The sequence below is a fragment of the Streptomyces sichuanensis genome (assembly GCF_020328095.1).
GTDB lineage: Bacteria > Actinomycetota > Actinomycetes > Streptomycetales > Streptomycetaceae > Streptomyces > Streptomyces cinnamoneus.
Genome location: NZ_JAIXMK010000067.1, coordinates 1 through 56,397, shown reverse-complemented (window position 1 = coordinate 56,397; position 56,397 = coordinate 1). Strand labels below are relative to the sequence as shown.

General features: G+C 72.6%; 55 protein-coding genes and 1 riboswitch (1 of these 56 only partly in view). Of the genes, 21 read left to right on the top strand and 34 right to left on the bottom strand.

Annotation, left to right across the window (positions count from 1 at the left end; genetic code table 11):
* The 4 genes in view from LE181_RS19955 to LE181_RS19940 are tightly spaced (at most 47 nt apart) and all read right to left on the bottom strand, a layout consistent with a single transcriptional unit that may run on beyond the window.
* On the bottom strand, window positions 1–474 hold the start of the coding sequence (locus LE181_RS19955; RefSeq protein ID WP_225662669.1) for a 6-phosphofructokinase. The gene continues 558 nt to the left of window position 1, outside the view; only the first 474 of its 1,032 coding nucleotides appear in the window; the start codon lies at window positions 472–474; the stop codon falls past the left edge of the window.
* A gap of 44 nt (window positions 475–518) precedes the next feature.
* A complete protein-coding gene (locus tag LE181_RS19950; RefSeq protein WP_190111745.1) occupies window positions 519–1,187 on the bottom strand; it encodes a response regulator in 669 nt (222 codons plus the stop codon).
* A complete protein-coding gene (gene macS / locus LE181_RS19945) occupies window positions 1,184–2,410 on the bottom strand; it encodes a MacS family sensor histidine kinase (RefSeq protein ID WP_225662668.1) in 1,227 nt (408 codons plus the stop codon). The genes LE181_RS19950 and macS overlap by 4 nt, the downstream gene beginning before the upstream one ends.
* 47 nt (window positions 2,411–2,457) lie before the next feature.
* Entirely contained in the window at window positions 2,458–3,240 is a 783-nt protein-coding gene (locus LE181_RS19940; RefSeq protein WP_225662667.1) for a lysophospholipid acyltransferase family protein, read from the bottom strand.
* Between the two features lie 123 nt (window positions 3,241–3,363).
* On the opposite strand from LE181_RS19940, the gene LE181_RS19935 reads away from it, so the two are divergent.
* Both LE181_RS19935 and LE181_RS19930 read left to right on the top strand, forming a co-directional pair.
* Window positions 3,364–4,137: an alpha/beta hydrolase gene (locus tag LE181_RS19935; protein ID WP_225662666.1), complete on the top strand. Its 774-nt coding sequence runs from the start codon at window positions 3,364–3,366 to the stop codon at window positions 4,135–4,137.
* Window positions 4,130–4,699 (top strand): hypothetical protein, encoded by a 570-nt coding sequence (locus LE181_RS19930; RefSeq protein WP_225662665.1) that lies wholly within the window; start codon window positions 4,130–4,132, stop codon window positions 4,697–4,699. The genes LE181_RS19935 and LE181_RS19930 overlap by 8 nt, the downstream gene beginning before the upstream one ends.
* 66 nt (window positions 4,700–4,765) lie before the next feature.
* On the opposite strand, the gene LE181_RS19925 is transcribed toward LE181_RS19930, so the two are convergent.
* The 6 genes from LE181_RS19925 to LE181_RS19900 form a co-directional block, all read right to left on the bottom strand.
* Window positions 4,766–5,518, bottom strand: coding sequence for an endonuclease/exonuclease/phosphatase family protein (locus tag LE181_RS19925; protein WP_225662664.1), 753 nt, complete (start codon window positions 5,516–5,518; stop codon window positions 4,766–4,768).
* Window positions 5,519–5,586: 68 nt separating this feature from the next.
* Window positions 5,587–6,528 carry an ROK family glucokinase gene (locus tag LE181_RS19920; protein WP_225662663.1) on the bottom strand — a complete coding sequence of 314 codons (942 nt, stop codon included), beginning with the start codon at window positions 6,526–6,528 and terminating at the stop codon, window positions 5,587–5,589.
* An 89-nt stretch (window positions 6,529–6,617) separates the two neighbouring features.
* Entirely contained in the window at window positions 6,618–7,106 is a 489-nt protein-coding gene (locus tag LE181_RS19915) for a DUF5304 domain-containing protein (RefSeq protein ID WP_225662662.1), read from the bottom strand.
* Window positions 7,107–7,163: 57 nt separating this feature from the next.
* A complete protein-coding gene (locus LE181_RS19910) occupies window positions 7,164–8,387 on the bottom strand; it encodes an ArsA family ATPase (RefSeq protein ID WP_225662661.1) in 1,224 nt (407 codons plus the stop codon).
* A gap of 34 nt (window positions 8,388–8,421) precedes the next feature.
* Window positions 8,422–8,871: an SRPBCC family protein gene (locus tag LE181_RS19905; RefSeq protein WP_225662660.1), complete on the bottom strand. Its 450-nt coding sequence runs from the start codon at window positions 8,869–8,871 to the stop codon at window positions 8,422–8,424.
* Window positions 8,872–8,943: 72 nt separating this feature from the next.
* Window positions 8,944–9,705, bottom strand: coding sequence for a metallophosphoesterase family protein (locus LE181_RS19900; RefSeq protein ID WP_225662659.1), 762 nt, complete (start codon window positions 9,703–9,705; stop codon window positions 8,944–8,946).
* A 266-nt stretch (window positions 9,706–9,971) separates the two neighbouring features.
* Between LE181_RS19900 and LE181_RS19895 the strand changes: the two genes are divergently transcribed.
* The gene (locus LE181_RS19895) at window positions 9,972–11,768 is read left to right on the top strand and encodes an AMP-dependent synthetase/ligase (RefSeq protein WP_225662658.1); all 1,797 of its coding nucleotides are present in this window, start codon (window positions 9,972–9,974) and stop codon (window positions 11,766–11,768) included.
* Window positions 11,769–11,867: 99 nt separating this feature from the next.
* Here the strand turns inward: LE181_RS19895 and LE181_RS19890 are convergent, their stop codons facing one another.
* Complete coding sequence (locus LE181_RS19890; RefSeq protein WP_225662657.1) at window positions 11,868–13,010, bottom strand: glycosyltransferase family 4 protein; 1,143 nt, start codon at window positions 13,008–13,010, stop codon at window positions 11,868–11,870.
* A gap of 185 nt (window positions 13,011–13,195) precedes the next feature.
* Here LE181_RS19890 and LE181_RS19885 point away from each other — a divergent pair, with 185 nt between their 5' ends.
* Window positions 13,196–14,437 (top strand): glycosyltransferase 87 family protein, encoded by a 1,242-nt coding sequence (locus tag LE181_RS19885; protein ID WP_225662656.1) that lies wholly within the window; start codon window positions 13,196–13,198, stop codon window positions 14,435–14,437.
* Here the strand turns inward: LE181_RS19885 and LE181_RS19880 are convergent.
* The 5 genes from LE181_RS19880 to LE181_RS19860 all read right to left on the bottom strand — a co-directional run bounded on the left by LE181_RS19880 (window position 14,427) and on the right by LE181_RS19860 (window position 20,007).
* Window positions 14,427–15,737, bottom strand: a complete 1,311-nt coding sequence (locus tag LE181_RS19880) for a gluzincin family metallopeptidase (protein ID WP_372458425.1) — start codon at window positions 15,735–15,737, stop codon at window positions 14,427–14,429. The two genes, LE181_RS19885 and LE181_RS19880, sit on opposite strands and share 11 nt — an antisense overlap.
* Before the next feature lie 48 nt (window positions 15,738–15,785).
* On the bottom strand, window positions 15,786–16,850 hold the full coding sequence (locus LE181_RS19875; protein ID WP_225662655.1) for a C40 family peptidase: 1,065 nt from the start codon (window positions 16,848–16,850) through the stop codon (window positions 15,786–15,788).
* A 279-nt stretch (window positions 16,851–17,129) separates the two neighbouring features.
* Window positions 17,130–18,200, bottom strand: coding sequence for a C40 family peptidase (locus LE181_RS19870; protein WP_225662654.1), 1,071 nt, complete (start codon window positions 18,198–18,200; stop codon window positions 17,130–17,132).
* A 174-nt stretch (window positions 18,201–18,374) separates the two neighbouring features.
* Window positions 18,375–19,748 carry an NYN domain-containing protein gene (locus tag LE181_RS19865; protein WP_372458424.1) on the bottom strand — a complete coding sequence of 458 codons (1,374 nt, stop codon included), beginning with the start codon at window positions 19,746–19,748 and terminating at the stop codon, window positions 18,375–18,377.
* A 19-nt stretch (window positions 19,749–19,767) separates the two neighbouring features.
* Window positions 19,768–20,007, bottom strand: a complete 240-nt coding sequence (locus tag LE181_RS19860; protein WP_190111760.1) for a hypothetical protein — start codon at window positions 20,005–20,007, stop codon at window positions 19,768–19,770.
* Between the two features lie 181 nt (window positions 20,008–20,188).
* On the opposite strand from LE181_RS19860, the gene LE181_RS19855 reads away from it, so the two are divergent.
* Window positions 20,189–20,908: a rhomboid family intramembrane serine protease gene (locus LE181_RS19855; protein WP_225662653.1), complete on the top strand. Its 720-nt coding sequence runs from the start codon at window positions 20,189–20,191 to the stop codon at window positions 20,906–20,908.
* Entirely contained in the window at window positions 20,905–21,186 is a 282-nt protein-coding gene (locus LE181_RS19850; protein WP_190111762.1) for an Lrp/AsnC ligand binding domain-containing protein, read from the top strand. The genes LE181_RS19855 and LE181_RS19850 overlap by 4 nt, the downstream gene beginning before the upstream one ends.
* A 13-nt stretch (window positions 21,187–21,199) precedes the next feature.
* Here LE181_RS19850 and LE181_RS19845 read toward each other — a convergent pair whose 3' ends face one another.
* The 6 genes from LE181_RS19845 to ctaE all read right to left on the bottom strand — a co-directional run bounded on the left by LE181_RS19845 (window position 21,200) and on the right by ctaE (window position 28,319).
* Window positions 21,200–22,570, bottom strand: a complete 1,371-nt coding sequence (locus LE181_RS19845; protein WP_225662652.1) for an aminotransferase class V-fold PLP-dependent enzyme — start codon at window positions 22,568–22,570, stop codon at window positions 21,200–21,202.
* A gap of 161 nt (window positions 22,571–22,731) precedes the next feature.
* Window positions 22,732–22,848: riboswitch (SAM riboswitch) on the bottom strand.
* Between the two features lie 78 nt (window positions 22,849–22,926).
* Entirely contained in the window at window positions 22,927–23,991 is a 1,065-nt protein-coding gene (trpD, locus tag LE181_RS19840; RefSeq protein ID WP_225662651.1) for an anthranilate phosphoribosyltransferase, read from the bottom strand.
* A 158-nt stretch (window positions 23,992–24,149) separates the two neighbouring features.
* A complete protein-coding gene (gene qcrB / locus LE181_RS19835) occupies window positions 24,150–25,772 on the bottom strand; it encodes a cytochrome bc1 complex cytochrome b subunit (protein WP_225662650.1) in 1,623 nt (540 codons plus the stop codon).
* Window positions 25,769–26,824 (bottom strand): cytochrome bc1 complex Rieske iron-sulfur subunit, encoded by a 1,056-nt coding sequence (gene qcrA / locus LE181_RS19830; RefSeq protein WP_225662649.1) that lies wholly within the window; start codon window positions 26,822–26,824, stop codon window positions 25,769–25,771. Before qcrA ends, qcrB begins: the two co-directional genes overlap by 4 nt.
* Window positions 26,821–27,630, bottom strand: a complete 810-nt coding sequence (qcrC, locus tag LE181_RS19825; protein WP_225662648.1) for a cytochrome bc1 complex diheme cytochrome c subunit — start codon at window positions 27,628–27,630, stop codon at window positions 26,821–26,823. Before qcrC ends, qcrA begins: the two co-directional genes overlap by 4 nt.
* Before the next feature lie 68 nt (window positions 27,631–27,698).
* Window positions 27,699–28,319, bottom strand: a complete 621-nt coding sequence (gene ctaE, locus LE181_RS19820) for an aa3-type cytochrome oxidase subunit III (RefSeq protein ID WP_071963529.1) — start codon at window positions 28,317–28,319, stop codon at window positions 27,699–27,701.
* Between the two features lie 238 nt (window positions 28,320–28,557).
* Between ctaE and LE181_RS19815 the strand changes: the two genes are divergently transcribed.
* Window positions 28,558–28,959 carry a hypothetical protein gene (locus LE181_RS19815; RefSeq protein ID WP_225662673.1) on the top strand — a complete coding sequence of 134 codons (402 nt, stop codon included), beginning with the start codon at window positions 28,558–28,560 and terminating at the stop codon, window positions 28,957–28,959.
* Between the two features lie 4 nt (window positions 28,960–28,963).
* Here the strand turns inward: LE181_RS19815 and LE181_RS19810 are convergent, their stop codons facing one another.
* The 4 genes from LE181_RS19810 to ctaC form a co-directional block, all read right to left on the bottom strand.
* On the bottom strand, window positions 28,964–30,211 hold the full coding sequence (locus LE181_RS19810) for a L,D-transpeptidase (RefSeq protein ID WP_225662647.1): 1,248 nt from the start codon (window positions 30,209–30,211) through the stop codon (window positions 28,964–28,966).
* Window positions 30,212–30,331: 120 nt separating this feature from the next.
* Window positions 30,332–30,730, bottom strand: a complete 399-nt coding sequence (locus tag LE181_RS19805) for a cytochrome c oxidase subunit 4 (protein WP_190111770.1) — start codon at window positions 30,728–30,730, stop codon at window positions 30,332–30,334.
* Complete coding sequence (gene ctaD / locus LE181_RS19800; protein ID WP_225662646.1) at window positions 30,727–32,454, bottom strand: aa3-type cytochrome oxidase subunit I; 1,728 nt, start codon at window positions 32,452–32,454, stop codon at window positions 30,727–30,729. Before ctaD ends, LE181_RS19805 begins: the two co-directional genes overlap by 4 nt.
* The gene (gene ctaC, locus LE181_RS19795; RefSeq protein ID WP_225662645.1) at window positions 32,451–33,422 is read right to left on the bottom strand and encodes an aa3-type cytochrome oxidase subunit II; all 972 of its coding nucleotides are present in this window, start codon (window positions 33,420–33,422) and stop codon (window positions 32,451–32,453) included. The genes ctaD and ctaC overlap by 4 nt, the downstream gene beginning before the upstream one ends.
* A gap of 359 nt (window positions 33,423–33,781) precedes the next feature.
* Here ctaC and LE181_RS19790 point away from each other — a divergent pair, with 359 nt between their 5' ends.
* Entirely contained in the window at window positions 33,782–35,173 is a 1,392-nt protein-coding gene (locus LE181_RS19790) for a cysteine desulfurase/sulfurtransferase TusA family protein (RefSeq protein ID WP_225662644.1), read from the top strand.
* A gap of 195 nt (window positions 35,174–35,368) precedes the next feature.
* Here LE181_RS19790 and LE181_RS19785 read toward each other — a convergent pair whose 3' ends face one another.
* Window positions 35,369–36,343, bottom strand: a complete 975-nt coding sequence (locus LE181_RS19785; RefSeq protein WP_225662643.1) for a carbohydrate kinase family protein — start codon at window positions 36,341–36,343, stop codon at window positions 35,369–35,371.
* 172 nt (window positions 36,344–36,515) lie between these two features.
* Here LE181_RS19785 and LE181_RS19780 point away from each other — a divergent pair, with 172 nt between their 5' ends.
* Entirely contained in the window at window positions 36,516–36,728 is a 213-nt protein-coding gene (locus tag LE181_RS19780; protein ID WP_225662642.1) for a hypothetical protein, read from the top strand.
* Between the two features lie 123 nt (window positions 36,729–36,851).
* Complete coding sequence (locus LE181_RS19775; protein ID WP_225662641.1) at window positions 36,852–38,402, top strand: hypothetical protein; 1,551 nt, start codon at window positions 36,852–36,854, stop codon at window positions 38,400–38,402.
* A gap of 90 nt (window positions 38,403–38,492) precedes the next feature.
* Here the strand turns inward: LE181_RS19775 and erpA are convergent, their stop codons facing one another.
* Entirely contained in the window at window positions 38,493–38,849 is a 357-nt protein-coding gene (gene erpA, locus LE181_RS19770) for an iron-sulfur cluster insertion protein ErpA (RefSeq protein WP_004946545.1), read from the bottom strand.
* A 238-nt stretch (window positions 38,850–39,087) separates the two neighbouring features.
* Here erpA and nadA point away from each other — a divergent pair, with 238 nt between their 5' ends.
* Window positions 39,088–40,275: a quinolinate synthase NadA gene (gene nadA, locus LE181_RS19765; protein WP_372458421.1), complete on the top strand. Its 1,188-nt coding sequence runs from the start codon at window positions 39,088–39,090 to the stop codon at window positions 40,273–40,275.
* 149 nt (window positions 40,276–40,424) lie between these two features.
* On the opposite strand, the gene LE181_RS19760 is transcribed toward nadA, so the two are convergent.
* The 4 genes from LE181_RS19760 to LE181_RS19745 all read right to left on the bottom strand — a co-directional run bounded on the left by LE181_RS19760 (window position 40,425) and on the right by LE181_RS19745 (window position 43,676).
* Window positions 40,425–41,114 carry a response regulator gene (locus tag LE181_RS19760; protein WP_225662639.1) on the bottom strand — a complete coding sequence of 230 codons (690 nt, stop codon included), beginning with the start codon at window positions 41,112–41,114 and terminating at the stop codon, window positions 40,425–40,427.
* A 33-nt stretch (window positions 41,115–41,147) separates the two neighbouring features.
* On the bottom strand, window positions 41,148–42,440 hold the full coding sequence (locus LE181_RS19755) for a sensor histidine kinase (protein ID WP_225662638.1): 1,293 nt from the start codon (window positions 42,438–42,440) through the stop codon (window positions 41,148–41,150).
* Between the two features lie 78 nt (window positions 42,441–42,518).
* The gene (gene pspAA, locus LE181_RS19750) at window positions 42,519–42,797 is read right to left on the bottom strand and encodes a PspA-associated protein PspAA (RefSeq protein ID WP_225662637.1); all 279 of its coding nucleotides are present in this window, start codon (window positions 42,795–42,797) and stop codon (window positions 42,519–42,521) included.
* A gap of 81 nt (window positions 42,798–42,878) precedes the next feature.
* Complete coding sequence (locus tag LE181_RS19745) at window positions 42,879–43,676, bottom strand: PspA/IM30 family protein (protein ID WP_225662636.1); 798 nt, start codon at window positions 43,674–43,676, stop codon at window positions 42,879–42,881.
* Between the two features lie 290 nt (window positions 43,677–43,966).
* On the opposite strand from LE181_RS19745, the gene LE181_RS19740 reads away from it, so the two are divergent.
* Complete coding sequence (locus LE181_RS19740; protein ID WP_372458419.1) at window positions 43,967–44,560, top strand: DUF3043 domain-containing protein; 594 nt, start codon at window positions 43,967–43,969, stop codon at window positions 44,558–44,560.
* A gap of 86 nt (window positions 44,561–44,646) precedes the next feature.
* On the top strand, window positions 44,647–45,384 hold the full coding sequence (locus LE181_RS19735; protein WP_225662635.1) for a class I SAM-dependent methyltransferase: 738 nt from the start codon (window positions 44,647–44,649) through the stop codon (window positions 45,382–45,384).
* A 111-nt stretch (window positions 45,385–45,495) separates the two neighbouring features.
* Here LE181_RS19735 and LE181_RS19730 read toward each other — a convergent pair whose 3' ends face one another.
* Window positions 45,496–45,711, bottom strand: a complete 216-nt coding sequence (locus tag LE181_RS19730) for a hypothetical protein (protein ID WP_225662634.1) — start codon at window positions 45,709–45,711, stop codon at window positions 45,496–45,498.
* 149 nt (window positions 45,712–45,860) lie between these two features.
* Between LE181_RS19730 and LE181_RS19725 the strand changes: the two genes are divergently transcribed.
* The 4 genes from LE181_RS19725 (at window position 45,861) to LE181_RS19710 (ending at window position 50,725) form a co-directional block, all read left to right on the top strand.
* Entirely contained in the window at window positions 45,861–47,060 is a 1,200-nt protein-coding gene (locus tag LE181_RS19725; protein ID WP_225662633.1) for a bifunctional adenosylcobinamide kinase/adenosylcobinamide-phosphate guanylyltransferase, read from the top strand.
* 64 nt (window positions 47,061–47,124) lie between these two features.
* A complete protein-coding gene (gene cobT, locus LE181_RS19720; protein WP_225662632.1) occupies window positions 47,125–48,171 on the top strand; it encodes a nicotinate-nucleotide--dimethylbenzimidazole phosphoribosyltransferase in 1,047 nt (348 codons plus the stop codon).
* 74 nt (window positions 48,172–48,245) lie between these two features.
* Complete coding sequence (locus LE181_RS19715) at window positions 48,246–50,012, top strand: phosphatidylglycerol lysyltransferase domain-containing protein (protein ID WP_225662631.1); 1,767 nt, start codon at window positions 48,246–48,248, stop codon at window positions 50,010–50,012.
* Complete coding sequence (locus LE181_RS19710; protein ID WP_225662630.1) at window positions 50,009–50,725, top strand: hypothetical protein; 717 nt, start codon at window positions 50,009–50,011, stop codon at window positions 50,723–50,725. The genes LE181_RS19715 and LE181_RS19710 overlap by 4 nt, the downstream gene beginning before the upstream one ends.
* On the opposite strand, the gene LE181_RS19705 is transcribed toward LE181_RS19710, so the two are convergent.
* Complete coding sequence (locus LE181_RS19705; RefSeq protein ID WP_225662629.1) at window positions 50,692–51,429, bottom strand: hypothetical protein; 738 nt, start codon at window positions 51,427–51,429, stop codon at window positions 50,692–50,694. The two genes, LE181_RS19710 and LE181_RS19705, sit on opposite strands and share 34 nt — an antisense overlap.
* Before the next feature lie 71 nt (window positions 51,430–51,500).
* Here LE181_RS19705 and LE181_RS19700 point away from each other — a divergent pair, with 71 nt between their 5' ends.
* From LE181_RS19700 to LE181_RS19685, 4 genes are all read left to right on the top strand, one after another.
* Entirely contained in the window at window positions 51,501–52,298 is a 798-nt protein-coding gene (locus LE181_RS19700) for an adenosylcobinamide-GDP ribazoletransferase (protein WP_225662628.1), read from the top strand.
* A gap of 139 nt (window positions 52,299–52,437) precedes the next feature.
* Window positions 52,438–53,958 (top strand): leucyl aminopeptidase, encoded by a 1,521-nt coding sequence (locus tag LE181_RS19695; RefSeq protein WP_225662627.1) that lies wholly within the window; start codon window positions 52,438–52,440, stop codon window positions 53,956–53,958.
* Window positions 53,959–54,246: 288 nt separating this feature from the next.
* On the top strand, window positions 54,247–55,635 hold the full coding sequence (gene lpdA, locus LE181_RS19690) for a dihydrolipoyl dehydrogenase (protein ID WP_071963506.1): 1,389 nt from the start codon (window positions 54,247–54,249) through the stop codon (window positions 55,633–55,635).
* Between the two features lie 49 nt (window positions 55,636–55,684).
* On the top strand, window positions 55,685–56,397 hold a 713-nt coding region (locus tag LE181_RS19685), incomplete at its 3' end, for a biotin/lipoyl-containing protein (RefSeq protein WP_308103162.1).

Genomic DNA, 56,397 nt, shown 5'->3' with positions numbered 1-56,397 from the left:
GGCCGTCGTGTGCAGCCGGTCGATGGCCTCGGTGGCGATGTTGACGGCCGTGTCGAAGCCGAAGGTGTAGTCCGTGGCCGAGAGGTCGTTGTCGATGGTCTTGGGCACGCCGACGCAGCGGATGCCGTACTCGTCGCCGAGGCGGGCGGCGACGCCCAGGGTGTCCTCGCCGCCGATCGCGATCAGGGCGTCCACCTCGTACTTGGCGAGGTTCTCCTTGATCCGCCGGACGCCGTCCGGCTCCTTGAACGGGTTGGTGCGCGACGAGCCGAGGATCGTGCCGCCGCGCGGCAGGATGCCCCGGACCGCCGGGATGCCGAGTGGGACGACGGCGCCGCGCAGCGGGCCGCGCCAGCCGTCCTTGAAGCCGATGAAGTCGTGGCCGTGGTCCTGGACGCCCTTGCGGACGACCGCGCGGATGACCGCGTTGAGGCCGGGGCAGTCGCCTCCGCCGGTCAGCACTCCGATCCGCATGACAGACACCTTTCCCTTCGCCGGGAACGCCCGGCCGCGAAGGGTCAGGCGTCGTCGAGACCTCGCTCTATCGCGTAGCGGACGAGCTCCACACGGTTGTGCAGCTGGAGCTTGCCCAAGGTGTTCTGAACATGGTTCTGCACCGTGCGGTGGGAAATAACCAGCCGCTCGGCGATCTGCTTGTAGGACAGACCCTTCGCCACGAGCCGCAGCACCTCCGTCTCGCGGTCGGTGAGCCGCGGGGCCTTGGGCTCGTCGGGGGCCGCGGGGGCGGGGTCGGCGGCCAGGCGGCGGTACTCGCCGAGGACGAGGCCGGCCAGTCCGGGGGTGAAGACGGGCTCGCCCGCCGCCGTGCGGCGCACGGCGTCCAGCAGCTCCTCCGTGCTGGCGGACTTCAGCAGGTAGCCCGTGGCGCCGGACTTCACGGCCTCCAGGACGTCCGCGTGCTCGCCGCTGGCGGACAGCACCAGCACGCGCAGCTGCGGCCGGTCCGCGACCAGCTCCTTGCAGACGGCCACGCCGGGCAGTCCGGGCAGGTTGAGGTCGAGGACCAGGACGTCGGGCCGGACCGCCGTGGCCCGGCGCACCGCCTGGGGGCCGTCGCCGGCCGTGGCCACCACGTCGTACCCGGCGGCCGCCAGGTCGCGGGCGACCGCGTCCCGCCACATCGGGTGGTCGTCGACCACCATGACCCGTATCGCCTCTGTGCTCATCGTCTGTCCTCGCTCCCCCGTGGAACTCTCAATTCGACCTCGGTGCCCTGCCCGGGCACCGATACCAGCTCGGCGCTGCCGCCGAGGTCCCGCAGCCGGCCGCGGATGGACAGGGCGACGCCCATGCGCCCCTCGCGCTCGGCGTCGGCCAGCCGCCCCTCGGGGATGCCCGGGCCGTCGTCGCGCACGGTGACGATCACCTCGTCCGGCTCGTCCTCCAGCAGGATCCAGGCCCGGGCGGCCTCGCCGGCGTGCTGCGCGACGTTGTCCAGGGCGGCGCCGACGGCGGCCGCGAGCTCCGCGGCCGCGGCCGCCTCCAGCAGCACGGGCGTGCCGGGCGCCGAGACGGTGACGGTGGCCCCGGCGTGCGGGGCGATGAGGGCCCGTACGTCGCAGGGGCCGGACGGCGGCGCCGGGACGGGGGCCACCGTCCGGACCAGCTCGGCGTCCTCGGCGAGCTGGGCGGCGGAACGCTGCGGGGGCAGCAGTCCGCCGGCGACCAGGCTGCGCAGGGCGATCTCCTGCTCGCCGGCCATGCGGCCCAGTTCGGCGGCCTCGCCGCCGATCGCCGCGCCACGGCGCTGGACCATGGCCAGCACCTGCAGGACGCTGTCGTGGATGTCCCGGGCCAGCCGCTCGCGCTCGCGGGTGGCGGCCTCGATCTGCAGGGCGCGGGCGAGCGTGCGCTCACTGGCGCGGGCGACCTCGACGATGTAGCCGATGGCGATGCTGGAGACCCACACCAGGACGACGTTGTGGACGGTGTCGCGGGCGGGGCTGCCGCGCTCGACGAGGTTGGCGGCCGCCACGATCGTCGAGCCGGCCGCCGCCCAGCGCCAGCCGCCCTTGATGGCCAGGCCCAGCACGGCGCCGCCGGTCCAGATGGACGGGAGGGTGGCGGCGCCTCCGTCGATGCGCTCGGCGGTGTCGACGAAGGAGGTGAGGAGGATTCCTGCCAGCGCGATCGTCAGGTCGGCGATCAGGAACGGCTTGGTGCACCGCTCGGCGGACGTGGTCCGGTTCCAGGTCAGCAGCATCCACAGGGTGAGTACGCCCATGTAGAGCGCGGCACCGAGCGGATGGGCGTACGCGTGGTAGCTCAGGAAGAAGAGCGTGAGCGCGTAGCCGAGCGTCAGGATGCGGTAGCCGGTCAGCGCCTGCCACAGGGGCAGCTCCACCGACATCCGCACGGCGCGCGGACGCCCACCGGTGCGCTGTGTCATGTCTGCCCCAACCCCCCAGCCGGGCGACCTTACGCCTCGGGCTTCCGCTACGCCTTCTCGTCGGGCCTGTCGGCCTGGTCCGCCTTCTCGGCCTTGTCGAGTCCGGCGGCCTTCGCCGCCTTCTCCTCCTCGGCCTTCTGCTTCGCCTCCTCCGCGATCTGCCGCTTGGCGGCGGTCGCGTAGATGTCGACGTACTCCTGGCCGGAGAGCTTCATGATCTCGTACATGACCTCGTCGGTCACCGAGCGGAGGATGAAGCGGTCGCCGTCCATGCCGTGGTAGCGGCTGAAGTCCAGCGGCTTGCCGATCCGGATGCCCGGCCGCATCAGCTTGGGGACGACCTTGCCGGGCGGCTGGATCTTCTCCGTGTCGATCATCGCGACGGGGATCACCGGAGCTCCGGTGGCCAGGGCGACGCGGGCGAGCCCGCCGGGCTTGCCGCGGTAGAGGCGGCCGTCCGGGGAACGGGTGCCCTCGGGGTAGATGCCGAAGAGCTCACCGCGCTCCAGCACCTCGATGCCGCTCTTGATGGCGGCCTCACCGGCCCCACGCGCCCCCGAGCGGTCGACGGGGAGCTGGCCGACGCCCTTGAAGAAGGCGGCCGTCAGCTTCCCCTTGACTCCGGGGGAGGTGAAGTACTCCTGCTTGGCGATGAACGTGATCTTGCGATCGAGCACCGCGGGGAGGAAGAAGGAGTCCGAGAAGGACAGGTGGTTGCTCGCCAGGATCGCGGGCCCCTCGGCCGGGATGTTCTCCAGACCCTCCACCCACGGCCGGAAGGCAAGCTTCAGCGACCCGCCGATGGACAGCTTCATTGCGCCGTAGAACAACCCAGAACCTCCAGTGTGTGACGAGGAGACCTTAACCTGCCTACCCGCCGTGCGGCGCTCCGCGTAGGCTGAGGCCCAGACCCTCTCTTTCCTGTTGTCCCGCTCCCTTGAACGGAGATTCCGGTGCCGCTCCTCCCCGGAGCCGAGCCGTTCCGCCATGACGGCGGAGAGGTCGGCGTCCTCGTGTGTCACGGCTTCACCGGTTCCCCGCAGTCGGTCAGGCCCTGGGCCGATTATCTCGCGGAACGGGGCCTGAGCGTCTCGCTGCCGCTGCTGCCGGGGCACGGCACCCACTGGCGGGACATGGCGATCACCGGCTGGCAGGACTGGTACGCCGAGGTCGACCGCGCACTGTGGTCGCTGCGGGAGCGGTGTTCCCGGGTCTTCGTCTGCGGCCTGTCGATGGGCGGCGCCCTCGCGCTGCGCCTGGCCGCCAAGCACGGCGACGCCGTCTCCGGTGTCGTCCTGGTCAACCCGGCCAACAAGGTGCACGGCCTGGCCGCCCGGGCGCTGCCCGTGGTGCGCCACCTGGTCCCCACCACCAAGGGCATCACCAGCGACATCGCCAAGCCGGGCATCGAGGAGACGGGCTACGACCGGGTGCCGCTGCACGCCGCGCACTCCTTCCGCCGCTTCCTGCAGATGCTGGACTCGGAACTGCCCCAGGTGACCCAGCCGTTGCTGCTGATGCACAGCCCCGAGGACCACGTCGTCCCGCCGGCCGACTCGGCGCGCATCCTGGCGCGGGTGTCCTCCCGGGACGTCACCGAGCGGCTGCTGGAGCACAGCTACCACGTGGCGACGCTGGACCACGACGCCCAGTGGATCTTCGACGAGACGTACGCGTTCATCGGGCGGCTCTCCCCGGAGAAGCGGGAGGCTGCCTCCCGTGGCTGAGCGCGACGCGGACCGCGACCGTGACGAGAGCCGCGACCCGCTGGACGAGGACCGCGCGTGGGCCGAGCTCGTGGCGGCCTACGGGGAGCAGCCGGATCCCGAGAAGGGCCGCTGGCCCGCGACGGGTGGCGACGTGAGCGACGAGCGGGAGCCGAGGAAGCCGGAGCCGGAGGCCGCCGGGCCCTCCCCCGTGGCCGAGCCCGGTCCCGCCCCGGAGCCCGCCGGGCGGCCGGGCGGCTTCATCGTCTATGCGCCGGGCGTCGGCCCGCGCGACGCGCCCGCCCCGGATCCGGCGGACACCGACGACGCCGACGAGGGCCACTTCGTGCCCCCGGAGCCGCCGCCGCTGCCGACGGGCGACGTGACGTCGCGCTTCGCGTGGATCGCGGTGCTGGGCGGGCCGCTGCTGCTCCTGGTCATGGTCCTGCTGCAGCAGGAGCTGACGTGGTGGATCACCACCGTGGGCGTGGGCGGCTTCCTGGGCGGCTTCGCGACGCTGGTCCTGCGCATGAAGGACGGCGACGACGAGGACGACGACCCGGGCCGCGGCGCGGTGGTCTGAGGCACTACAGGGTGAGGGGCCGGATACGTCCGGCCCCTTTCGCGTATCCGGGACGCCGTGCGGGCGTCAGGCGGCCGGCACCCGTACCGCGCACAGCACCGGCAAGTGGTCGGTCGCCGCCCTCAGGTCCGCCTCCTCCACACCCTCCAGCCCCATCGGCACCCCGCAGCCCAGCACCTCCACGTCCTTCGTGGCGAAGACCGCGTCGATGCGCTGCAGGGGGTCCCCGAGCCGCGTCGTGTGCTCGCGCCCCCACGGGCGGGTGGCCCAGCCGTCCTGCAGTTCCCGGGCGAGCAGGGTGAACGTACGGCCGTCGGGCCGGTCGTTGAGGTCGCCGGCGAGCACCGCGTGCGGGACGCCGAGGGCCGCCAGGTGTTCCAGGACCAGCCGTCCCTGTCGTTGGCGCTCGGTGTCGCGGATGCTCAGGTGGCAGCTGACGACGCCCAGCCGGGCGGTCCGGCCGAAGCGCACCACGGCCGTCGCGAGGCCCCGCTGGTGCAGGCCCGGGGTGCGGGGCAGCAGGACGTCCTCCGCGCGCTCCACGTGGGCGCGGAGCGAGGCGAGGAGCATCGGGCCGGAGGCGGTGGCGCCGCCGGTGACGTAGGTCAGGTCCGTCTCGCGGGCGAGCCGGGCCGCGGCCTTGCGCCAACGGAAGAAGCGCGGCGCCTCCTGGACGCAGACGACGTCGGGCGCGCAGGCCCGGATGACCCGGGCCAGCGCGCCCACGTCGTCACGCAGGGAGCGGACGTTGTAGCTCAGCACGCGGACGACGGCCGAGCCGTCGGACTCGGTGCGGGAAGCGGGAAGGTCGTGCAGCACGCTGCTTCCCTTTCCGCACCGGCGCCGCACGAAACGGCGAACGGCCCCCGTCGTGCGGCTCCGCCCTGCTAGCCCTGGCGGGCCAGGTCGGCGGCGCCCACCAGGCCGGCCTTGCCGCCCAGCTGGGCGGCGAGCACCTGGGCGTGCGGGCGCCACTGGCCGCCCACCAGCCAGCGGCGGAAGGACTTGCGGATCGGGTCGAGGACGAGGTCGCCCTCGTCGGAGACGCCGCCGCCGACGATGAACGCCGAGGGGTCGAAGAGCGAGGCCAGGTCGGCCAGGCCCGCGCCGGCCCAGCGGGCCAGCTCGCGGAAGGAGTCGATGGCGACCGGGTCGCCCTGGCGGGCGGCGTCGCTGATGTGCTTGCCCTCGATGCCCTCGGGGGTGCCGTCGCCCAGGCTCAGCAGGATCTCGGCGTTCTCCGGGGTGGCCTGCGCGCGCTGCTTGGCGTAGCGGACGAGGGCGCGGCCGGAGGCGTACTGCTCCCAGCAGCCCTGGCTGCCGCAGCCGCACAGCAGGCCGTCGGGGACGACGCGGATGTGGCCGAACTCGGCGGCCACGCCGAAGCGGCCGCGGCGCAGCTTGTTGCCGATGATGATGCCGCCGCCGAGGCCGGTGCCGAGCGTGATGCAGATGACGTCGTCGTGGCCCTGGCCGGCACCGAAGCGGTACTCGCCCCAGGCGGCGGCGTTGGCGTCGTTCTCGACGACGACCGGAAGGCCGACGCGCTGCTCGACCTTGTCCTTGAGCGCCTCGTGCCGCCAGTTGATGTTCGGGGCGAAGAGCACGGTGGCGCGCTTGTCGTCCACGTAGCCGGCGGCGCCGATGCCGACGGCCTCGACCTCGAAGCCCTCGCTGACCGTGCGCACCGCGTCCGCGATCGCGTCGATGACGCCCTCGGGGGTGTCCGGGGTCGGCACCTTGCACGTCGCGAGGATCGAGCCCTCTTCGTCGACCACGCCGGCCGCGATCTTCGTGCCGCCGATGTCGACGCCGATGGTGAGTCCCATGTGTCCCTCAGTTTTTCGCTCGAACCCCGCCGCGCCCCACCGTACCGGAGAGGGGGGTACCCCCATGCCGTTCGGGCCCAAGGGGGGGCTCAGTCGAGGTCGATGCGTTCGGTTCCGCCGTTGTCGCCGCCGTTCCCGCCGTCCCGGCCGTCGCCGTCGTCCTTGCGTCGCTCGCGCGAGGGTTCGTCGCGCGTCCAGCGGCCCTCGTGGCCCTGGACGGCGGCGCGGTAGGCGGCCATCAGCTCCGAGCCGGCGGAGGCGAGGTGGTCGAAGACCTCGGGGTTGCGCTCGATGACGGGCTCCACGGCGGCTCTGGCCTGGGCGACGAGCTGCTGGACGGCGCTCTGGGCGGCGGCGCCCGCGGTGCCGGCTCCCAGGGGCAGCTGGAGGGCGGAGACCTTGTCGGCGACGGCGTCGACGAGCTTGCGCAGCTCCTCGGCGGCGCTGCCCGGTTCGTGCGCCCGGCCGGAACCCGCACGGCGGGCGTTCTCGGCGGCGAGGTCCTCGGCGCAGGCGCGCTCCCAGGCGTCGGGGTCGGGCGTCCGGCCGGAGCCGGGGCGCTCGGTGGCATCGGTCATGACGGACTCCTGCGAGCTGGATTTTCCTTCGACGTTACCCGACCGGCCCGGTGGCGTTCAGCTGCTCCGCGGCCACAGCCCGGGGTCGGGCCGGAAGCGCACGCTGAGCGCCCCGTCGCGCAGCCCGGCGCCGGAGACCGTGCACCGGCGCAGTGCGGACGGCAGGGGCAGGACGCGGCGGAACGGTCCGGTGGCGACGATGAGTTCGTCGCCGCGGCGGACGAGGCCGAGGCCCTCGCGGTCGGCACCGGGCAGCGGCAGTCGCCAGACGAGCATGCCGTCGGTGGCGAGGCGGTCCTCGACGGTCCACGGGTCGGCCGTCTCGCGGACCTTCTCGGGCAGGGTGGCGCGCTCGGCCAGCGGCTCCAGGTCGGTGAGGCCGCGGGGGGAGCGCCCGAGGTGCGGCAGGTCGCGGACGGTGATGCCGTCGGCGAGGAACTCCTCGCAGAGCGCCTTGTGGGCGGTGCGCTGCTCGTCGGCCAGGCCCGCGAGCCAGGGGTCGGCGGAGGCGGCGGGCAGCAGGCGGTTCGCCACGAGCGCGTCGATGCGGCAGCCGTGCAGGGCGAGCCCGGCGCGGGCGGTGCGCAGCGCCTCGCCGGCGACGGGGCCGGGTTCGGCGACCAGGCGCACGGTCGTGCCGGCCGACTCCAGGACGTCCTGGACGGCGGCGAGCTCCTGCTGCCAGCGCTCGACGGTCTCGTAGAGCAGCTGGGCGGGCATGGGGACGCCGGCCAGCTGGGCCAGCATGGGGCGCAGCGCGCGGGCGGCCTGGCGCTCGGGGGGCAGCAGCCGGCGCAGGTAGCGGCTGAGCTGCTCGGGCAGGGCCAGCAGGCGCACGCTCTCGTGGACGGGCGGCATGTCGACGACGAGCAGGTCCCAGCGGGAACCGGTGCGGGCGGCGCGGAGGGCGGCGAGGACCGCCAGGGGTTCGGCGCCGGGGGGCTCGGTGAGCTCTTCGGGGTCGAGGGGGGCGGCGCCGAGCAGGTCGAGGAGGGAGCTGCCGCGCTCCTGCAGGTCGCGGGCGAGGGCGCCGAAGTGCTCGCCGGTGGCGACGCGGGCGGCCCACAGTCCGGGGGCCGCCTCGACGGGTGGCGTCCAGGGGGCGCCGTCGTCGGTGCCCCCGGCCGGCAGCGCGGTGCCGAGCACCGCGTCCGGTGCCCGCCCGCGGTCGCAGGTGAGCAGCAGCACGCGGCGCCCGGTGCGGGCGGCGGCCAGGGCCGTGGCCGCCGCCACGGTGGTGCGGCCCGCGCCGCCGGGACCGGTGACGAGGACCGTACGCAAGGTGGAGCCTCCGGCAGTGGTTCTGGAGCGGACGTCAGGAAGCGGTGCCCGACTCGACGCGCTTCTTGAGTCCGTCGAGGGCCCGGTCGATGATGACCTTCTCCGCCTTGCGCTTGATCATCCCGAGCATCGGGATCTTCACGTCGACGGTGAGCTGGTAGGTGACCTTGGTGTGCTTGCCGCCCTCGGCGGGCTCCAGGCTGTAGGAGCCGTCGAGCTGGCGCAGCATCTGGGACTTGTCGAGGGACCACTGGACGACGCCGGCCTCGGGCCAGCTGTAGTTGAGGGTGTGGTCGTCCTTGATGGCGCCCGCGTCGAGGACCAGGCGCACCTTGCTGGCGCGGCCCTGCTCGTCCTTCTCCAGGACTTCGGCCTGCTTGACCTCTCCCGTCCACTCGCTGTAGCGGTCGAAGTCGGCGATCACGGCCATCACCTCGGCGGGGGTCGCCTCGATCGTGATGCTTGAGCTGGTGTGTTCCGCCATCTGCGGGGCTCCTCCGGTACCGGTCCGCGGCCTCTTCTTGGTCTGCCGGTGAAGGCTACCTCCCGCTGCGCGTCACCACTCCAGCACCCAGGGTGTGGCCGTGGACGCGAAGTGGCCGACGTTGACGCATTCGGTGGCCCCGATGCGCATCCGGCGGGCCAGCGGCTGGTGGACGTGGCCGAAGAGGGCGTACCGGGGCCGGACGGCGCGGATGGTCTCCAGCAGGGCGGAGCTGCCGCGCTCGAAGCGGCGGGCGACGGTGTCGTAGCAGAGCTCGGGCACGTCGGGCGGGATGTGCGAGCAGAGGACGTCGACGTCGCCGAGGGCGGCGAGCTTGGCGGCGTAGGTCTCGTCGTCGATCTCGTAGGGGGTGCGCATGGGGGAGCGCAGGCCGCCGCCGACGAATCCGAAGACGAGGCCGCCGATCTCCACGCGCTCGCCGTCGAGGACGGTGGTGCCGGGGCGGGCGTACTCCGGCCACAGGGGCGGGATGTCCACGTTGCCGTAGGTGGCGTAGGTGGGGGTGGGGAAGGCGGCGAACAGCTCGGCGTACTGCTTGCGGACGGCGGCCTCGACGGCGCTCTTGCGGTCGATGCCGTCCCACAGGGCGCGGGAGAGCTCGCGGGCCTCGTCGAAGCGGCGGGCGGTGCGCAGCTCGACGATGCGGTCGGCGGCCTCGGTCCCGAACAGCTCCGGGAAGATGCCGCGCGAGTGGTCGGCGTAGTCGAGGAAGAGGACGAGGTCGCCCAGGCAGACCAGGGCGTCGGCGCCCTCTCCCGCCCGCGCCAGACCTTCGGCGTTGCCGTGTACGTCGCTGACCACGTGGACTCGCATACGGATCACCCTAGGTGCTGCGGCTGGGCGTCCGGAAGGGCCCCGACCTGCGGTTACTTCCGAGTCACCTAGCCGGGGGGCTAGGGTGCGGGGAGCAGTCCCGTGGCATGTGACGCATAGAACATCTGGGCGCGACCCTCTATTCGAAAGTGGTACTGGTGGGTAACGTCCGGGCAGTCCGATCCCCCTGCCTGATCATGGACCGCAGCCGACGCAGCGCCCCTCGACGACGCGGCGGCGCCGGCGCCCGACGAGGAGCAGCAGTCTTGCGCGAGTTCAGCCTTCCGGCCCTGTACGAGGTCCCCGCCGACGGAAACCTGACGGATCTCATCCGCCGGAACGCCGCTCTCCACCCGGAGGTGGCCGTCATCGGCCGCAAGGTCGACGGCCGCTGGGAGGACGTCACCGCCGCCGGGTTCCTCGCCGAGGTCCGTTCCGCCGCCAAGGGCCTGATGGCCGCGGGGATCAAGCCGGGCGACCGGATCGGGCTGCTGTCGCGCACCCGCTACGAGTGGGCGCTGCTGGACTTCGCCATCTGGAGCGCGGGCGGCGTCACCGTACCGATCTACGAGACCAGCTCGCCGGAGCAGATCCAGTGGATCCTCGGCGACTCCGGGGCCGTGGCCTGCCTGGTGGAGACCCCGGCGCACGAGGCCGCCGTGGAGTCCGTGCGCGACCGGCTGCCGGAGCTGGCGAACATCTGGCAGATAGAGCGCGGGGCCCTGGAGCGGCTGCGCACGGCCGGCGAGACGCTGACCGACGAGTCGGTCGACGAGCGCAGCGCGCTGGCCGTCGCCGACTCCCCCGCCACCATCGTCTACACCTCGGGCACCACCGGGCGCCCCAAGGGCTGCGTGCTCACCCACCGCGCCTTCTTCGCGGAGTGCGGCAATGCGGTGGAGCGGCTCAAGCCGCTGTTCAACACGGGCGATTCGTCCGTTCTGCTCTTCCTGCCCGCCGCCCACGTCTTCGGCCGGCTGGTCGAGGTCGCCGCGGTGCTGGCGCCCATCCGCCTCGGCCTGGTCAGCGACATCCGCAACCTCACCGACGACCTCCAGGGCTTCAGGCCCACCCTGGTCCTCGGCGTGCCCCGCGTCTTCGAGAAGGTCTACAACGGCGCCCGCGCCAAGGCCCAGGCCGACGGCAAGGGCAAGATCTTCGACAAGGCGGCGGACACCGCGATCGCCTACAGCCGCGCCCTGGACACCGCCGCGGGCCCGTCCTTCGGCCTGAAGATCAAGCACAAGATCTTCGACAAGCTGGTCTACAGCAAGCTGCGCGCGGTGCTCGGCGGCCGGGCCACGCACGCGATCTCCGGCGGCGCCCCGCTGGGCGAGCGCCTGGGCCACTTCTACCGGGGCATCGGCTTCACCGTCCTGGAGGGCTACGGCCTGACGGAGTCGTGCGCGGCGACCGCGTTCAACCCCTGGGACAAGCCGCGGATCGGCACAGTCGGCCAGCCGCTGCCGGGCTCGGTGGTGCGCATCGCCGACGACGGCGAGGTGCTGCTGCACGGCGAGCACCTCTTCACCGGCTACTGGAACAACGAGGCGGCGACGGCGGAGGCCCTGTCGGACGGCTGGTTCCACACCGGTGACCTGGGCACGCTGGACGAGGACGGCTTCCTGAGCATCACCGGCCGCAAGAAGGAGATCATCGTCACGGCCGGCGGCAAGAACGTCGCCCCCGCCGTGATCGAGGACCGGGTCCGTGCCCACGCGCTGGTCGCCGAGTGCATGGTCGTCGGCGACGGCCGGCCGTTCATCGGCGCCCTGATCACCCTCGACGAGGACTTCCTGCCACGCTGGCTGGAGCAGAACGGCAAGGCCGCGGGCCTGACGGCCGCCGAGCTGGGCGAGGACGCCGACCTGCTCGCGGCCGTGCAGAAGGCGGTCGACGACGGCAACGCGGCGGTCTCGAAGGCGGAGTCGGTGCGCAAGTTCCGCATCCTGCCGGCGCAGTTCACGGAGGCGTCGGGCCATGTGACGCCGTCGCTGAAGCTCAAGCGGAACGTCGTCGCGAAGGACTTCGCCGACGAGATCGAGGCGATCTACCACGGCTGACGCCGGACCGACCGGGCGGGCCGGGGTCTCCGGCCCGCCCGGCGTCCGACGACGTCGACGACATTGCCGGAGCGATGTCGACGACGCTGCCGGAGCGCGCTAGAGCAACGCCTTGAGCCGGTCCGCCAGCAGGTCCCACCGCCAGCGCTCCTCGACCCACTCGCGGCCGCGTTCGCCCATGCGCCGGCGCAGCTCCGGATCCTGCAGCAGCGTCACGATCCGGTCGGCGGCCTCCCCGGCCACCCCTCCGCGCACGACGTAGCCCGTCTCGCCTTCGAGCACCGCGTCCGGGGCGCCGCCCGAATCGCCGGCGACGACGGGCAGGCCGGTGGCCGACGCCTCCAGGTAGACGATGCCGAGCCCCTCGACGTCCAGCCCGCCGCGGCGCGTGCGGCACGGCATGGCGAAGACGTCACCGGCGCCGTAGTGGGCGGGCAGCTCCTCCCAGGGCACCGGCCCGGTGAAGCGGACCGCGTGCGCGACGCCGGTGGCGTCGGCCAGCTTCCGCAGGTCGTCGGCGTACGGCCCGCCGCCGACGATCAGCAGGACGGCGTCGGGCACGGCCGCCAGGATCCGCGGCATGGCCTCGATCAGGGTGTCCTGGCCCTTGCGCGGTACGAGCCGCGAGACGCACACGACGACGGGCCGGCCGGCGAGGCCGAGCCGGGCCCTGACCTCGTCGCCCCCGGAGCCGGGGTGGAAGGTCTTCTCGTTCACGCCCGGCGGCAGTTGCACCATGCGCGCCGCCGCTTCGGGCGTCAACGCCGCGGCGATCCGCGACCGCGTGTACTCGCCCAGATAGGTGATTGTGTCGGTGCCCTCGCCGATCCGCCGCAGCAGCTGCCGGGAAGCGGGCAGCTGGGCCCACCCGGCCTCGTGCCCGTGCGAGGTGGCGACCAGCCGGCGGGCGCCCGCCCGGCGCAGCGCGGGGGCCATCAGCCCCAGGGGCGCGGCGGCCCCGAACCACACCGAGGTGCAGCCGTGCTCCCGCAACAGGCCGGCCGCGCGCCGGGTGACCCGGGGCGTGGGCAGCAGCATGGTCGTGCGGTCACGGACGACGGTGAAGGGCTGCTCGGCGTCGAACCGGGCCGTCGCCTCCACGCCCTCGCGGCTCCGCTTCCAGGTGGAGGCGTAGACCACGATGCTCGCCGGGTCCAGGCGCAGCGCCATGTTGTGCAGGAACGCCTGGATGCCCCCCGGACGGGGCGGGAAGTCGTTGGTGACGATCAGGGTCTTGTGCATCGCCGTCCGACAGTACCGGGGTGCCGCCCCGGCTCCCGCCGGGGGTGCCCCCAGGGCGGCAAACTCTGCGCCGCGTCCCGCCACGTCATCGCGCGCGGGCCCCCTCGACCGGCATGATTCCTTGCAGTGACGGCACACACACGGTGTGTGGTGACGCGGGGTGGATCCGAAAGGCGAGGTGAATCATGGTGGCGGGCACTGGTCTGCGGCTCTCGATCGTGGCGTGGGCCGTCACCCGGGCCGTTCTGATGATGTGCGTCTTCCGGGTGTGGGACATGCCGGGCTCGGACGTCTCCGTCGACATCGAGGTGATCTACCAGGGCTGGTACGGGGTGCTGCGGACCGGCATCTTCCCCTACGACGACGTCACCTGGCAGTACCCGCCGGCCGCCGCACTGGCCGTCCTCGCTCCCGGGCTGCTGCCCTTCCTCGGCTACGCTCCCGCGTTCTTCGTGCTGTGCCTGCTGGCGGACGCGGCGGTCATGGGGATGCTGCTGTACTCCGTGCGGGATGCGCGGCGCAGCCCGCTGGGCGTCTGGGTGTGGGTGGTGGGGGTGCCGCTGCTCGGGCCCATCGTCTACGCCCGCTACGACGTCATGGTCACCGCGGTGGCCGTCGCGGCCCTGCTGACGGCCGGCCGCCGGACCCGGCTCTCGGGGGCCCTGACGGGGTTCGGGGCGTTGCTGAAGGTGTGGCCGGTGCTGCTGCTCATCGGCACGCCGCGCGGCCCGCGCACCCGCTCCATGTGGACCGCGGCCCTGGTGACGGCGGCGCTCCTGGCGGTGTTCTGCACGGCGGCGATGCCGGGGGCGCTGGCGTTCCTGACCTTCCAGCGCGACCGGGGCACGGAGGTGGAGTCGCTGGGCTCGCTGGTCTTCCACGTGGCGCGGCACTTCGGCTGGCACGGCAAGGCGCGGCTCAACTACGGCTCGGTGGAGTTCCTGGGCCGGCACGTGCACGCGGTGAGCGCCCTGGCGCTGGGGCTGAGCATGCTGGCGTTCGCGTGGCTGCTGGTGTGGCGGCTGCGGGCCCGCAGGTTCACGCCGACGACGCCCTACGACGCGGCGTTCGCCGCGGTGCTGCTGTTCACCACCACCAGCCGGGTCATCAGCCCGCAGTACATGGTGTGGCTGATCGGACTGGCGGCGGTGTGCGTGACGATGCGCACGCCCCGGCAGATGCTGCCCGTGCTGCTCGTGGTGATCGCGGCCCCGGTCACCCAGCTCGAATTCCCCATCTGGTTCTCGCACGTGGTGGCCAGCGACAAGCTGGGCGTGGCCACCCTGACGCTGCGTAACGGGCTGCTGGTGGCGGCGACGCTCATCTCCTGCACCCGGCTGTGGCGGGAGACGGTGTCGGGGGCGTCGCCGGCCGGCGAGCCGGACCCGCCGACCGAGCCCCGGGAGTCCGCGCTGGTCAGCCGGTAGGCCGACCGCCCAGCGCGGCGGCGACGTAGGAGCGCCAGCGACCGGTGAAGTCGTCCCGGCCGATGCCCAGCACCTCGCGCAGCGCCGCGTCGAGGGCCCCCGGGCGGCTGCGGTGCGAGCCCACGGCGCGGTAGAAGGCGACGAGCTTCTCCTCGCCCCACTCCTCGGCGATCATGCGGCAGGCCAGCCAGCCCTCCTCGTACGCGCGGGCCAGCCGGCCGGCCTCGCCCGCGAAGCCGAAGTCGGCGTCCTCGGGGAGCTGCTGCGGCGCCCGGCCCGCCGCGACGGCCTCGGCGAGCTCGGGGGCGGCCTGCCGGGGCGTGCGGCCGCTGGTGCGGTAGGCCGCCCAGTCGGCGAAGCCCTCGGAGAGCCACAGCGGGGTGGCGGGCGAGGTGCGGGAGCGGGTGGCGACGTGCGCGGTCTCGTGGGTGAGCACGATGCGCCGCCCGAAGTCGCCGAGCGCGCCGTACGCCTCGGGGTTGACGATGATCCGGTCGGCGGGGGCGGTGTCCTCCCCGCCGGCCCCGGGGGAACGGGAGGCGCCCCCGGCGGCGACGACGCCGGTGGTCACGGCGGCGATGCCGCGGTAGTGGGAGGCGGGGGCGCCCAGCAGGGCCGCCATCCGTTCCAGCGAGGCGGGCATCTCGACCACGACGCGCTCCGCCCAGCCGCCCCGCCACGCCGCGTCCACCGCGGGCACCGCCCGGTCGGCGAGGCCGGCCAGCGCCCGCAGCCGCGCCGGGTCCTGGTCCACGCCGAGGACCAGGCTGCGCTCGCCGCGCACGGCCGTGACCGTGCCCTGTTCCCACAGCTGGCCGCCGCCGGACGCGGGCTCCTGCCCGGCCACGTACCAGCGGTCGCCGCGCCGCACCAGCGTCAGCCGCAGCGAGGTGGTGACCGGTGCCGTGTCGTAGCCGTCCAGGCGGTAGCGCAGCTCGGCCTCGGCGGCGACGCGGTGGCCGTCGCCCGGGAGGGGGCCGAAGCCGCCGGTACGCACCAGGTGGTACTCCCAGGAGGCGAGCGGCACCTGTCCGAGACCCGCGAAGACCCGGCGCCGCTCGGCCCGGTAGCCGCCGGCGGCCGGGTCCACGGCCGCCAGGTAGGCGGCCTCGTCCCGCTCGCGGACGGCGGCCGCCCACCGGTCCAGGAGACGCTGGGCGGCGGTGTCGGTCCCCTCGGCGCGGGTGCCGGGGCCGCCGGGGCCGCAGCCGGCCAGCACGGCGAGCAGGGCGAGGACGAGCAGCACCACCGCCGTCGGGCAGCGCCGCGCCCGCCGTCCGTTCCGCCCGCTGCCCGTCACGCCCGCATCGTACGAGCCGGGCGGCCCCCGGCCCGGGTCAGGGCACGCTCATGGCCGGGTGACGGAGGAAATCGGCATCATGTTGGCCGGGTCGTAGCGGACCCGCGCGCCGGGGTAGGGGGCGTGCACGACCTGGCCGTTGCCCACGTACATGCCCACGTGGCTGGCGTCGTCGCGGTAGATGACCAGATCGCCGGGCCGGGCGTCGGCGAGGGAGACGTGGCGGCCGGCGTTGCGCTGGGCCTGGGAGGTGCGCGGCAGGCCCACTCCGGCGCGGCCGTAGGCCCACTGCATCAGCCCGGAGCAGTCGAAGGCGCCGGGCCCGGTCGCCCCCCAGGCGTACGGGGAGCCCACTGCCGACCGGACCGCCATGGCGGCGGCGGCACCGCGGCCGGAGATCGCCGAAAGGTCGGGCAGCAGTCCGCCGGCGTGCAGGGACCCGGCGGCGCGTTCGCCCGAGCGCGAGGAACGGGCGTAGTCCGCGCGGGCCGGCTCCGGGAGGGAGTTCAGCAGCCGGCGGGCCTCGGCGAGCTTGCCCTCGACCTCCTCCTTGTGGCGCTCGACGGCCGCCCGGCTCGCCTCCAGCTCGGCGAGCGTGCGGGCGGCCTCCTGCCGCTCCTGGCGCAGCGTGCGCTGCGCGGCGAGCAGGGACCGCAGCTGTCCGGCCTGGCGGCCGGTGACGCGGTCGAGGGTGGCGGCCCGGTCGAGGTAGCCGTCGGGGTCGGAGGACAGCAGCAGCTCGATGGCGGGGTCCACCGCGCCGTTGCGGTACTGGGCGGTGGCGATCATGCCGAGGGCGGTGCGCATCCGGTTGACCTGTTCCTGACCGCGCGCGACGCGGTCGGCGGCCTGTTCGACGCGCTCGCGCAGGGCGTCGGCGCGTTCGCCGGCCGCGTTGTACTTCTCGGTGGCCCGCTCGGCCTGCTCGTAGAGCCGGTCGAGTTGTGCTCTCACCGTCCCGGTCGCCTTGGAGTCGTCGGCGGTGTCGCCGGGCCGGGCGGTCGCCGGGGCCGCCGAGAGGGCGGCCGCCGCGGTGGCCACCGCGGCGGACAGAACGGTGACCCGCATGCTCTGGCCGAGGCCGGACTGCGAGGGACGGCGATGGGACGCCACGGGGGGCCGCACTTCCTTCCACTGTGTGCGGACCCCTTGCCGCCCGGTCGACGGGCGGACGACGGCGGGGGGACCGCGCGGCAGACAGTAGCGGCGCGCTCACCCCCTGTTCAAAGACCGCGGGGGGTCGGACGACCGACGCCCCGCCGGAGACGCAGGTCACCGGCGGGGCGTGGAGTCAGTTGCCGTAGCCGGGATTCGCCCGAACGGGCGGCGTGGCGCGGCGGGAAGTGTGAGCCGTGGGAGTACCCCCGTGCCGTGCGGGCCGGGAGGGAAGGGTCAGCCGACGCGGACCCCGAACTGGAAGGGCATGTTGCCCATGGCTTCGTAGCGGACGACCGTGCCGGTCCGCGGCGCGTGCAGCACCTGGCCATTGCCCGCGTAGAGGCCGACGTGGTGCTGGTCGCCGTAGAAGATCACCAGGTCGCCGGGCTGGAGCTGGCTCTGGCTGTAGATGCGGGTGCCGGCGTTGGCCTGGTCCTGGGAGATGCGCGGCAGGGAGACGCCGGCCTGGCCGTAGGCCCACTGGGTGAGGCCGGAGCAGTCCCACGAGGACATGCCGGTCGCACCGTAGTGGTACGGCTTGCCGAGCTGGCTCTGGGCCGCGCCCAGCGCGGCGCCGCCGCGGCCGGAGCCGGCGGGCACCTTCGGGTGGCTCGTCGAGCCGCCGGCGCCGGCGGAGTCGCCGCCCGTCTTGCCGCCGGTGCCCTTGGCGCCGTCGGCGGCCTTGTCCGCCCCGGTGATCTCGGCGCGTTCCTTCTCGGAGAAGCCGTTGAGCACCTTCTGGGCCTCGGCCAGCTTGCCCTGGATCTCGCGCTGGCGCTCGCCCAGCGCCTTGCGGGTGGACTCCAGGTCCGCCAGCTTCGTCGTGGCCTCCTTGCGCTGCTGTGTCAGGACGCGCTGCTTGGCTGCGATCAGCCGCAGGGTGTCCGCCTGCTTGGCGCTGAGCTGGTTGAGGGTGGAAGCCTTCTCCAGGTACGAGTCCGGGTCGGAGGACAGCAGCAGCTGCAGGGTCGGGTCGATGGAGCCGCTGCGGTACTGGGCGGTGGCCATCGAACCGAGGCCGTCGCGGAGCTTGTTGAGCTCCTCCTGGCCGCGGGCGACCCGGTCCTGGAGCTCGTCCACCTGCTTCTGCAGCTTGTCGTGCTGCTCCTTGGCCCCGTTGAACTTCTCGGTGGCCTGCTCCGCCTCTTCGTAGAGCTTGTCGACCTCGGCCTTGGCATCCGCCTTGGAGGGCCGCGGGTCGGCGTGCGCGGACTGCGCGGTGAGTGCGACGGCCGCGGCGGCGGTCGCGGTCAGAACGGTCACCCGAGTGCGGCTCGGCGGCTTGGGACGACGGTGGGAGGCCACGGGGACGAGACCCTCCTCTTCCTCGAACTCAGAATCATGGAGCAAAGGTTCGAGGCCCGACCCTAGTGAGCGGAATGAGATCCTTTCAAATTCTCGTGCGAAAAATCTGCCCCAGGAGTCCAAGCTTTACCAACGGACCACCGCAGGTGACACCGCCTTAACGGGCGTTACCGCTCAGGTCCGGGCAAGTCGCCGCAGCAACAGGGCCGATGCGACCGGCCGTGCGCCCGCCTTGGCGACGCCGTCGGCCACCTCGCGGTCGGTGGAGACCACCACGACCGGACGGCCCGGCGGCTCGGCCCGCACCAGCTGGCGGATGAGCTCGTCCGCCGTCACGCCGGGCTTGCTGAACAGCACCCGCACCCCGCGCGGCGGCGCCAGCAGCACCGGCGCGGCCAGCTCCGCGCCGTCGAAGACGCACGTCACCTCGGCGCCGGTCTGCGCGGCCAGCATCGCCAGCCCGCCCAGCAGCCGCAGTCGTTGCTTGTCCAGCGGCATCGTCGGATAGCCGGTCTTGGTGACGTTGTAGCCGTCGACGACCAGATGCGCCTGCGGCAGCGCCAGCAGCTGGTCCAGCAGCGCCGGGTCGGTCTCCGACAGGGCCCGGGTGGCGATGTCCTTGGGCGTCATCGTGCCGGGCTGCACCGCGTCCACGGTGTCCGCCGGGTGCACGGAGGCGGGCGGCAGCGCCAGCTCGCGCCGCAGCCCCTGGGCCGCGTCCAGCACCGTGTCCAGCAGCAGCCGCAGCCGCATGTCCTCCACGCTGCGCCCCTCGCGGGCCGCCCGGCGGGTCGCCTCCAGGCCCGCCTCGGCCTCCGCCAGCCGGGACTTGATACGCCGCGTCTCGGCCAGGGCCGCCGCCTTCTCGGCCGCGGCCTCCGACCGCAGCGACTCCAGCTCCGCCTGCGCCTTGCGCAGCGCCGCCTCGCCGCGCCGCACGTCGCTGACGGCGCTGCGCAGCTTGCGCTGGTGCGACTCCGACTCCCGGCGCGCCGCCTCCAGCTCGGCGCGGACGCGCTCGGTCTCCGCACGGGCCTCGGCCCGGACCGAGGCCAGCTCCTCGCGCAGCTGCCGCAGCTCGCGCTGGGCCTCCTCGCCGGCCCGCTCGGCGCTGGCCCGCTGGGCCTCCTCGCCGGCGGCCGTGACGAGCTTGACCCAGCCGGGCGGGCGCAGCACGAAGGCCATGGCCGCCACGTCCTCGGGGTCCGCGGCCGCAGGCGGCGAACCGGCGTCGAGCGCCTCGACCAGCTCCGAGCCCGTCTCGCGCAGCCGGGCGGAGATCCGCTGCCGGAAGACCGGGTCGCCCTCCACGGCCGCCGCCATGGCGTTGCCGGCGAACTTGGCCCGCCGGGTCGGGGTGAAGCGGGCGTACTGCCGCAGCTGGGGCGGGAGTTCGGCGACCGTCAGCCCGCCGAACGCCTCCGCGACGAGCCCGATGACCCGCCGCCTGATCCCCTCGGGCAGCGGACGGTCGAGCACCTCCGTGACGCCGTCGTCGGCCCCGCCGGCGTCACCGGCGGCCTCCACGCCGTCAGTGTGCTCCACCACCGTTCATCGCTCCCGTTCTTCAGGCATGTGCGGCCGGCCGGTCCACCAGCTCGATCTGGTCGACCGTGTTGCACCAGCGGCACCGCACGGATTCGATCGTCTCACTGACGACCTCACGCTCCTCCACCTTCGGCTCGCCCGCCAGATCGAGGTGCACGTACTCCACGGCCCTGGTGGTGCGGGTCACGTCGAACCGCGTGAGGTTGCCGCACAGGGTGCAGCGCCACCGGGTCTCGGCCGTCGGCCGGGGAACGCCCATCGTCTCGTCCGTCCTCGTCGTCGGTTCGCGTGCGGTTTACATACGGTCTGCATACGGTCTGTGCAGTTCTCTTTCCGTAACCCTACGGCCTGGTGGTCGCCGAACGCGGTGGCACCGTCCCGACCGGACGGACCGGCGAGGCACTCTGTGCTGGTTGTGCCCGGTACGCCATGATCTGGCCATGATCGGAAAGGTAGTGCGCGCGGGCCGGGACGACGTTCCGTGGGTGACGTGGACGCTCCTGGGCTGCTGCTGCGCGGCCTTCCTCGTCGGGCCGGCCTCCGGCCTGAACGCCGCCTACGGCACCGGGCCCGGCCTGCTGTCGGCCCAGACCGACTACTTCGCGCGCTGGGGCGTCGTGCCGCAGGAGCTCTGGCAGGCCCCCCTGCGGGGTCTGTCCACCCCGTTCACGGCACTGTTCGTCCACGGCAACTGGCTGCATCTGCTGGGCAACATGCTCTTCCTCTACGTCTTCGGCGCCATGACCGAGGCCCGCATGGGCCGCGCCGCCTTCGCCTGCTGCTACCTCCTCACCGGCTACCTCGCACTGCTGGGCTACGCGGTCGTGCACGCACAGTCCGACCGCACGCTGGTGGGGGCGTCCGGCGCCATCTCCGGCGTGCTGGGGGCGTTCCTCTATCTCTTCCCCAGGGCGCGGGTCACCAGCCTCTTCCCGTTCCTCTTCTTCCTGCCGCTGCGCTTCCCCGCCTGGGCCGTACTGCTGTTCTGGTTCGTGCTGCAGTGGCTGGCGACCGGCACGGAGGCCGGCCAGCCCGGCGTCGCGTATCTGGCCCATGTACTGGGCTTCTGCCTCGGCTTCGCCTGCACCTGGGTCCACCGCACGGCTGCGGCTAGAGTGAAGGGCGCAACCCGGTCCACCGAAGGAGACAAGCCGACGTGATCACTTCGATCGTGCTCATCAAGACCGACGTGGACCGGATCCCGGAGATCGCGGAGAAGATCGCCACGCTGGAGGGCGTGAGCGAGGTCTACTCGGTCACCGGCGCCTACGACCTGATCGCGCTGGTGCGGGTGGCCCGGCACGAGGACCTCGCCGAGGTCATCCCGGGCCGGATCAGCAAGGTGCAGGGCGTGGCCTCGACCGAGACGCACATCGCCTTCCGCACGTACTCCCAGCACGACCTCGAAGCGGCCTTCGCCATCGGCCTCGACAGCTGAGCGGGCCCCACGGTCAGGCCGAGGTGTCGGGGACGCAGCGGCCGCCCTCGGTGCGGTAGAGCCACCGCGCGCCGTTCCGCACCAGCTCCCCGACGGCCCGGACGAACCGCTCGACGTGCTCGTCGGGGGTGCCGGCGCCGAAGCTGACCCGGATCGCGTTGAGCGTGGCCCCCTCGTCGGGCGCCCCGCACGCGCCGGGTTCCGTCCCGTCCTCGCCGCCGAGCAGCGTGCGCACCAGCGGATGGGCGCAGAAGAGGCCGTCGCGGACGCCGATGCCGTACTCGGCGGAGAGCGCGGCGGCGAAGTGCGAGCTGTTCCAGCCGTCCACGACGAAGGACAGCACGCCCACCCGCGGGGCGTCGTCGCCGAAGAGCGAGAGCACCCGCACCCCGGGCACCGCGGCCAGCCCCGTCCGCACCTGCTCCACCAGCTGCCGCTCCCGCTCGACGAGCCGGTCGAAGCCCGCCTCGCCGAGCGCCTTGCAGGCCGAGGCGATCGCGTAGACGCCGATGACGTTGGGCGAGCCCGCCTCGTGGCGGGCCGCGCTCTCGTGCCACTGGACGTCGACGCCGCCGTCGGCGCGCCGGGCGACGCTGCGGCTGGCCCCGCCGCCCGCCAGGTACGGCTCGGCGTCCCGCAGCCAGTCGGCACGGCCGGCCAGGACGCCGGAGCCGAACGGCGCGTAGAGCTTGTGGCCGGAGAAGGCGACCCAGTCGACGTCCAACTCCGCGATGTCGACGGGGTGGTGGGGGGCCAGCTGGGCGGCGTCCAGCACGATGCGGGCCCCGTGCGCGTGCGCGGCCGCCGCCAGCTCCCGCACGGGCCACAGCTCGCCCGTCACGTTGGAGGCGCCCGTCACCACCACCAGCGCCGGGCCGTAGGGGTCGCGGTCGGCCAGGGCCCGCTCCAGCGTCTCGACGGCCTGGGCGGGGGTGCGGGGCGCGTCGAGGCAGGTGACCTCGGCGTCGCTCGCCCTCCCCCAGGGCAGCAGCGCGGCGTGGTGCTCGGTCTCGAAGACGAACACCCGGCAGCCGACGGGCAGTACGGATGCCAGGAGGTTGAGCGAGTCGGTGGTGGAGCGGGTGAAGACCACCTGGTCGCCCTCGCGGCAGCCGAGGAATCCGGCCACCGCCGCCCGGCTGTTCTCGAAGAGATCGGTGGACAGCTGCGAGAGGTACCCGGCGCCGCGGTGCACGCTGCCGTAGTACGGCGCGTAGGCGGCGACGTCGTCCCACACGCGCTGCAGGGCCGGGGCGCTGGCGGCGTAGTCGAGGGCCGCATAGGTCACTTCGCCCCCGGTGACCAGCGGCACCCGGACGTCCCGGCCGAGGACGGGCAGCGGGGCGCAGACGGACTGGTCGGCGGCGAGGGTGGCGACAGGCATGACGAACTCCCGTATGAGGCAGGCGAATTCCACCGCGCGGCCGACGACGGGCCCGGCGCGGGAAGGGGAAGAAGGGTGCGCGGAGAAGGGGCTCTCGGAGCCCTAGCGCATTCGCTGAATCACGGAAGAATCTCCCTCGACAACCAGGATCCCTGGCGAGGGATCCGCGCTTGCCGCAGACGTCGCTGCCTGCGGCCTGGTCATCACCCGGGGCACCCCGCCACGGAAGGAGGGTTGCCGGACAGCAAGCCGGGGCCTGATCGCTGTCACTCGTGACCTTGCCGAGGAGTATGGCACACCTTCGGCGCCGGCGGCCCGGTGAGCGGGCGGAATCCCACCCACCGGACCGTCTCCGCTCAGGCGTTGCTGGCCGAAACCCAGCGTTCGAGGGAGCGCCGGGCCGCGCCGGAGTCGATGGACTCCGCGGCCCGGGCGATGCCGGCGGAGATCTGCTCCGCCAGGGGTGCGTCCGTCGGCGCCAACGCCACCAGCGCCGCCGCCGAGTTGAGCAGCACCGCGTCGCGCACCGGCCCGGTCTCCCCCGCCAGCAGGCGGCGGGCGACGTCGGCGTTGTACGAGGCGTCGGCGCCCCGCAGCGCCTCCACCGGCACCAGGTCGATGCCCACGTCGCGGGGGTCGAAGGGCTCCTCCCGCACCGTGCCGTCGCGGACGATCCACACCCGGGAGGTCGCCGTCGTGGTCAGCTCGTCCAGCCCGTCGTCGCCGCGGAAGACCAGCGCCGAGGAGCCCCGCTCGGCCAGCACGCCGGCCAGGATGGGTGCCATCCGGGGGTCCGCCACGCCCGTCGCCTGGGCGCGCACGCGGGCGGGGTTGGTGAGCGGGCCCAGCACGTTGAACGTGGTGCGGATGCCCAGCTCGCGGCGGGCCGCCGCCACGTGCCGCAGCGCGGGGTGGAACTTCACGGCGAAGCAGAAGGTGATGCCCGCCTCCTCGGCGACCTCCACCACCCGCCGCGGCGTCAGGTCGAGGTTGACGCCGAGCTTCTCCAGGACGTCGGAGGCACCGCTGGCGGACGAGGCGGCGCGGTTGCCGTGCTTGACCACCTTCGCGCCAGTGCCGGCCACGACGATCGAGGACATGGTGGAGATGTTGACGGTCTTGGCACCGTCGCCGCCGGTGCCCACGATGTCCACGCTCGGGCCGGGCACCTCGATGAGATTGGCGTGCTCGTACATCGTCCGGACCAGGCCGGAGATCTCGGCGACCGTCTCGCCCTTGGCCCGCAGAGCCACCACGAAGCCGGCGATCTGCGCGCTCGTCGCCTCGCCGCGCATGATGCTGTCCATGGCCCAGGCGGTGTCGTCGGCGCTGAGGTCCACGCGGTCGAGCAGGGCGTCGAGTACGCCGGGCCAGGAGTGGGCCACCGAGCGCTCGCCGCCTGCCGGGGTCGCAACGTTCATGGTCCACACTCCTGGTGGTCGGTCGTCTCCGTGGGAGCTCTCGGTAGCCCCCGGGTCCCAGCCTATCGACGTCCGGGGACAGCGAAGAGCCCCGTCCAGCGCATGGACGGGGCTCTTGCTGTGGCGATCAGTTCACTGTGATCAGCAGGTGGGAGTCATCAGTGGTGGCCGTGGCCGCTGGTGATCTCCTGGTACTCCTCCGCGGTGGCCTTGGGGATGTGCGTCCCCTCGCCGTAGAAGCCCTTCGAGAGCTTCACGCGGAGCTTCTGGGTGGCGCTGATCTTGCGAGCGACGCCGTTCTCGTCGACCTCGGGCTCCAGCGCGAGCGGCGAGGGCTGCTCGTGGGCCGTGAGGGTGTGCAGCTGCTGCTGCGAGAGCGGCTCGTGGACCTCGACGAACTCACCGTGCGGCAGGCGCTTGATGATGCCCGACTCGCGGCCGTGCAGCACCTTCTCCTTGTCGCGACGCTGGAGACCCATGCAGATCCGGCGGGTGACGACGAAGGCGATGACCGGGCCGACGAAGAACGCGATCCGGACGAACCAGGTGATGGCGTTGATCGACAGGTGGAAGTGGGTGGCCCACAGGTCGTTTCCACCACCGACCAGCAGCACCAGGTACCAGGTCAGCCAGGCCACACCGAACGCGGTGCGGGTCGGGGCGTTGCGCGGGCGGTCCAGCAGGTGGTGCTCACGCTTGTCGCCGGTGACCCAGGACTCGATGAACGGGTACACGGCGATGGCGGCCAGCACCAGCGGGAAGATCATCAGCGGGATGAACACGCCCAGGACGAGCGTGTGACCCGCGAAGTTGATCTCCCAGCCCGGCATCACGCGGATGAGGCCCTCGGAGAAGCCCATGTACCAGTCGGGCTGCGCACCGGTGGACACCTGGTCCGGGCGGTACGGGCCCATGGCCCAGATCGGGTTGATCGTCGCGACGGCCGCGATGGCCGCGATGACACCGAAGACCAGGAAGAAGAAGCCTCCGGCCTTGGCCATGTAGACCGGCAGCAGCGGCATGCCGACCACGTTCTTGTTCGTCCGGCCGGGGCCGGGGAACTGCGTGTGCTTGTGGTAGAAGACCAGGATCAGGTGCGCCACCAGCAGGCCGAGCATCACGCCCGGCAGCAGCAGGACGTGGATCGAGAAGAACCGCGGCACGAAGTCCGAGCCGGGGAACTCGCCACCGAACAGGAACATCGAGATGTAGGTGCCGATGATCGGGATGGAGAGGATCGCACCCTCCATGAACCGGACACCGGTGCCCGAGAGCAGGTCGTCCGGCAGCGAGTAACCGGTGAAACCGGTGAACATGCCGAGGACCAGCAGCAGGAAGCCGAACAGCCAGTTGACCTCACGCGGCTTGCGGAACGCGCCGGTGAAGAACACGCGCATCATGTGCACGAGCATGGCCGCGACGAAGATCAGCGCCGCCCAGTGGTGGATCTGCCGGATGAGCAGACCGCCGCGGACGTCGAAGCTGATGTCGACGGTCGACTTGAACGCCTCGGACATCCGCATGCCCTGCATGGGGACGTACGAGCCGTGGTAGACGACCTCGTTCATGCTGGGGTGGAAGAACAGCGTCAGATACACACCCGTGAGGATGATGATCACGAAGCTGTAGAGGCAGACCTCGCCCAGCATGAAGGACCAGTGGTCCGGGAAGATCTTCCGCATGTTGGCCTTGGCCAGGCTGTAGATGCCCAGCCGGCCGTCGGCCCAGTCGGCGACCCGCTCGCCGGCGGGCGCCTTGCGGCGGTTGTCGTTGTTGCTCATCCGCGCTCCCAGTAGGCAGGACCGACGGGCTCGGCGAAGTCGCCCATGGCCTCAAGGTAGCCCTTGTCGTTGACCTTGATCCGCAGCTGCGGAAGGGCGTGACCGGCCGGGCCGAAGATCACCCGGCCGCCGTCGGCGAGGTCGAAGGTGGACTGGTGGCACGGGCACAGCACGTGGTGCGTCTGCTGCTCGTAGAGGCTGATCGGGCAGCCGACGTGGGTGCAGATCTTGGAGAACGCGACGATGCCGTCGGCCGACCAGTCGAGCTCGCGCTTGTCCTTGATGTTCTCCGGGCGGAGCCGGACGATCATCAGGGCCGCCTTGGCGATCTCCTGCTGGAAGTCGTGGTCCTCCTCCTTCATGCCCTCGGGCATGGCGAAGGTGAGGGAGCCGACCTGGATGTCCTCGGGACGCAGCGGCTGCAGCGTGTTCTGGTTGATCAGCATCTTGCCCTCGGACCAGGCGGTCTTGCGGAGCTTGGTGCCCGGCAGCGGACCGAGGTCGCGGAGCAGCACCACACCGGAGAGCGGCACCAGGGCCAGCGCGCCGAACATGGTGTTGCGGATCAGCTTGCGACGGCCGAACCCGGACTCCTCGGCACCCAGCTTGAAGTCGGCCAGAACCTTGGCCTTGACCTCGGGGGCCGCCTCGATCGGGTGCCGGTCGTCGGCGACCTCGACGTCGGACATCAGGGTGCGGGCCCAGTGGACCGCGCCCGCGCCGATGCAGAACAGGGCCACGCCGAGGGTGAGCCCCAGCGAGAAGTTCAGGGCGCTGATGTGACCGATCGGGAACACGTAGATGTTCTTGTCGACCGGCAGGCTCACGTACGCGGCGATGAAGCCGACCGTGGCCAGCATGGACAGCACGAACAGGAACGCGACCACGCGCTCGGAGCGCTTGGCGGCCCGCTCGTCGATGTCCTGGATGCGCGGCTCGTGCGGCGGCAGCCCCGGGTCCGCGAAGGGGTCGGCTGCGGTGGCTACGACACCTTCGTGCGCGTCGCCCTGCGTGCTGGGCAGGGTCTCTTCTGGAATGTCTTGGCTACTCATGACTTCTTGGCCTTAGCGGTGTGGGCCGCGACCCAGATGGCGACTGCGATCAGCGCACCCAGACCGAAGATCCACGCGAACAGACCCTCGCTGACCGGGCCGAGACCGCCCAGTTCGAGGCCGCCCGGGCTCTTGGTCTTGTCGCTGTTGACCGTGTCGAGGTACGCGATGATGTCCTTCTTGTTCTTCTCCGACATCGTGGTGTCGGGGAAGGAAGGCATGTTCTGCGGGCCGGTCTGCATGGCCTCGTAGATGTGCTTGGGGTTGACGCCCTCAAGCGTGGGGGCGTACTTGCCGTTCGAGAGTGCGCCGCCCTTGCCGGTGAAGTTGTGGCACTGGGCGCAGTTCGTACGGAACAGCTCGCCACCCTTGGCGATGTCGGCACCGTCGGGGCTGTACTGGTTCTTCGTCGGGACCGAGGGGCCCGCGCCGAGAGAGGCGATGTACGCGGCGAGCTGGTCGATCTCGGCCTGCGTGTAGATGGCCTTCTTGCGGGGCGCCTGGGCACCCTGCTGCTGGAGCGGCATGCGGCCGGTGGCGACCTGGAAGTCGACGGCGGCGGCGCCCACGCCGACCAGGCTCGGCCCGTCGGAGGTGCCCTGACCGCCGGTTCCGTGGCAGCTTGCGCAGCCCACGGAGTACAGCTTCTTGCCCTCCTCGATGGCGAGGGACTGGGCGGTGTCATCGGCCTTGGCCGTGTCCGCCGGCGCGAACGCGGCGTACAGCCCCCCAGTTACCGCCAGCGCGAAGAGTAGGACGACGACCGCCGCCAGCGGATGGCGTCGTCGTGCGGAGAGCTTTTTCACGGATTACCCCGGTGTCAGGATCTTCTGCGTCGATGCTGGACTGATGGTCCGGTGCGGGACAGGACCGATTACTTGATCAAGTAGATCGTGGCGAAGAGGCCGATCCAGACCACGTCGACGAAGTGCCAGTAGTAGGACACGACGATGGCGGCGGTCGCCTGGTGGTGGGTGAACCTCTTGGCCGCGTACGTCCTGCCCAGGACCAGCAGGAAGGCGATGAGACCGCCCGTCACGTGCAGGCCGTGGAAGCCGGTGGTCAGGTAGAACACCGAACCGTACGGGTCGGAGGACAGGGAGAGCCCCTCCTCCTTGACCAGATCGGTGTATTCGAAGACCTGGCCGCCGATGAAGATGGCACCCATCACGAACGTGACCACGAACCACATGCGCAGCTTCTTCACGTCGCCGCGCTCGGCGGCGAAGACGCCGAGCTGGCAGGTGAGGGAGGAGAGCACGAGGATCGTGGTGTTGGTGGCCGAGAACGGAAGGTTCAGCGCGGACGCCATTTCCTTCCAGTGCTCGGCTCCGGTCACCGATCGCAGGGTGAAGTACATCGCGAAGAGGGCCGCGAAGAACATCAGCTCGGAACTCAGCCAGATGATGGTTCCGACGCTGGTGAGGTTCGGTCGATTGACCGACGGGTGCGCGTGCCCGGTATCTGTTGCTGTTGCTGTCGCCACGACCGACATTATGTCGGTCGCTTATCTCGCGCTCACTCCGGGGGGTGCCGTTCGGTGTGTCAAGACCGTATGCGCTGCTCGTACGGCCCACGCCGGGCGTCCCCCAAAGGGGGGAAGGGCCGCTTCCGGGGCCTTGCGGGCCTCGCCGAACCCTCCTCCCGGAGGGCCTTCGCGGAGTAGCATCCGCGCACAACGGCCCGACCCACACGCTGTGCTGTCCATGAGCGTCCACAAGCCTGGAGGAACGATGCAGCCGACCGCCACGGTGCTGGTCTACAGCGACAACGCGCACACGCGCGAGCAGGTGCGGCTGGCTTCCGGGAGGCGTCCGGCGGCGGACGTCCCACCCGTCGAGTACCTGGAGTGCGCGACCCTCCCCGCGGTGCTGCGGACGCTGGCGGAGCACCGGGTGGACGTGTGCGTTCTGGACGGCGAGACGGCGCCCGCGGGCGGCATGGGCGTGTGCCGGCAGCTGAAGGACGAGGTGTTCCGCTGCCCGCCGGTGCTGCTGCTCATCGGCCGTCCGCAGGACGCCTGGCTGGCCACCTGGAGCCGCGCGGACGCGGCCGTCACCCATCCGCTGGACCCGGTCGCCTTCGCGGACGCCCTGGCGGGGCTGTTGCGGCAGAAGCTGGGCGTCGACGCCTGACCCCCTACAGCTCGGGCCGCAGCCGGGCCACGTCGGCCGGGCCCGTGCCCTCCCGCTTGCCGGCCACCAGGGCGCTGCCCTCGCGCCACTGCTTCCAGGGCATGTTCCAGTCGCCGAAGCCGTTGTCGAAGGGCGTCATGGTGGCGCCGGCGCTGCCGACGACCTTGACGACGTCGCCGACGCGGACGTTGTCGAAGAACCACTTGGCGTTGGCGGTGCTCATGCCGGTGCAGCCGTGGCTGACGTTGTCCATGCCCTGCGAGCCCTCGGACCAGGGGGCGGCGTGGACGTACTCGCCGCTCCAGGTGACCCGGGTGGCCCAGTAGACCGGCAGGTCGTAGGAGTCCTCGCTGCCCTCTGCGATGCCGATGCTGGTGCCGCGCATCCGTACGAAGGATTCCCGGCCCAGGATCACCTTGACCCCGTTGCGGGTGGCGTAGCCGGGCTTGCCGGTGGTGACGGGGATGGTGCGCAGGGTCTCGCCGTTCTTCATGACCGTCATGTAGTGCCCGGCGGCGTCGGTGACGGCCTCGACGCGGTCGCCGGTGGTCAGCCTGACGGGCTTCGAGGGGCCTCCGTAGAGGCCGCCGCCGACCTTGATGCCGTCGAGGGTGGCGCGCACGTCGATCGTGGCGTGGGCAGGCCAGTACTCGGCCGGACGGTAGTGCAGGGTCCGGTTGTCCACCCAGTGCCAGGCGCCCTGGACCGCGGGCTGGGACTCGACGTGCAGGGTGCGTTCGACGACGGCGCGGGCGACCGGGTCCTGGACGGGCTCGCTGAGCTCGGCGGTGACGGGCTGTCCGACGCCGTAGGTGCCGCTCTGCGGGCCGAAGGCGACCCGCAGCAGCCTGTCGGCCGGATTGGTGTCGAAGCCGATCGTCCGGCGCCCCTGGGCCCCGTCCTCGTCCTCGGTGCTGACGCGCACGGTGTAGTGGGCGCCGGCCGCCAGCGCTCCGGTGCTGTGCCAGCGGGAGCCGTCGGGGGCGAGCTCGCCCTTGACGTACCGTCCGGCGGCGTCGGTGGCGGTCACGTCGGTGATCCGGTCGCCGCCGGAGGCCGTGACCTCCAGGGGCTTGCTCGGGTCCGCCTTCCGGCCGGAGTCGGCGCCGGCCAGCCTGACCTGGTCCGTGGCGTCGTAGGGCTTGTCGGCCAGCGGGTTCGACGAGCCGCCGCAGGCGGCGAACACCGGCGCCAGGGAGACCAGCAGCAGGGCGCAGAGCGGCACCGCTTGGCTTCGAGGTGTGTGACCCATGGTCACACCGTAGGAAGGATCCGGCCGGACGGCTCCCGGGGCGCCTGCAAACGGGTGGGGAACGCACCGGGCCCCGCACACCGTGCGGTGTGCGGGGCCCGGGAAGCGGCGGGGCGGAACCTACTGGTTCTGGTTCTCGCCGCGGTAGAACTCGAACACCCAGCCGAAGAGGCCGACCAGGATGATCGGGGCGGAGAAGTACATGAGCCACCAGCCGAAGCAGATGCTCATGAAGGCGAGGGCGCCACCCACGGCCAGGGACAGCGGCTGCCAGCTGTGCGGGGCGAAGAAGCCCAGCTCACCGGCGTCGTCGGCGACGTCCGCGTTCTTGTCGTCCTGCGCCCCGGCGTCCACCCGGCGCGCGGTGAACGCCAGGTAGTAGCCGACCATGATGCACAGGCCGAAGGCCATGAAGAGGGCGGTCGTACCGGCCGCTTCCTTCGCCCACACGCCATAGACGACCGCCATGGCGAGGATGAAGACGGAGAGCCAGATGAACATCCGGCCTTGGATCTTCACTTGCCGGCCTCCTTGCCACCCGCGAGGGCCTTGTCAGCGGCGAGGTTCTCCTCGATCTCCAGCGCCGCGATCTCCGGGTGGTGCAGGTCGAACGCCGGGGATTCGGAGCGGATGCGCGGCAGGGTGAGGAAGTTGTGCCGCGGCGGCGGGCAGGAGGTCGCCCACTCCAGCGAACGGCCGTAGCCCCACGGGTCGTCGACCTCGACCTTCTTGCCGTACTTGGCCGTCTTCCACACGTTGTACATGAACGGCAGCATCGACAGACCGAGCAGGAACGAGCTGATCGTCGAGATGGTGTTCAGCGTGGTGAAGCCGTCGGCGGCGAGGTAGTCCGCGTAACGACGCGGCATGCCCTCGGCGCCCAGCCAGTGCTGGACCAGGAACGTGCCGTGGAAGCCCACGAACAGCGTCCAGAAGGTGATCTTGCCCAGGCGCTCGTCCAGCATCTTGCCCGTGAACTTCGGCCACCAGAAGTGGAAGCCGGAGAACATCGCGAACACCACGGTGCCGAAGATGACGTAGTGGAAGTGCGCGACCACGAAGTACGAGTCGGAGACGTGGAAGTCCATCGGGGGCGAGGCCAGGATGACGCCGGTCAGACCACCGAAGGTGAAGGTGATCAGGAAGCCGACGGCCCACAGCATCGGGGTCTCGAAGGACAGCGAGCCCTTCCACATGGTGCCGATCCAGTTGAAGAACTTCACACCGGTCGGGACCGCGATGAGGAAGGTCATGAAGGAGAAGAACGGCAGCAGTACACCGCCGGTCACATACATGTGGTGCGCCCACACGGTGACCGAGAGACCCGCGATGGAAATCGTCGCGGCAATCAGGCCCCAGTAACCGAACATCGGCTTCCGGGAGAACACCGGAATGACCTCGGAAATGATGCCGAAGAACGGCAGGGCGATGATGTAGACCTCGGGGTGACCGAAGAACCAGAAGAGGTGCTGCCACAGCAGCGCGCCGCCGTTGGACGCGTCGAATACGTGGGCACCGAATTTACGGTCCGCCTCCAGGGCGAACAGCGCCGCGGCCAGCACCGGGAAGGCCAGCAGGACCAGGACACCGGTCAGCAGGACGTTCCAGGTGAAGATCGGCATGCGGAACATCGTCATGCCCGGGGCGCGCATGCAGATGATCGTGGTGATGAAGTTGACCGAACCGAGGATCGTGCCGAAGCCGGAGAAGGCCAGACCCATGATCCACATGTCGGCGCCGACGCCCGGCGAACGGACCGCGTCCGACAGCGGGGAGTAGGCGAACCAGCCGAAGTCGGCCGCACCCTGCGGGGTGAGGAAGCCGGCCACCGCGATCAGCGAGCCGAAGAGGTAGAGCCAGTAGGCGAACATGTTCAGCCGCGGGAACGCCACGTCGGGCGCGCCGATCTGCAGCGGCATGATCCAGTTCGCGAATCCGGCGAACAGCGGCGTCGCGAACATCAGCAGCATGATCGTGCCGTGCATCGTGAACGCCTGGTTGAACTGCTCGTTCGACATGATCTGCGTGCCGGGACGGGCCAGCTCGGCGCGCATGAGGAGCGCCATCAGGCCGCCGATGCAGAAGAACGCGAACGACGTGACCAGGTAGAGCGTGCCGATCGTCTTGTGGTCAGTGGTGGTGAGCCACTTGATCACCTGATTACCGGGCTGCTTCTGGCGGACGGGTGGTGCTGCCGTGGCTGTTGCGGCGGCGGCACCCTGGGGTTCGTTGAGGATGCTCACTTGTTCTTGGTCTCCGCGTTCTTCGCGTGATCCGTCATCGCGATACCCGCCGGCTGGTAACCGGTCTGGCCCTTGGCCGCCAGCTCCTTCAGGTGCGCCCGGTACCGCTCAGGAGAGACGATCTTGACGTTGAAGAGCATCCGCGAGTGGTCCTGACCGCAGAGCTCGGCGCACTTGCCCAGGTAGGTGCCCTCCTTCTTGGGGGTCACCGTGAAGCTGTTGGTGTGGCCCGGGATGACGTCCTGCTTCATCAGGAACGGCACCACCCAGAAGGAGTGGATGACGTCCCGGGAGGTGAGGACGAACTGCACCGTCTCGCCCTTGGGCAGCCACAGCGTCGGGCCCGGGTTGTTGGTCTGCGGGTTCCGGTCACCCGGGACGCCGACCTCGTAGACACCCTCCGCGCCCTGCGGTGCCTTCTTCAGGAACCGGTCCGGGATCGCGTCGAGCTCCTTGTTCTCACGGAGCGGCTTCGCCGGCGTCGCGGCGTTGCCGTCGACGTTCTCCATGTAGTTGAACGCCCAGCTCCACTGGAAGCCCACCACGTTGACGACGTGCTGCGGCTTGTCCGGGTTGGTCAGGAGCTTGTTCTCATCACGCGCGGTGAAATAGAAGAGCACCGAGACGATGATGATCGGGACCACGGTGTACAGCGCCTCGATGGGCATGTTGTACCGGGTCTGGGTGGGGATCTCCACCTTGGACCTGCTGCGCCGGTGGAAGATGACGCTCCACAGGATCAGGCCCCACACCAGTACGCCCGTGGCGAGCGCAGCCGCCCACGAGCCCTGCCACAAGGAGAGGATCCGCGGCGCCTCTTCCGTGACGGGCGTTGGCATGCCGAGGCGGGGGAAGTCCTTCGATGTGCAACCGGTGGCGGTCGCCAGGACAGCGCCCGCGGCCAGCGCCTGCAGCAGCTTCCGCCGCACCGGGCGCCGCGACGAGCGGTCGGAGCCGTTGGGACTCACGTAGCGCCTTCCCGAGAGTCTCGCCCGTGCGGCCGGCTGCGGCCGTCTCGCTGGTCGGTCGCCGGCCCGCTGCGGGCAGGGGTTTGGATGTTTATGCGGACCAAACCCTACTGGACGCTATTTGGGGTCGCGCGGGGAGGGTGCCCAACGCGCCGGTCCGGTCCCCGAAGGGGTGGAATCTCGGGATCCGGAGGCCGTCTGGGGGACCGTCAGCGGCACGTGCGAGCAGGTCGCAGGGGGTGCGCCCGGCCATCCGGAGGAACCCCGCCGGCCGGCCGTGCACCGCAGTCACGGGCGGCGCGGCGAACGGGGGGCGGTGGCCCCGTCGCTCCCGCGTGCGAGGGAGTTAGCGTTCGTATGTGCCCTACTTCGACGCGGCCTCCGCCGCCCCCCTGCACCCGGTCGCCCGCCAGGCGCTGCTGGCCGCCCTCGACGAGGGGTGGGCCGACCCCGCCCGGCTCTACCGCGAGGGCCGCCGGGCCCGGCTGCTGCTGGACGCCGCCCGCGAGGCCACGGCGGAGGAGGTGGGCTGCCGGCCCGACGAACTCGTCTTCACCCCTTCGGGGACGCGCGCCCTGCACGACGGCATCGCCGGGGCGCTGGCCGGCCGCCGCCGGGTGGGCCGCCATCTGGTGGTCTCCGCGGTGGAGCACTCCGCCGTCCTGCACTCCGCCGCCGCCCTGGAGACGGCGGGCGGCAGCGTCACCGAGGTGCCCGTGGACCGCACGGGCCGGGTCGGGCCGGGTGCGTTCGCCGCGGCGCTGCGGCCCGACACCGCCCTGGCGGCGCTGCAGACCGCCAACCACGAGGTGGGCACGGAGCAGCCGGTCGCCGAGGTGGCCGAGGCGTGCCGGTCGGCGGGCGTCCCGCTGCTGGTGGACGCCGCCCAGTCGCTCGGCTGGGGCCCGGTGCCCGGGGGCTGGTCACTGCTGACCGCGAGCGCGCACAAGTGGGGCGGGCCGGCCGGGGTGGGCCTGCTGGCCGTGCGCAAGGGCGTGCGGTTCGCGGCCCGGGGGCCGGCGGACGAGCGTGAGTCCGGCCGGGCGCCGGGCTTCCCCGACCTGCCCGCGATCGTCGCGGCCGCGGCGTCGCTGCGGGCGGTGCGCGCGGAGGCGGCGGCTGAGGGCGCGCGGCTGCGCGGCCTGGTGGAGCGCCTGCGCGAACGGGTGCCCGCGCTCGTCCCGGACGTCGAGGTGGTCGGCGACCCGGTGCGCCGGCTGCCGCACCTGCTGACGTTCTCCTGTCTGTACGTGGACGGGGAGACGCTGCTGCACGCGCTGGACCGCGAGGGCTTCTCGGTCTCCTCCGGCTCCTCGTGCACCTCCAGCACGCTGAGGCCCAGTCATGTGCTGCAGGCGATGGGCGTGCTCTCGGAGGGCAACGTACGGGTCTCCCTGCCGCTGGGGACGACGGCGGAGGAGGTGGAGGGCTTCCTGGAGGTGCTGCCCCGGGTGGTGGCATCGGTGCGCGAGCACCTGGGCGCCCCGGCGACGGCGCCGGCCGAGGCGCCGGCCGCGGCCGGCGAGGAGGAACTGGTCGTCGACTCGCTGGGCAAGCGCTGCCCGATCCCGGTGATCGAGCTGGCGAAGGTGATCGGGGACGTGCCGGTGGGCGGACTGGTGACGGTCCTGTCGGACGACGAGGCCGCGCGCCTCGACATCCCCGCGTGGTGCGGAATGCGCGACCAGGAGTACGTGGGCGAACGCCCGGCGCCCCCCGGAGTGGCGTACACGGTGCGCCGCCGGATCTGAACCCGCCGGGCCGGACCGGCCCGGGTCCGCCGGGTGCACCCCGGGGCTCCGCCCCGGACCCCGCTCCTCAAGCTCCCCCAGCCACCGCTGGGAGGTGCCCCCGGAGGGGCTGGATCGTACCCGGACGGGCGGGAAGATCCAGCCCGTCCGGGTCGGCGCGCACGGAACCGGGGGCGGGGGCGCACCCCCGGTGGGTCAGGACAGGTGTGCCTGGACCTCTGCGGCGGCCTCGTGGCCGTACGCCTTGGTGAAACGCTCCATGAAGTGGCCGCGGCGCAGTTCGTACTCCTGCGTGCCCAGCGTCTCGATGACCAGCGTCGCCAGCATGCAGCCCACCTGCGCGGCCCGCTCCAGCGTCAGCCCCCACGTCACGCCCGCGAGGAAGCCCGCGCGGAAGGCGTCGCCGACGCCGGTCGGGTCGACCTTGGCCTCCTCCTGCGCGCAGCCGACCTCGATCACCGGCTCGCCGGCGCGCTCGATGCGCACGCCCGCCGGGCCCAGCGTGGTGATGCGGGTGCCGACCTTGGCCAGGATCTCCTCGCCCGTCCAGCCCGTCTTGGACTCGATGAGCGCCTTCTCGTACTCGTTGGTGAAGAGGTAGGCCGCCCCGTCGATCAGGACGCGGATGTCGTCGCCCTCCAGGCGGGCGAGCTGCTGGGAGGGGTCGGCCGCGAAGGGGATGGCGCGGGCGCGGCACTCCTCGGTGTGGCGCAGCATCGCCTCGGGGTCGTCCGCGCCGATCAGCACCAGGTCCAGGCCGCCGACCCGGTCGGCCACGGGCTGCAGCTCGATCTGGCGGGCCTCGCTCATCGCGCCGGTGTAGAAGGACGCGATCTGGTTGTGGTCGGTGTCCGTGGTGCACACGAAGCGGGCGGTGTGCAGGACCTCGGAGATGTGCACGGAGGCGGTGTCGACGCCGTGCCGGTCGAGCCAGGCCCGGTAGTCCGCGAAGTCCGCGCCGGCGGCACCGACCAGGATCGGCTTCAGGCCGAGCAGGCCCATGCCGAAGCAGATGTTGGGGCCCACGCCGCCGCGGCGGACGTCCAGCTCGTCGACGAGGAAGGAGAGGGAGACCGTGTGCAGCTGGTCCGCCACCAGCTGATCGGCGAAGCGGCCGGGGAAGGTCATCAGGTGGTCAGTGGCGATGGAGCCGGTGACAGCGATACGCACGGCGGGTCTGCTCCCTGCGGGGCGGTGGACGGGGGTGATGGGTCAAGGAAGAGCCACACCACGTTACCGGGGCCCGCGCGCAACCCCCGGGCCCGGATCCCCATGATTAGTACGCAAATCTACCTAATAGTAGGTCTTTCACGGCGCGCTCTCCGCTGCGTACGGTGCGGGTATGCCGAAGACTGTGAAGGACGTCACGCCCACCACGGACCCGGAATCACTGGACGAGCTGCGCAGGGACTGCGCCCGCATGGCACCGCACTGGACCCGCACCGCAGGTGAGCCCCGTCCCGCCGGGGCCACGCCGCTCTCGCTCATCCACGGCATCACCGTCCCGGCGGGATCGGCACGGCTCCTGGACGGGATGTCGGAGTACGGCGACTGACGGTCCCGGAAGGCGCCCCGCACGAGACAGTGGAACCGCTCGCTCCTGCGCTCCGTCCAAGCCGCGTCCCCCTCACGGGGGATGCGGCAGTACACACATTGAGCGGAGCGAAGGAGCGATGCGGTGAGCACCGAGGGCAGCACTCCGGGCGGCAGCCCCGAGAAACGGCAGCGGAAGCACTCCCCGCTGGCGGTGGCATCGGTGGCGGCGGCCGTGCTGCTGGCCGGTGGCGGCGGCGCGTACTGGGCGTCCACGGCGTCGCGCGACGGTGACGGCGGGAGCGGCGCGGACGCGAGCGCCGGCAGCGGCTCCCCGCCGCCGCTCGCGCTGGACGGGTACGGGCGCGCGGCCGGCCCCGGCGGGCCGTCCCAGGGGCAGGGCATCGCCGTGGGCGAGCCCGATCCGCACGGCGTGCGCTACCGGGCCGAGGGCAGGCTGCCCGCCGGCCCGCGGACCGCGGCCGTCCACCTGCCCGCGCGCGAGGTGACGCGCGACCGGGTGGCCGCCCTCGCCAAGGCCCTCGACGTCCAGGGCGCCCCGCGGCTGGTCCAGGACACCTGGACGGTCGGCGGCGGCCCGGACGCCGCGGGGCCCACGCTGCAGGTGAGCCGGCAGGGGCCGGGCAGCTGGTCGTACTCGCGCTACGGCGTGCCGGGCGGCACCCACTGCGTGACGCCGCCGTCCCAGGAGGGCTCGAAGGACGCGCCCGCGCCGAAGTGCCCCTCCTTCCGTGACGGCTCCCCGGCCCCGGACCCGGCCGCGGCGCGGCCCGTGCCGGAGGACAAGGCGAAGAACGCCGCCGCGCCCGTGCTCAAGGCACTGGGCCAGGAGGGCGCCCGGACCGATGCGAGCAAGGTCCACGGCGCCGTGAGGGCCGTCACGGCCGATCCCGTGGTGAACGAGCTGCCGACGTACGGCTGGCAGACGAGCCTGCAGATCGGTGCGGACGCGCAGGTCGTCGGCGGCAGCGGCATGCTGGACGTGCCGAAGAAGGACGCGGACTACCCCCTGATCACGGCGGACCGGGCGCTCGGCGAACTGAACAAGGGCGCCGGTACGGGCCGGGTGGGCGTCGGCGGCTGCGCGACGGCGGTCCCGTTCAAGGACCAGGGTGAGGACCCGGAGAAGGAGGGCAGCGGCACGCCGTGCCCGGGCAAGCCGGACGGACCGGAGCCGGTGACGGTGACCGGCGCGGCGTTCGGGCTGTCGGCGCAGTCCGTCTCCGGGCGGCAGGCGCTGGTGCCGTCGTGGCTGTTCACGGCGCGGATGCCGGGCGCCGGCAAGGGTGACACGGTGACGATCGCCCAGCCCGCCGTCGACCCGAAGTACATCGCGCGGCAGGACCGGCCCGGGAGCGGCCGGCCGGACGGCACGCCGACGGCGACCCCGCCGGTCTCCGGACCGTTGCGCGTGGAGTCGTACAGCGCGCGCGACGACGGCCGCACGCTCGTCCTGCACTTCTGGGGCGGGGTGTGCAGCGACTACGCCGCGTCGGCCGAGCAGTCCTCGTCGGCGGTGACGGTGAAGGTCACGGGCACCGAGAAGCAGCCGGGCCGGTACTGCGTGATGATGATCAAGAAGTTCGACACGACGGTCTCGCTGGACGAGCCGCTGGGCGACCGGAAGGTCGTGGACCTGGCGAGCGGCGACGCCGTGCGGCAGCAGGGCAAGTAGCCGGACGGCAGGCAGGGCACGCAAAAGGGCGGCCTCCCCCGAGGGGGCGCCGCCCTTTTCGCGTGTGCGTGCGCCGACGCGTCCGGCGATTTAGCTGAACGAGTCGCCGCAGGCGCAGGAGCCCGTGGCGTTGGGGTTGTCGATCGTGAAGCCCTGCTTCTCGATGGTGTCGACGAAGTCGATGGAGGCGCCGCCCAGGTACGGGGCGCTCATGCGGTCGGTGACGACCTTCACACCGTCGAAGTCCTTGACGACGTCGCCGTCGAGCGAGCGCTCGTCGAAGAAGAGCTGGTAGCGCAGGCCCGAGCAGCCACCGGGCTGGACGGCGACGCGCAGGGCGAGGTCGTCGCGGCCCTCCTGCTCCAGCAGGCTCTTGACCTTCGCGGCAGCGGCGTCGGACAGGAGGATGCCGTCGCTCACCGTGGTCTTCTCGTCCTGAACGGACATCTGCTTCACTCCCGGGTTTGGTGCGGACTGCTTGCCTTCGGCAGCAACCCACGACGTCCCGGATTCATTCCGGGCCTGGCCTGTGTCTTGCGTCTTTCATGCTCGCACACCACCCGCACCGGGGGAATGTGTCACATCGACACGATGGCCATCGTCAAACTGACGTGAAGCAGTTATGATAGATAGCGTCAAATTGACGACAAGGCCGATCGTAGCGGCCGTCCGCAGAACAGAAAGGGTGCGTGTCGTGACCACCGCCCAGCCCTTGGATGTCCAGCCCACCCCCCTCGCCCTCCTGCTGCTCGGACGCGAGTCCGACCCGCGGAGCGAGCGCGGCGTGGAGTGCCCCGGCGACCTGCCGGCGCCGTCCGACCCGGATCTGGTGGAGCGTGCCCGCGCGGCCAAGGCGAAGCTCGGGGACAAGGTCTTCGTGCTCGGCCACCACTACCAGCGCGACGAGGTCATCGAGTTCGCGGACGTCACCGGTGACTCCTTCAAGCTCGCCCGCGACGCGGCCGCCCGCCCGGACGCCGAGTACATCGTCTTCTGCGGCGTGCACTTCATGGCCGAGTCCGCGGACATCCTGACCGGCGACGACCAGCAGGTCGTCCTGCCGGACCTGGCCGCGGGCTGCTCGATGGCCGACATGGCCACCGCCGAGCAGGTCGCCGAGTGCTGGGACGTGCTGACCGAGGCCGGCATAGCCGAGGTGACGGTCCCCGTCTCGTACATGAACTCGTCGGCCGACATCAAGGCGTTCACCGGCAAGCACGGCGGCACCATCTGCACCTCCTCCAACGCCGAGCGCGCCCTGAACTGGGCGTTCGAGCAGGGCGAGAAGGTGCTGTTCCTGCCCGACCAGCACCTGGGCCGCAACACCGCCGTCCGCGACATGGGCATGTCCCTGGAGGACTGCGTCGTCTACAACCCGCACAAGCCGAACGGCGGCCTGACCGCCGAGGAGCTGCGCGGCGCGAAGATGATCCTGTGGCGCGGGCACTGCTCGGTGCACGGCCGCTTCTCGCTCGACTCCGTCAACGACGTGCGCGAGCGCATCCCGGGCGTCAACGTCCTGGTGCACCCCGAGTGCCGGCACGAGGTCGTGGCCGCGGCCGACTACGTGGGCTCGACGGAGTACATCATCAAGACCCTGGAGGCCGCCCCGGCCGGGTCCAAGTGGGCCATCGGCACGGAGCTGAACCTGGTGCGCCGCCTGGCGAACCGGTTCGCCGACCAGGGCAAGGAGATCGTCTTCCTCGACAAGACGGTCTGCTTCTGCTCGACCATGAACCGCATCGACCTGCCCCACCTGGTGTGGGCGCTGGAGTCCCTCGCGGACGGCAAGGTCGTCAACCGCATCGAGGTCGACCCCGAGGTCGCGAGCTTCTCGAAGCTGGCGCTGGAGCGGATGCTCGCCCTGCCGTAGCCGTAGCGGTCGTCGCCGTCCGCGGACGCCGGGCGGGCCGGAGGGATCCGGCCCGCCCGGCGTCCGGCGTGTTCCGTCCGTTCACGGACGGACGGACGGCGGCGGACGGCGCGGGCGGACGTTCGCCGGCCGTACCGGGCCGATGTGCGTCAGTCCGTCCTCGGGCGGACCAGGCCCGACTCGTAGGCGATCACCACCAGCTGGGCCCGGTCCCGCGCGCCCAGTTTCGCCATGGCCCGGTTGACGTGGGTCTTCACGGTCAGCGGGCTGACGGTCAGGCGCTCGCCTATCTCGTCGTTCGACAGCCCGCCCGCCACCTGGACCAGCACCTCCCGCTCGCGCACGGTCAGCGCGTCCAGCCGCACCGGGGCGCCCCCCGGCCGCTGCGGCCCGCGCGCCTCCCCCTGCGCCAGGAACTTCGCGATGAGCCCCTTCGTCGCCGCGGGCGACAGCAGCGCCTCCCCCGCCGCCGCGATCCGGATCGCGGCGAGCAGCTCGTCCGGCTCGGCCCCCTTGCCGAGGAAGCCCGAAGCGCCCGCCTGCAACGACTGGACGACGTACTCGTCGACCTCGAAGGTCGTCAGCATCACCACCCGCACCGCCGCCAGCGCCGGGTCGGAACAGATGGCACGGGTCGCGGCGAGGCCGTCCGTCCCCGGCATCCGGATGTCCATCAGCACCACGTCCGGTGTGTGGAAGCGGGCCAGCGCGACCGCCTCGGCCCCGTCCGCCGCCTCGCCCACCACCCGCATGTCCGGCTCGGAGTCCACCAGCACCTTGAACGCGCTGCGCAGCAGCGCCTGGTCGTCCGCCAGGAGAACGGTGATCGGCTCAGTCATGCGGCCCAGCCTAGGCTCGGCCTCCCCCGCCCCTCATGGCCCGGTACGGGCCTGCAGGGGCAGGACGGCGCGCACCCGGAAGCCGGTCGCGCCCCCCGCGCGCGGGCCCGCCTCGCAGATGCCGCCGAGCGCGACCGCGCGCTCCCGCATGCCGATCAGGCCGTGGCCGCCCCCGGGCTCCGGGGCGGTTGCGGTGACCGGGGCCGCCGTGGGGCGGCCGCCGCCGTCGTCCAGGACGGTCAGGTCCAGGCTGCCGGGCCGGCGCAGCAGGGTCACCTCGGCGCGGGCGCCGGGCCCGGCGTGCTTGTGCACGTTGGTCAGCGCCTCCTGGAGCACCCGGTAGGCGGTCAGGTCGACGGCCCCCGGCAGCGGGCCGATGACGGCCGCGGCGCCGGCCGCGCCCGTGCCGCCGGCGGGGGCGCCGGACAGGGTGGAGGTGGCGGTGACGTCGACGCTCAGTCCCACCCGGGCGAAGCCGTCGACGAGCTGGTCGAGCACGCCGAGGCCGGGCGCCGGCTCGGTGGGGGCCTCGGGATCGCCGTACTGCCGCAGCAGCCCCACGGTGGCGCGCAGCTCCTCCAGCGCCGAGCGGCTGGCCTGGCGCACATGGGCGAGGGCCTGTTTGGCCTGGTCCGGCCGGCTGTCCATGATGTGGGAGGCCACGCCTGCCTGGACGTTGACGAGGGCGATGTGGTGGGCGACGACGTCGTGCAGCTCGCGGGCGATGCGCAGCCGCTCCTCGGCGACGCGGCGCCGGGCCTCCTCCTCGCGCGAGCGCTCGGCGCGCACGGCGCGCTCCTCGACGGCGGCGACGTAGGCGCGGCGGCTGCGGACGGCGTCGCCGGCGGCGCCGGCCATGCCCGTCCAGGCGAACAGGCCGAGGTTCTCCTGGGCGTACCAGGGCGGCGGGCCGAAGAGCATGACGGCGCCGGTGAGCACGGCGACGGTCACGGCGACGATGCGCCAGGCGGTGGGCCGTTCGGTGCGGGCGGCGATGGTGTAGAGGGCCAGTGCGACGCTGGTGGCGATCTGGGTGCGGGGCGGCCCCTCGTCGCAGGCGACGACGGTGGCCACGACCGTCAGGACGCAGGTCAGGGCGAGGACCGTGCGCGGCCGGCGGCGGCGCGCCACGAGGCAGGCGCAGGCGGCCGCCGTGAGCAGGACGTAGGGGAGCCCCGGCGGGCGGCGCTCGGTGTGCGGGCCCAGGTAGGCGCCGACGAGGACGAGCCCGAGGACGAGGACGGCCAGCAGGCTGTCGGCGGCGAGCGGATGGGTGCGCAGCCAGCGGTGCGGGCGGGCGAGGCCCGTGGCGGCGAGGGAGGTCATCGCGGTCCGTTCGGGGGGCGGGCCGTGCGGGCGGGCGGGTGCCGGAGTGCCGGAGGAGCCGGGTCGGGGGCGGGCGCGTCAGCCGGGGATGAGGCCGTCGTCGCCGAGCATCGCGCGCACGTCGGCCAGGGTGGCGTCGGGCGCGGGCAGGATCAGTTCGGAGGGTTCCAGTGCGTCGTCGGGCAGCGGTTCGCCGGTCCGGCGCACGGCGTCGAGCAGGGCGCCGAGGGTGCGGCGGAAGCCGGCCTCGTCGCCGCCCTCGACCTCGGCGAGCAGCTGGTCGTCCAGCGCGTTGAGCTCGGCGAAGTGGCGGTCGGCCACCTTCACCTGGCCCTCCCCCATGATCCGTACGATCATGACGGTCTCCCTTGCCTCAGGGCGTCTGCCACCTATGGGCCGAGTCCGTCGCCGCGCCCGGTGCACCGGGCGCCGGGCGGGTCAGCTCTTGTCGAACCGCGGCTGCTGCTGGGGGCGGTCCTGGCGGTCCTGCCCGGCGGCGCCCCCCTCGATGGCCTGCTGCCGGCCGCTGCCGCCGCCCGCGAGCTCGGCCTTCATCCGCTGCAGCTCCAGCTCGACGTCCGAGCCGCTGGAAAGGCGGTCCAGCTCGGCGGTGATGTCGTCCTTGGCCGTGCCGGTCGGGTCGTCGAGCGCGCCGGAGGCGAGCAGCTCGTCGATGGCGCCGGCGCGGGCCTGCATCTGGGCGGTCTTGTCCTCGGCGCGCTGGATGGCCATGCCGACGTCGCCCATCTCCTCGGAGATGCCGGAGAACGCCTCGCCGATCCGGGTCTGGGCCTGAGCGGCGGTGTAGGTGGCCTTGATGGTCTCCTTCTTCGTGCGGAAGGCGTCCACCTTGGCCTGCAGGCGCTGGGAGGCGAGGGTGAGCTTCTCCTCCTCGCCCTGAAGGGTCTGGTGCTGCGTCTCCAGGTCGCTGACCTGCTGCTGGAGCGCGGCGCGGCGGGTGAGCGCCTCGCGCGCCAGGTCCTCGCGGCCGAGCGCGAGCGCCTTGCGGCCCTGCTCCTCCAGCTTGGTCGACTGGCCCTGCAGCTGGTTGAGCTGGAGCTCCAGGCGCTTGCGGGACGTCGCGACGTCCGCGACGCCGCGCCGCACCTTCTGCAGCAGCTCCAGCTGCTTCTGGTACGAGTAGTCGAGGGTCTCGCGCGGATCCTCGGCCCGGTCCAGGGCCTTGTTGGCCTTCGCGCGGAAGATCATCCCCATCCGCTTCATGACACCGCTCATGGGCCTCGCGCGCCCCCTTCTGACCGAACTGATCGGGCTTAGGCTCCAGCACATCTTTCAGAACCCACAGTACGGGCCCTGCTTCCATTACCGCACTGTTCGGACCCGGATGCGCTCCTCCTGCAGGACGATCGGAAGGGCGCCCCTCTCCGGCGCAAGGAGTAGATGCGGAACCGGGGAAGTCTCCGGGGAGGGTGCGGGCCGGCCAGGGGCGCGCGGGCGCACGCCGTTGCCGGATCGTGCCCCGAAGGGCTGGGGCAGCGCCGCCGGACCCCGTACCCTTGGGTTCCGTGTTCCGAAGCCGTACGAAAGCGCAGGCCGCACCCACCGAGGTGACTGCGGACCAGCCCAAGCAGCCCCGTGACCCGCAGGCCCCGAAGGGCCGCCCCACCCCCAAGCGCAGCGAGGCCGCCGCGCAGCGCCGCTCCCTGGCGCAGACGCCCGCCAACCGCAAGGACGCCGCCAAGCGGCAGCGCGAGGCGCGCCGCGCGGACCTGGCCAAGCAGCGCGAAGCGCTGGCCAGCGGGGACGAGCGGTACCTGCCGGCCCGTGACAAGGGTCCGGTGCGCTCCTTCGCCCGCGACTTCGTCGACGCGCGGTACTCGGTGGCGGAGTTCTTCCTGCCGCTGGCCCTCGTCATCCTCGTCCTGAGCATGATCAACCAGGGCAAGTTCCAGTCCTACGTGCTGCTGGCGTGGCTGGTCGTGATCCTCCTGATCGTGATCAACTCCGTGATCACCGGCATCACCCTCAAGCGTGCCCTCAAGCAGCGCTTCCCGGACGAGCCCACGCGCGGCGCGGTGCCGTACGCCCTGATGCGCACGCTGCAGATGCGCCGGCTGCGCCTCCCCAAGCCGAAGGTCAAGCGCGGGGAACGGCCCTGAGCGCCCCCGCCCCCGGCGGGAGCGCCCCCGGGGCGTTCCCGGGTTTCGGCGGCGGCGCCGAGGGGTGGCTGAGCGGGCTCGGCGGCTTGCGGAACACCGTCCGCCAGGAGCTGGTCGCCCGCCAGGTCGACGAGCAGATATCCGCCCGCTTCCCCGTCGGGCGGCGGCTGCGGGTGCTGGACGTGGGCCCCGGCCAGGGGACGCAGGCGCTGCGCCTGGCCCGGGCCGGTCACGAGGTCACCGGCCTGGAGTCCGACCCCCGGATGGTCGGGGCGCTGCGCGCGGCGCTGGCCGCCGAGCCCGAGGGCATCCGGGAGCGGGTGCGGATCATCGAGGGCGACGGCCGTGACACCGGCGCGCACTTCCTGCCCGGGACCTTCGACATCGTGCTCTGCCACGGCGTGCTCATGTACGTGCCGGAGCCGGACCCGATGCTCGCAGGCCTGGCCCGGGTGCTCGCCCCCGGCGGCGTGCTGTCGCTGCTCGTGCGCAACGCGGACGCGCTGGCCATGCGGCCGGGGCTGTCCGGCGACTGGGGCACCGCGCTGGCCGCGTTCGATTCGCCCGCCTACACCAACCGCATCGGCCTGCAGGTGCGCGCGGACCGGCTGGAGGCGCTGACGGCGACGCTGGCCGGGATCGGCGCGCCGCTGCAGACCTGGTACGGGGTGCGGGTCTTCACCGACCTGGCGGCCGACGGGCAGCCGGCCCCGGCCGGCGAGGAGCTGCGGCGGCTGCTGGCCGCCGAGGAGCGGGCGGGACGCACGGACCCCTACCGTGCGGTGGCGGCGCTGCTGCACCTGTGCGGGGTCCGGGGCGGCTGAGGCCGGCCTGCGGGGCTGTGCCCCGACCCCCTTACGTCCTTCTTTCGTTCTCGAACGCCGGGCGGGCCGGCTTCCGGCCCGCCCGGCGTTCGAGCCGCGCCCCGGACCTGGTCAGCTCTCCGCCGCCTCGTGGAGGCTCATCGGCGACCCGTAGATCTCCGTGTCGTCCTCGAAGAGGCGGACCTGATCGACGCCGCCGTCCAGCAGGGCCCGCCATTCCTCGCCGATCCAGGACTCCGCGTCGCCCTGCGTCGTGAACTCCTCCGGCTCCACCGGCGGGACCGTCTCCGTACCGTCGGTCTTCTCGAACCGCCACGTCCACGCCATGTCCGCCTCCTGGGGCTCCGGGAACTCTGCCGTCGCAGCCTAACGGCCCCCGGTCACGGGCAGTAGTGAACGATCGCGCCGGAGGTGAGCCGGACGAGAAAGGGTGAGCCCCGCGCGCCCGCCGTGCACGGACGCGAGACGATCAGGACGTGGAACTGACTCTCCTCGGCACCGGAGCCCCCGACGGGCTGCCGCGCCCCGGCTGCCCCTGCGCCGTCTGCGCCTGTGCCGTGGGCGCCGCGGCGCGGGCGGCGACCGCCCTGCTCGTCGACGGCGCCCTGCTGCTCGACCTGACCCCCGGTCCGGCGTTCGCCGCCGCCCGCGCGGGCCGTTCGATCACGGGGGTGCGCCAGGTGCTGCTCTCGCACCCGCACGACGGGCCCGCCGTGGAGTTCCCGGCGGGGCTGCCCGCGCCGGGGCGGGTGCCGGACGGGCGCGAGCTGTCGGTGATCAGCGGTCACAAGGTGCGGGCGCTGGCGCTGGACGCGCCGGGCACGGGCTACGAGGTGACGTCCCCCGACGGGGAGCGGCTGCTGTACCTGCCGCCGGGCGCGGGCCCGGCAGGGCTGTCCGCGCTGCCCGGCCCGTACGCCATGGTGCTGCTCGACGTGCTCGGCCGGCCCGACGCGCTGGCCCGGCTGCGGGAGTCCGGTGCGGTGGGGCCGACGACGGACGTCGTGGCGGTGCACGTGGACCACGACGTGCCGCCCGGGCCGGAGCTGCACCGCCGGCTGGCGGCGGCGGGGGCGCGCGCGGTGCCGGACGGCACGACGCTGACCGTCGGCGACTACCACGAGGTGCCGGACGTGCCGCGGCGGACGCTGGTGGTGGGCGGGGCCCGCTCGGGCAAGTCGGTGGAGGCGGAGCGGCGCCTGGAGTCCTTCCCGGACGTCCTCTACGTCGCCACGAGCGGGACGCGCGAGGGCGACCCGGACTGGGCGGACCGCGTGAGCCGGCACCGCGAGCGGCGGCCGGGCTCCTGGCGCACGGTCGAGACCTGCGACCTGGTCCCGCTGCTGGTGCAGGAGGGCCCGCCGCTGCTGATCGACTGTCTGGCGCTGTGGCTGACCGACGCGATGGACGCGGTCGGCGCGTGGGACGACGACCGGTGGGCGGAGGGCGGCGCCAAGGCCCTGGCCGAGCGGGTGGCGGAGCTGGTCGCGGCGGTGCGGGCGACGACGCGCACGGTGGTCGTGGTGAGCAACGAGGTCGGCTCCGGGGTCGTCCCGGCCACCGCGTCGGGCCGCCGCTTCCGCGACGAACTGGGCCGTCTGAACGCGGCGGTGGGAGACGAGTGCGAGCACGTCCTGCTGGTGGTGGCGGGTCAGGCGCTGCCGCTGCGCGGCTGAGCCCGGCGGTGCGGGAGCGGGCGCAGCCCGAATGGGACGGCCCGCCACGGGTAGTGTGTCGCGGATGAGCGGTCTGAATCTTGATGACTTCGCCACGCTGATCGAGCGGCCGGACTCCGGTGTCCGGCGGGACGCGGAGGAGCGGCGCGAGCGGCTCGGTCCCCCTTCCGGGGCGCTCGGGCGGCTGGACGAGCTCGCCGAGTGGCTCGCGGCAGCCCAGGGCGCCGTTCCGGTGAAGCCGATAGAGCGGCCCAGGATGCTGGTCTTCGCGGGCGACCACGGCGTCGCGGCCCTGGAGGTGTCGGGTGGGCCCAAGGGCGGCGCCCGGGAGCTCGTACGGGCCACCCTCGACGGGGAGAGCGCGGGGGCGATCCTGGCACGGCGGTTCGGGGCCGAGCTGCGCGTGGTCGACATGGCGGTGGACTGCGACCCGGGCGAGCTGCCCGCGGACGTCACCCGGTACCGGGTGCGGCGCGGTTCGGGCCGGCTCGACATCGAGGACGCGCTGACCGCCGAGGAGGCCGAGCAGGCGTTCCGGGCCGGGATGGCCGTCGCCGACGAGGAGGCGGACTCCGGCACCGACCTGGTCGTCCTGGGCGACCTGAGCGTCGGCGGCACCACGGCCGCGGGGACGCTGGTGGGCGCGCTGTGCGGCACCGACGCGTCCGTGGTCACCGGCCGCGGCGGCTTCGGCATCGACGACCTGGCCTGGATGCGCAAGTGCGCGGCCATCCGCGACGCGCTGCGCCGGGCCCGTCCGGTCCTCGGCGACCAGCTGGCGCTGCTGGCCGCGGTGGGCGGCGCGGACCTGACGGCGATGACCGGTTTCCTGCTGCAGAGCGCGGTGCGCCGCACCCCGGTGATCCTCGACGGCGTGGTCTCGGCGGCGTGCGCGCTGGTCGCCCAGCGGGTGGCGTTCCGGGCCCCCGACTGGTGGCTGGCCGGGCAGGCGAGCGGCGACCCGGCGCAGGCGAAGGCACTCGACCGGATGGCGCTCAACCCTCTGCTCGACCACGGCGTCACAGTGGGCGAGGGGACGGGGTCTCTGCTCGCCCTGCCTTTGGTGCAGGCGGCCGCGGCCCTGGCGGCGGAGCTCCCCGAGCGCTCCTGACGAGGACGGCCGGCAGGCCCGTACGCGGCGCGAGCGCCCGGAACCCGCTGCACCGGGCCCCGAGGATCACTTTCATGGGAGAAGTCCGCTTGACTCCGGATGAGGGCGCTCGCACGAGCACCTGGCAACGGCGCTCCGCGTCGTTCGCGGTGTGGTACCTGCGTGCCGTTACGTTCGTCAATCTGCTCGGCGCGGTCTGGGTGTCCTTCGGCTCGGACATCCGGCGGCACAACGTCGAGGAGTACTTCACCCCGTACCTGCTCACGGCCGGCTTCGCGCCGGCGGTGGTGTCGGCGTTCATGGCGATCACCCTGCGCCGGCGCAAGCGGGCCGCCTGGATCCTCAACCTGGTGCTGGCCGGGCTGCTCCTGCTGCTGCTGGCGTTCGTGATGTTCTTCCCGGAGTTCCGCCGGCACGCCCTGAACTGGTTCTCGCTGGTCGGCACCGCCGCGTTCGTCCTGGCGCTGGTGGCCGGCCGCCGCGAGTTCTACGCCAAGGGCGACCGCTCCAACCCCAAGCTGGCCACGGCCGTCGCGGCCGGCGGCCTGCTGGTGACCTCGCTGATCGCCGCCGGGCTGGTGACGGTCACCAACGAGGCCACCGACGAGCAGCGCTCGACCTTCCTCGACCGCTGGCACTACGGCGTGATGCGGCTGATCTCGATCGCCGCCGACGACTCCCGCTACGCGGGCATCGCCCCGCCCGGCTGGGTCGACGTCACCATCAACGTGATGAGCGCGGCCCTGCTGATCCTCGTGGCGTTCGCCGCCTTCCGCTCCCGCCGCGCCGCCGACCCGCTCACCGCCGAGGACGAGACGAAGCTGCGCGAGCTGCTCGACAAGTGGGGCGACCGCGACTCGCTCGGTTACTTCGCCCTGCGCCGCGAGAAGAGCGTCATCTGGTCGCCCTCCGGCAAGGCCGCGGTCACCTACCGGGCCCTCGGCGGCGTCTCGCTGGCCTCCGGCGACCCCATCGGCGACCCCGAGGCGTGGCCCGGCGCCATCGAGCCCTGGCTGGCCGAGGCGCGCGAGCACGGCTGGATCCCCGCCGTGATGGGCGCGAGCGAGGAGGCCGGCACGATCTACGCGCGGCACGGCATGGACGCCCTGGAGCTGGGCGACGAGGCGATCGTGGACACCGCCGAGTTCACCCTCGAAGGCCGCGCCATGCGCACGGTGCGCCAGGCGTACAACCGGGTCAAGCGTGCCGGCTACACCGTCCGCATCCGGCGGCACGAGGACATCCCCGAGGAGGAGATGGCCGAGCTGCTGCGCCGCGCCGACGACTGGCGCGACGGGGCGACCGAGCGCGGCTTCTCCATGGCCCTGGGCCGTCTGGGCGACCCGGACGACGGCCGCTGCGTGATGCTGGAGTGCTCCGACGGCGAAGGGGAGCTGCGCGCCCTGCTGAGCTTCGTGCCGTGGGGGCCCAAGGGGCTGTCGCTCGACCTGATGCGCCGTGACCGCGACTCCGAGAACGGCCTCATGGAGTTCATGGTCATCGAGCTGCTGCAGCAGGCGAAGAGCCTCGGCATCACCCAGGTGTCGCTGAACTTCGCGATGTTCCGGTCCGTCTTCGAGCGCGGCTCCCGGCTCGGCGCCGGCCCGGTGCTGCGGGTGTGGCGCTCGCTGCTCAGCTTCTTCTCCCGCTGGTGGCAGATCGAATCGCTCTACCGAGCAAATGCGAAATACCGCCCCATCTGGGAACCTCGTTTCATGCTCTTCGAGAAGAGCAGTGACCTGCTGCGGATCGGTATCGCCAGCGCCCGCGCCGAGGGCTTCCTGGAGGCCCCCGGCCTGCCCAAGTGGCTCAACCGCAAGCACTTGGAGAGCCGGCGATGAACCGCGCGGCGCTGCTCCGCGCCGCGCGCACCGAATGGGGTCCCCTGTATGCGGCCGTGTGGGGGACGTTCGCCCGCAAGCGGCTGCGGGCCATCCCGATGACGCTCTCGGCCGTGGCCCTCACCGCCGTCTTCCAGATCGTCCAGAACCAGCCCTGGGGCTTCGGGCCCGTCCAGCGGCTGGGCTGCGTCCAGGCGCAACTGCCCTGGTGGCTGGCGCTGCTGCGGACCCCGCTGTCACTGTTCGTGCCCGCCCTGGACCTGCCCGTCTGGGGGGCCCTGGCACAGGTCCTGATCGTCTTCGGCATCGCCGAGGCCGCCCTGGGCATGGGGCGCACCCTGGCCGTCGCCTACCTGGCGACCCTCGCGGGGACGATGTACGCCCGGCTGGCCATCGCCATCGGGCCCGGCTCGGTCCTCGGGCTGCCGCCCGAGGCCGCCACGGTCGTCGACACCGGCCCGTCGGCGGCGGTCGTCGGCCTGGCGGTCTACGTCTCCTGGCGCTACCGGGCCTGGCTGACCTGCGCCGTGGTGGTGCTGGCCATGATCGGCGAGGTGCTGCTCAAGCCCAATCTGGCGGGCAAGGAGCACATCGCCGCCGTCGTGGCCCTGCTCGTCGCGTGCGGCGTGGACGAGCTGCGCCGGCGCCGCAAGCCCCGCAGCGACGCCCACCGCGAGGATCAGCGGTCCGGGGCACCCGCCAGCAGGTCGTGAACCCGGTTGCGCACCGCCGCCCAGCGCGCGTCGTGGCGGTAGGCGCGCACCCGCGCCCGGCGGCGGGCCCTTGGCCGGCGCCGGTAGAAGCGCCGCGCCCACGGTGAGCCGGGCCGGGCCAGCCGCACCGCTCCCACGATCGCCACGAACGGCACCACCGCCCCGATCAGGGCGATCCGCGGCTTGCCCTTGGCGAGGGCGAACAGCGCGATCAGGAAGTTGCCGAGGACGTTCACCACCACGATGCCGCGGTCGTGCATCTCCTGCGGGGTCAGCTCGTTCACCCCGAACGGAAGGAACCCGGCGAGGACCAGCGTCACCAGAGCCGCCGTCAGCACCACGATCTCGACGCTCTTGCGGCCCTGCTCGGTCCAGTACACGTCGTCCAGGTGCAGGACGAGCGCGAACTCGTCGAGCACCAGCCCCGCCCCCATGCCGAACAGCACGGCGACGGCGGCGGCACCGAAGCCGTGGCGGCCCGAGGAGACCGAGCCGAAGCCGCCGATCACCATGAGCACCACGCCGGGCACCACATGGTGGACGTGCATACCGCCGGGTTTGATGTTGCGGAAGGGGCCCTTGCCGGCGCGGATCAGCCGGGTGATGACCCGGGTCACCAGGAACGTCAGGACGAACGCCGCCAGCGCCAGCAGCAGCGGCAGCTTGCCCGGCTCGACGACGTTGCGTGTCAGCCAGTGACCCATGTGACTCCCGCTCCCGCATTGCGCCTACCGGCCAAAATACTGCCCGGGAGGGCCGGGATACCCTGCCCGCGATGACCGACACGACCTCCCCCCGGCCCACCCCCGGCGACGCCCTGCGCTTCGCCTTCGGCACCCTCACCGTCCTGCCCGTGACGCTGACCCGCTGGGACCGGCCGGCCGCGCGCGGCGGGATGCTGGCGGCGCCGCTCGCCGGGCTCGTCGTGGGCGGCTGCGCGGCCGCGGCCGGCGCGCTGTTCTGGCTGCTGGGCTCCGGCCCCCTGCTCGCCGCGGTGGTCACCGCCGCGGTGCCCGCGGTCCTCACCCGGGGACTGCACCTGGACGGCCTGGCGGACGTGGCCGACGGGCTGGGCAGCGGCAAGCCCGCCGAGGACGCGCTGCGCATCATGAAGCAGTCCGACATCGGGCCCTTCGGCGTCATCACCCTCCTGCTGACCCTGCTCGGCCAGGTCGCCGCGCTCGACCGGCTCTACGCCGCCGGATGGACGCACGGCGCCCTCGCCGCGGCCGTCGCCGCCCTCGCCGCGCGCTGCGCCCTGACCCTCGCCTCCCGCGCCGGCGTCCCCGCCGCCCGCCCCGAGGGGCTGGGTGCGGCGGTCGCGGGCGTCGTCCCCGTACGGGCCGCACTGGCGGTGGCCACCGCGGGCACCCTCGCCGCGGCCGGTGCCGCGGCCCCGGCGGGGCCGTACGCGGCGGTGCACACGGGCCTGGCCGTGCTGCTGGCGCTGGCCGGCGCGGAGGTGCTGCTGCGGCACTGCCGACGCCGCTTCGGCGGGGTCACCGGTGACGTGTTCGGCGCCCTCGCGGAGACCGCGGCGACCGTCGCCCTGCTGACCGCGGCCCTGGGCTGACACGACGCGCGGGGATACGCTCGCACATGCCCAAAGGCCCGATACCGGGCGGCACCAGCGTGACGCATACGATGCGCAGGGTGCGGCCGGCCCACCAGCCCCGGCCGAAAATTCAACGGAAGTAGGGACACCCACCACCGTGACTGCTCTGACTCTCAGCACTTCCAGCGCTGCGACGCTGCGCGCGGACGCCCTTGTCATCGGTGTGGCGAAGGGCCCGAAGGGCCCCGTCGTCGCGCCCGGCGCCGAAGCCGTGGACAAGGCGTTCGACGGCAAGCTGGCCACCGTCCTGGAGACCCTCGGCGCCTCGGGCGGCGAGGGCGAGGTGACCAAGCTGCCCTCCCCCGCCGGCCTCAAGGCCCCGGTCGTGGTGGCGGTCGGCCTGGGTGAGCTGCCGGCGAAGGGCGACGGCTTCGACGAGGAGGCGCTGCGCCGCGCCGCCGGCTGCGCCGCCCGCGCGCTGACCGGCGCGAAGAAGGCCGCGTTCGCCCTGCCCGTCGAGGACGCCGGGTCCGCTGCGGCCATCGGTGAGGGCGCGCTGCTGGGTGCGTACTCCTTCAAGGCCCGCAGCAACGGCGGTGCGAAGAAGGACGACAAGGGTGCCCCGCTGGGCGAGGTCGCGATCCTGGGCGGCAAGCCGCGCGACAAGGCGTTCAAGGCCGCCGCCGAGCGTGCCCTCGCCGTGGCCGCCGAGGTCAACCGCGCCCGCGACCTGGTCAACCTCCCCTCCAACGACCTGAACCCCAAGTCGTTCGCCGCCCAGGTGCAGGCCGCGGCCAAGGAGTTCGGCCTGAAGTTCGAGGTGCTGGACGAGAAGGCGCTGGTCAAGGGCGGCTACGGCGGTCTGATGGGCGTCGGCCAGGGCTCGGTGAACCCGCCGCGGCTGGTGCGCATCGGCTACACCCACCCCAAGGCGGAGAAGACCCTCGCCCTGGTCGGCAAGGGCATCACCTACGACTCGGGCGGCATCTCCCTGAAGCCGGCCGGCCACAACGAGACCATGAAGTGCGACATGGCCGGCGCCGCCGCCGTGTTCGCCGCGGTCGTGGCCGTCGCCAAGCTCGGCCTGCAGGTCAACGTCACCGGCTGGCTGGCCCTTGCGGAGAACATGCCCTCCGGCAACGCCACCCGTCCGGGCGACGTGCTGACGATGTACAGCGGCAAGACGGTCGAGGTGCTGAACACCGACGCCGAGGGCCGCCTGGTCCTGGCCGACGCGCTGACCCGCGCCTCGGAGGAGAACCCGGACGCCATCGTCGACGTCGCCACCCTGACGGGCGCCATGGTCCTGGCCCTCGGCGACCGGATGTTCGGCGTCATGGCCAACGACGACGCGTTCCGCACCGCCCTGTACGAGATCGCCGAGGAGGTCGGCGAGCAGGCGTGGCCGATGCCGCTCCCCGCCGAGCTGCGCAAGTCCATGGACTCCCCCGTGGCCGACATGGCCAACATGGGTGAGCGCATGGGCGGCGGACTGGTGGCCGGACTCTTCCTGCAGGAGTTCGTGGGCGAGGGCATCGCCTGGGCGCACCTGGACATCGCCGGCCCCGCCTTCCACGAGAAGGCCCCCTACGGCTACACCCCGAAGGGTGGCACCGGCTCCTCGGTCCGCACCCTGGTCCGGCTGGCGGAGCGCACCGCCGACGGCGACCTGGGCTGAGCGGGCGGCGGCGCCGTACGGCCCCGGGGAATGGTCCGGGGCCGGACGGTGTTGGCTCGTTTGCTCTGAGCGAAAACGCACTTTTCTACGCAGTAGTAACCCTAAAAGGTGACGCATCAGTCGTCCCGCTCCCCGGGCCCGGCGTCCCGCCGTCCGTCAACAAGTGCGAAGATGTTGTCTCGGCAGGACAGGGCCCACCCATCACAGGGCCGAAGCAAAGCGGCCGTACGACAGCCGCCGGCCGGTCACCGACGACCGTCCGGCGCACCCATGCATGGAGGACGTGACGTGGCGAACGACGCCAGCACCGTTTTCGACCTAGTGATCCTCGGAGGCGGTAGCGGCGGTTACGCCGCTGCCCTGCGCGGAGCGCAGCTGGGTCTCGACGTCGCCCTGATCGAGAAGGACAAGCTGGGCGGCACCTGCCTGCACCGCGGCTGCATCCCCACCAAGGCTCTGCTGCACGCCGGCGAGATCGCCGACCAGGCCCGCGAGGCCGAGCAGTTCGGTGTCAAGGCGTCCCTGGAGGGCATCGACATCGCCGGCGTCCACAAGTACAAGGACGACGTGATCTCGGGCCTGTACAAGGGCCTGCAGGGCCTGGTCGCCTCCCGCAAGGTCACCTACGTGACCGGTGAGGGCCGCCTGTCCTCCCCGACCTCCGTCGAGGTCAACGGCCAGACCTACACGGGCCGCCACGTCCTGCTGGCCACCGGCTCCGTGCCGAAGTCGCTGCCGGGCCTGACCATCGACGGCGACCGCGTCATCTCCTCCGACCACGCGCTGGTCCTGGACCGCGTGCCGAAGTCCGCGATCGTGCTGGGCGGCGGCGTCATCGGCGTCGAGTTCGCCTCCGCGTGGAAGTCCTTCGGCGTGGACGTCACCATCGTCGAGGCGCTCCCCCACCTCGTCCCGGTCGAGGACGAGAACAGCTCCAAGCTGCTGGAGCGCGCCTTCCGCAAGCGCGGCATCAACTTCTCCCTCGGTTCCCGCTTCTCGGGCGTGGAGTACACGGCCGACGGCGTGAAGGTCTCGCTGGAGAACGGCAAGACCTTCGAGGCCGAGCTGCTGCTCGTCGCCGTGGGCCGCGGCCCGGTCTCCCAGGGCCTGGGCTACGAGGAGGCCGGCGTCGCGATGGACCGCGGCTACGTCCTCGTCGACGAGTACATGCAGACCAACGTGCCGACCATCTCGGCCGTCGGTGACCTCGTCCCGACCCTCCAGCTCGCGCACGTCGGCTTCGCCGAGGGCATCCTGGTGGCAGAGCGGCTGGCCGGTCTCAAGCCCGTGCCGGTCGACTACGACGGCGTGCCGCGCGTCACGTACTGCCACCCCGAGGTCGCTTCGGTCGGCATCACCGAGGCGAAGGCCAAGGAGCTGTACGGCGCCGACAAGGTCGTCGCTCTGAAGTACAACCTCGCGGGCAACGGCAAGAGCAAGATCCTGAAGACCGCGGGCGAGATCAAGCTCGTCCAGGTGCGGGACGGTGCCGTCGTCGGCGTCCACATGGTCGGCGACCGTATGGGTGAGCAGGTCGGCGAAGCCCAGCTGATCTACAACTGGGAGGCCCTGCCCGCCGAGGTCGCGCAGCTCATCCACGCGCACCCGACGCAGAACGAGGCTCTGGGCGAGGCCCACCTGGCCCTGGCCGGCAAGCCGCTGCACTCGCACGACTGAGTCCCGAGCGCACCACCATCCGCACTACTCGTAAGGAGCAACCGCAATCATGGCGGTTTCCGTAACCCTGCCGGCGCTCGGCGAGAGCGTGACCGAGGGCACCGTCACCCGTTGGCTCAAGGCCGAGGGTGAGCGCGTGGAGGCCGACGAGCCGCTGCTCGAAGTCTCCACCGACAAGGTCGACACCGAGATCCCGGCCCCCGCGGCCGGCATCCTCGCCTCCATCAAGGTGGCCGAGGACGAGACGGTCGAGGTCGGCGCCGAGCTGGCCGTCATCGACGACGGCACCGGCGCCCCGGCCGCCGCCCCGGCTCCGGCCGCGGCCGCTGCCGAGGCCCCCGCCGCCGAGCCCGCCCCGGCCCCCGTGGCCGAGGCCCCCGCCGCTCCGGCTCCGGCCGCCGCCGAGGCCCCGGCCGCTCCGGCCGCCGGTGCCGCCGAGGGCACCGACGTGGTCCTGCCCGCGCTGGGCGAGTCGGTCACCGAGGGCACCGTCACCCGCTGGCTCAAGGAGGTCGGCGAGACGGTCGAGGCCGACGAGCCGCTGCTTGAGGTCTCCACCGACAAGGTCGACACCGAGATCCCCGCCCCGGCCTCCGGCACCCTGCTGGAGATCCTGGTCGGCGAGGACGAGACGGCCGAGGTCGGCGCCAAGCTCGCCGTCATCGGCGTCGCGGGTGCCGCTCCGGCCGCCGCCCCGGCTCCGGCCGCCCCGGCCGCTGCTCCGGCCCCGGCCGCCCCGGCTCCGGCCCCCGCCGCTCCGGC

Coding starts and splice junctions, on each gene's coding strand:
- LE181_RS19920 (WP_225662663.1), bottom strand. CDS start 6,528: ATGGGACTCACCATCGGCGTCGACATCGGCGGCACGAAGATCGCGGCC.
- LE181_RS19730 (WP_225662634.1), bottom strand. CDS start 45,711: ATGGCGTGGACGTGGCGGTTCGAGAAGACCGACGGTACGGAGACGGTC.
- LE181_RS19860 (WP_190111760.1), bottom strand. CDS start 20,007: ATGGGCGTTCCCCGGCCGACGGCCGAGACCCGGTGGCGCTGCACCCTG.
- qcrB (WP_225662650.1), bottom strand. CDS start 25,772: ATGAGCAACAACGACAACCGCCGCAAGGCGCCCGCCGGCGAGCGGGTC.
- trpD (WP_225662651.1), bottom strand. CDS start 23,991: ATGAACGTTGCGACCCCGGCAGGCGGCGAGCGCTCGGTGGCCCACTCC.
- LE181_RS19745 (WP_225662636.1), bottom strand. CDS start 43,676: ATGAGCGGTGTCATGAAGCGGATGGGGATGATCTTCCGCGCGAAGGCC.
- cobT (WP_225662632.1), top strand. CDS start 47,125: ATGAGCGGTCTGAATCTTGATGACTTCGCCACGCTGATCGAGCGGCCG.
- LE181_RS19815 (WP_225662673.1), top strand. CDS start 28,558: ATGCAGCCGACCGCCACGGTGCTGGTCTACAGCGACAACGCGCACACG.
- LE181_RS19855 (WP_225662653.1), top strand. CDS start 20,189: ATGATCGGAAAGGTAGTGCGCGCGGGCCGGGACGACGTTCCGTGGGTG.
- LE181_RS19890 (WP_225662657.1), bottom strand. CDS start 13,010: ATGCACAAGACCCTGATCGTCACCAACGACTTCCCGCCCCGTCCGGGG.
- LE181_RS19705 (WP_225662629.1), bottom strand. CDS start 51,429: ATGGGTCACTGGCTGACACGCAACGTCGTCGAGCCGGGCAAGCTGCCG.
- LE181_RS19760 (WP_225662639.1), bottom strand. CDS start 41,114: ATGACTGAGCCGATCACCGTTCTCCTGGCGGACGACCAGGCGCTGCTG.
- macS (WP_225662668.1), bottom strand. CDS start 2,410: ATGACACAGCGCACCGGTGGGCGTCCGCGCGCCGTGCGGATGTCGGTG.
- qcrA (WP_225662649.1), bottom strand. CDS start 26,824: ATGAGTAGCCAAGACATTCCAGAAGAGACCCTGCCCAGCACGCAGGGC.
- LE181_RS19810 (WP_225662647.1), bottom strand. CDS start 30,211: ATGGGTCACACACCTCGAAGCCAAGCGGTGCCGCTCTGCGCCCTGCTG.
- LE181_RS19780 (WP_225662642.1), top strand. CDS start 36,516: ATGCCGAAGACTGTGAAGGACGTCACGCCCACCACGGACCCGGAATCA.
- LE181_RS19950 (WP_190111745.1), bottom strand. CDS start 1,187: ATGAGCACAGAGGCGATACGGGTCATGGTGGTCGACGACCACCCGATG.
- LE181_RS19755 (WP_225662638.1), bottom strand. CDS start 42,440: ATGACCTCCCTCGCCGCCACGGGCCTCGCCCGCCCGCACCGCTGGCTG.
- erpA (WP_004946545.1), bottom strand. CDS start 38,849: ATGTCCGTTCAGGACGAGAAGACCACGGTGAGCGACGGCATCCTCCTG.
- LE181_RS19845 (WP_225662652.1), bottom strand. CDS start 22,570: ATGCCTGTCGCCACCCTCGCCGCCGACCAGTCCGTCTGCGCCCCGCTG.
- LE181_RS19715 (WP_225662631.1), top strand. CDS start 48,246: ATGGGAGAAGTCCGCTTGACTCCGGATGAGGGCGCTCGCACGAGCACC.
- LE181_RS19700 (WP_225662628.1), top strand. CDS start 51,501: ATGACCGACACGACCTCCCCCCGGCCCACCCCCGGCGACGCCCTGCGC.
- LE181_RS19885 (WP_225662656.1), top strand. CDS start 13,196: ATGGTGGCGGGCACTGGTCTGCGGCTCTCGATCGTGGCGTGGGCCGTC.
- pspAA (WP_225662637.1), bottom strand. CDS start 42,797: ATGATCGTACGGATCATGGGGGAGGGCCAGGTGAAGGTGGCCGACCGC.
- LE181_RS19900 (WP_225662659.1), bottom strand. CDS start 9,705: ATGCGAGTCCACGTGGTCAGCGACGTACACGGCAACGCCGAAGGTCTG.
- LE181_RS19915 (WP_225662662.1), bottom strand. CDS start 7,106: ATGACCGATGCCACCGAGCGCCCCGGCTCCGGCCGGACGCCCGACCCC.
- LE181_RS19905 (WP_225662660.1), bottom strand. CDS start 8,871: ATGGCGGAACACACCAGCTCAAGCATCACGATCGAGGCGACCCCCGCC.
- LE181_RS19710 (WP_225662630.1), top strand. CDS start 50,009: ATGAACCGCGCGGCGCTGCTCCGCGCCGCGCGCACCGAATGGGGTCCC.
- ctaE (WP_071963529.1), bottom strand. CDS start 28,319: ATGTCGGTCGTGGCGACAGCAACAGCAACAGATACCGGGCACGCGCAC.